The sequence below is a fragment of the Blastococcus sp. HT6-30 genome, from assembly GCF_039729015.1.
GTDB lineage: Bacteria > Actinomycetota > Actinomycetes > Mycobacteriales > Geodermatophilaceae > Blastococcus.
Window position 1 is genome coordinate 1,710,728 of record NZ_CP155792.1, and the last position, 57,671, is coordinate 1,768,398.

General features: G+C 73.0%; 51 protein-coding genes and 3 rRNA genes (2 of these 54 running past the window's edge). 38 read left to right on the forward strand and 16 right to left on the reverse strand.

All coding sequences use genetic code 11. The features are described from left to right. Together ABC795_RS08240 and ABC795_RS08245 are read left to right on the forward strand one after the other, a co-directional pair. On the forward strand, window positions 1–84 hold the end of the coding sequence (locus ABC795_RS08240) for a TIGR03885 family FMN-dependent LLM class oxidoreductase (protein ID WP_347060511.1). Its footprint begins 909 nt before the window's first position; 84 of the gene's 993 nt are visible here — the last part of the coding sequence; the start codon falls outside the window, past its left edge; it ends in the stop codon at window positions 82–84. Then, window positions 81–1,760, forward strand: coding sequence for an alpha-amylase family protein (locus tag ABC795_RS08245; RefSeq protein WP_347060513.1), 1,680 nt, complete (start codon window positions 81–83; stop codon window positions 1,758–1,760). Before ABC795_RS08240 ends, ABC795_RS08245 begins: the two co-directional genes overlap by 4 nt. A 27-nt stretch (window positions 1,761–1,787) precedes the next feature. On the opposite strand, the gene ABC795_RS08250 is transcribed toward ABC795_RS08245, so the two are convergent. Continuing rightward, window positions 1,788–2,705, reverse strand: a complete 918-nt coding sequence (locus tag ABC795_RS08250) for an AEC family transporter (RefSeq protein ID WP_347060515.1) — start codon at window positions 2,703–2,705, stop codon at window positions 1,788–1,790. Between the two features lie 130 nt (window positions 2,706–2,835). Between ABC795_RS08250 and ABC795_RS08255 the strand changes: the two genes are divergently transcribed. Further along, on the forward strand, window positions 2,836–3,429 hold the full coding sequence (locus tag ABC795_RS08255; RefSeq protein ID WP_347060516.1) for a hypothetical protein: 594 nt from the start codon (window positions 2,836–2,838) through the stop codon (window positions 3,427–3,429). 61 nt (window positions 3,430–3,490) lie between these two features. Here ABC795_RS08255 and ABC795_RS08260 read toward each other — a convergent pair whose 3' ends face one another. The 3 genes from ABC795_RS08260 to ABC795_RS08270 form a co-directional block, all read right to left on the reverse strand. Beyond that, window positions 3,491–4,255 carry a sulfite exporter TauE/SafE family protein gene (locus tag ABC795_RS08260; protein WP_347060518.1) on the reverse strand — a complete coding sequence of 255 codons (765 nt, stop codon included), beginning with the start codon at window positions 4,253–4,255 and terminating at the stop codon, window positions 3,491–3,493. Then, the gene (locus ABC795_RS08265) at window positions 4,252–5,034 is read right to left on the reverse strand and encodes a sulfite exporter TauE/SafE family protein (RefSeq protein ID WP_347060519.1); all 783 of its coding nucleotides are present in this window, start codon (window positions 5,032–5,034) and stop codon (window positions 4,252–4,254) included. Before ABC795_RS08265 ends, ABC795_RS08260 begins: the two co-directional genes overlap by 4 nt. Window positions 5,035–5,750: 716 nt before the next feature. After that, window positions 5,751–8,300, reverse strand: coding sequence for a DUF3516 domain-containing protein (locus tag ABC795_RS08270; RefSeq protein WP_347060520.1), 2,550 nt, complete (start codon window positions 8,298–8,300; stop codon window positions 5,751–5,753). 167 nt (window positions 8,301–8,467) lie between these two features. Here ABC795_RS08270 and ABC795_RS08275 point away from each other — a divergent pair, with 167 nt between their 5' ends. Both ABC795_RS08275 and ABC795_RS08280 read left to right on the forward strand, forming a co-directional pair. Continuing rightward, the gene (locus ABC795_RS08275) at window positions 8,468–8,599 is read left to right on the forward strand and encodes a hypothetical protein (protein ID WP_347060521.1); all 132 of its coding nucleotides are present in this window, start codon (window positions 8,468–8,470) and stop codon (window positions 8,597–8,599) included. Between the two features lie 257 nt (window positions 8,600–8,856). Next, on the forward strand, window positions 8,857–9,714 hold the full coding sequence (locus ABC795_RS08280) for an SDR family oxidoreductase (protein ID WP_347060522.1): 858 nt from the start codon (window positions 8,857–8,859) through the stop codon (window positions 9,712–9,714). Here ABC795_RS08280 and mmuM read toward each other — a convergent pair. Beyond that, on the reverse strand, window positions 9,689–10,600 hold the full coding sequence (gene mmuM, locus ABC795_RS08285; RefSeq protein WP_347060523.1) for a homocysteine S-methyltransferase: 912 nt from the start codon (window positions 10,598–10,600) through the stop codon (window positions 9,689–9,691). The two genes, ABC795_RS08280 and mmuM, sit on opposite strands and share 26 nt — an antisense overlap. A gap of 32 nt (window positions 10,601–10,632) precedes the next feature. On the opposite strand from mmuM, the gene yidD reads away from it, so the two are divergent. The 3 genes from yidD (at window position 10,633) to arfB (ending at window position 12,279) form a co-directional block, all read left to right on the forward strand. Then, complete coding sequence (gene yidD, locus ABC795_RS08290; protein WP_347060524.1) at window positions 10,633–11,136, forward strand: membrane protein insertion efficiency factor YidD; 504 nt, start codon at window positions 10,633–10,635, stop codon at window positions 11,134–11,136. Between the two features lie 529 nt (window positions 11,137–11,665). Beyond that, entirely contained in the window at window positions 11,666–11,815 is a 150-nt protein-coding gene (locus ABC795_RS08295; protein WP_347060525.1) for a hypothetical protein, read from the forward strand. 23 nt (window positions 11,816–11,838) lie between these two features. After that, complete coding sequence (gene arfB / locus ABC795_RS08300) at window positions 11,839–12,279, forward strand: alternative ribosome rescue aminoacyl-tRNA hydrolase ArfB (RefSeq protein WP_347060526.1); 441 nt, start codon at window positions 11,839–11,841, stop codon at window positions 12,277–12,279. 38 nt (window positions 12,280–12,317) lie between these two features. Here the strand turns inward: arfB and ABC795_RS08305 are convergent, their stop codons facing one another. From ABC795_RS08305 to ABC795_RS08325, 5 genes are all read right to left on the reverse strand, one after another. Beyond that, on the reverse strand, window positions 12,318–12,599 hold the full coding sequence (locus ABC795_RS08305; RefSeq protein ID WP_347060528.1) for a DUF1905 domain-containing protein: 282 nt from the start codon (window positions 12,597–12,599) through the stop codon (window positions 12,318–12,320). Between the two features lie 156 nt (window positions 12,600–12,755). Then, entirely contained in the window at window positions 12,756–13,418 is a 663-nt protein-coding gene (locus tag ABC795_RS08310) for an N-acetyltransferase (RefSeq protein ID WP_347060529.1), read from the reverse strand. A gap of 105 nt (window positions 13,419–13,523) precedes the next feature. Then, window positions 13,524–14,150, reverse strand: a complete 627-nt coding sequence (locus tag ABC795_RS08315) for a hypothetical protein (RefSeq protein WP_347060530.1) — start codon at window positions 14,148–14,150, stop codon at window positions 13,524–13,526. A gap of 112 nt (window positions 14,151–14,262) precedes the next feature. Continuing rightward, entirely contained in the window at window positions 14,263–15,057 is a 795-nt protein-coding gene (locus ABC795_RS08320; RefSeq protein ID WP_347060531.1) for a PRC and DUF2382 domain-containing protein, read from the reverse strand. A 140-nt stretch (window positions 15,058–15,197) separates the two neighbouring features. Beyond that, window positions 15,198–15,992: a TetR/AcrR family transcriptional regulator C-terminal domain-containing protein gene (locus tag ABC795_RS08325; protein ID WP_347060532.1), complete on the reverse strand. Its 795-nt coding sequence runs from the start codon at window positions 15,990–15,992 to the stop codon at window positions 15,198–15,200. Window positions 15,993–16,139: 147 nt separating this feature from the next. Here ABC795_RS08325 and ABC795_RS08330 point away from each other — a divergent pair, with 147 nt between their 5' ends. From ABC795_RS08330 to ABC795_RS08345, 4 genes are all read left to right on the forward strand, one after another. Continuing rightward, a complete protein-coding gene (locus ABC795_RS08330) occupies window positions 16,140–18,737 on the forward strand; it encodes a molybdopterin oxidoreductase family protein (protein WP_347060533.1) in 2,598 nt (865 codons plus the stop codon). Beyond that, a complete protein-coding gene (nirB, locus tag ABC795_RS08335) occupies window positions 18,737–21,277 on the forward strand; it encodes a nitrite reductase large subunit NirB (RefSeq protein ID WP_347060534.1) in 2,541 nt (846 codons plus the stop codon). Before ABC795_RS08330 ends, nirB begins: the two co-directional genes overlap by 1 nt. Further along, window positions 21,274–21,696 carry a Rieske (2Fe-2S) protein gene (locus ABC795_RS08340; protein WP_347060535.1) on the forward strand — a complete coding sequence of 141 codons (423 nt, stop codon included), beginning with the start codon at window positions 21,274–21,276 and terminating at the stop codon, window positions 21,694–21,696. Before nirB ends, ABC795_RS08340 begins: the two co-directional genes overlap by 4 nt. Window positions 21,697–21,790: 94 nt before the next feature. After that, entirely contained in the window at window positions 21,791–22,426 is a 636-nt protein-coding gene (locus ABC795_RS08345; protein WP_347060537.1) for a class I SAM-dependent methyltransferase, read from the forward strand. Between the two features lie 112 nt (window positions 22,427–22,538). Here ABC795_RS08345 and ABC795_RS08350 read toward each other — a convergent pair whose 3' ends face one another. From ABC795_RS08350 to ABC795_RS08370, 5 genes are all read right to left on the reverse strand, one after another. After that, window positions 22,539–23,330 carry a hypothetical protein gene (locus ABC795_RS08350; protein ID WP_347060538.1) on the reverse strand — a complete coding sequence of 264 codons (792 nt, stop codon included), beginning with the start codon at window positions 23,328–23,330 and terminating at the stop codon, window positions 22,539–22,541. Between the two features lie 121 nt (window positions 23,331–23,451). Next, window positions 23,452–24,900 carry an MFS transporter gene (locus tag ABC795_RS08355; protein WP_347060539.1) on the reverse strand — a complete coding sequence of 483 codons (1,449 nt, stop codon included), beginning with the start codon at window positions 24,898–24,900 and terminating at the stop codon, window positions 23,452–23,454. A 652-nt stretch (window positions 24,901–25,552) separates the two neighbouring features. After that, window positions 25,553–26,671 (reverse strand): uroporphyrinogen-III synthase, encoded by a 1,119-nt coding sequence (locus ABC795_RS08360; protein ID WP_347060540.1) that lies wholly within the window; start codon window positions 26,669–26,671, stop codon window positions 25,553–25,555. 95 nt (window positions 26,672–26,766) lie between these two features. Continuing rightward, complete coding sequence (locus ABC795_RS08365; RefSeq protein WP_347060541.1) at window positions 26,767–27,327, reverse strand: uridine kinase; 561 nt, start codon at window positions 27,325–27,327, stop codon at window positions 26,767–26,769. Next, window positions 27,306–28,355: an MBL fold metallo-hydrolase gene (locus ABC795_RS08370; protein ID WP_347060542.1), complete on the reverse strand. Its 1,050-nt coding sequence runs from the start codon at window positions 28,353–28,355 to the stop codon at window positions 27,306–27,308. Before ABC795_RS08370 ends, ABC795_RS08365 begins: the two co-directional genes overlap by 22 nt. A 51-nt stretch (window positions 28,356–28,406) precedes the next feature. Between ABC795_RS08370 and ABC795_RS08375 the strand changes: the two genes are divergently transcribed. From ABC795_RS08375 to ABC795_RS08490, 24 genes are all read left to right on the forward strand, one after another. Further along, window positions 28,407–28,898: a PH domain-containing protein gene (locus ABC795_RS08375; protein WP_347060543.1), complete on the forward strand. Its 492-nt coding sequence runs from the start codon at window positions 28,407–28,409 to the stop codon at window positions 28,896–28,898. Window positions 28,899–29,319: 421 nt separating this feature from the next. Further along, window positions 29,320–29,913, forward strand: coding sequence for a translation initiation factor IF-3 (gene infC, locus ABC795_RS08380; RefSeq protein ID WP_347060697.1), 594 nt, complete (start codon window positions 29,320–29,322; stop codon window positions 29,911–29,913). 100 nt (window positions 29,914–30,013) lie between these two features. Next, window positions 30,014–30,208, forward strand: coding sequence for a 50S ribosomal protein L35 (gene rpmI, locus ABC795_RS08385; protein WP_269194637.1), 195 nt, complete (start codon window positions 30,014–30,016; stop codon window positions 30,206–30,208). Window positions 30,209–30,248: 40 nt separating this feature from the next. Continuing rightward, window positions 30,249–30,638 carry a 50S ribosomal protein L20 gene (gene rplT / locus ABC795_RS08390; RefSeq protein ID WP_347060545.1) on the forward strand — a complete coding sequence of 130 codons (390 nt, stop codon included), beginning with the start codon at window positions 30,249–30,251 and terminating at the stop codon, window positions 30,636–30,638. Window positions 30,639–30,846: 208 nt separating this feature from the next. After that, a complete protein-coding gene (locus ABC795_RS08395) occupies window positions 30,847–31,641 on the forward strand; it encodes an RNA methyltransferase (RefSeq protein ID WP_347060546.1) in 795 nt (264 codons plus the stop codon). A 180-nt stretch (window positions 31,642–31,821) separates the two neighbouring features. Further along, window positions 31,822–32,472 (forward strand): TetR/AcrR family transcriptional regulator, encoded by a 651-nt coding sequence (locus ABC795_RS08400; RefSeq protein ID WP_347060547.1) that lies wholly within the window; start codon window positions 31,822–31,824, stop codon window positions 32,470–32,472. A gap of 134 nt (window positions 32,473–32,606) precedes the next feature. Next, window positions 32,607–33,674, forward strand: coding sequence for a phenylalanine--tRNA ligase subunit alpha (gene pheS, locus ABC795_RS08405; RefSeq protein WP_347060548.1), 1,068 nt, complete (start codon window positions 32,607–32,609; stop codon window positions 33,672–33,674). 55 nt (window positions 33,675–33,729) lie between these two features. Continuing rightward, complete coding sequence (gene pheT, locus ABC795_RS08410; RefSeq protein ID WP_347060549.1) at window positions 33,730–36,192, forward strand: phenylalanine--tRNA ligase subunit beta; 2,463 nt, start codon at window positions 33,730–33,732, stop codon at window positions 36,190–36,192. Continuing rightward, window positions 36,185–37,039 (forward strand): SDR family oxidoreductase, encoded by an 855-nt coding sequence (locus ABC795_RS08415; protein WP_347060550.1) that lies wholly within the window; start codon window positions 36,185–36,187, stop codon window positions 37,037–37,039. Before pheT ends, ABC795_RS08415 begins: the two co-directional genes overlap by 8 nt. A gap of 95 nt (window positions 37,040–37,134) precedes the next feature. Continuing rightward, the gene (locus ABC795_RS08420) at window positions 37,135–37,524 is read left to right on the forward strand and encodes a hypothetical protein (RefSeq protein ID WP_347060551.1); all 390 of its coding nucleotides are present in this window, start codon (window positions 37,135–37,137) and stop codon (window positions 37,522–37,524) included. Between the two features lie 33 nt (window positions 37,525–37,557). Then, complete coding sequence (gene argC, locus ABC795_RS08425; protein WP_347060552.1) at window positions 37,558–38,598, forward strand: N-acetyl-gamma-glutamyl-phosphate reductase; 1,041 nt, start codon at window positions 37,558–37,560, stop codon at window positions 38,596–38,598. A gap of 55 nt (window positions 38,599–38,653) precedes the next feature. Further along, window positions 38,654–39,805 (forward strand): bifunctional glutamate N-acetyltransferase/amino-acid acetyltransferase ArgJ, encoded by a 1,152-nt coding sequence (gene argJ / locus ABC795_RS08430; RefSeq protein ID WP_347060553.1) that lies wholly within the window; start codon window positions 38,654–38,656, stop codon window positions 39,803–39,805. Next, window positions 39,802–40,821 carry an acetylglutamate kinase gene (gene argB / locus ABC795_RS08435; RefSeq protein WP_347060554.1) on the forward strand — a complete coding sequence of 340 codons (1,020 nt, stop codon included), beginning with the start codon at window positions 39,802–39,804 and terminating at the stop codon, window positions 40,819–40,821. Before argJ ends, argB begins: the two co-directional genes overlap by 4 nt. Continuing rightward, window positions 40,818–42,008 (forward strand): acetylornithine transaminase, encoded by a 1,191-nt coding sequence (locus tag ABC795_RS08440; RefSeq protein WP_347060556.1) that lies wholly within the window; start codon window positions 40,818–40,820, stop codon window positions 42,006–42,008. Before argB ends, ABC795_RS08440 begins: the two co-directional genes overlap by 4 nt. Then, window positions 42,005–42,952 (forward strand): ornithine carbamoyltransferase, encoded by a 948-nt coding sequence (argF, locus tag ABC795_RS08445; protein WP_347060557.1) that lies wholly within the window; start codon window positions 42,005–42,007, stop codon window positions 42,950–42,952. Before ABC795_RS08440 ends, argF begins: the two co-directional genes overlap by 4 nt. Before the next feature lie 40 nt (window positions 42,953–42,992). Further along, entirely contained in the window at window positions 42,993–43,532 is a 540-nt protein-coding gene (locus tag ABC795_RS08450; RefSeq protein ID WP_347060559.1) for an arginine repressor, read from the forward strand. Then, window positions 43,529–44,971: an argininosuccinate lyase gene (gene argH, locus ABC795_RS08455; protein ID WP_347060560.1), complete on the forward strand. Its 1,443-nt coding sequence runs from the start codon at window positions 43,529–43,531 to the stop codon at window positions 44,969–44,971. The genes ABC795_RS08450 and argH overlap by 4 nt, the downstream gene beginning before the upstream one ends. A gap of 2 nt (window positions 44,972–44,973) precedes the next feature. Further along, window positions 44,974–45,642: a DNA-3-methyladenine glycosylase gene (locus ABC795_RS08460; protein ID WP_347060561.1), complete on the forward strand. Its 669-nt coding sequence runs from the start codon at window positions 44,974–44,976 to the stop codon at window positions 45,640–45,642. Then, window positions 45,639–46,916, forward strand: coding sequence for a tyrosine--tRNA ligase (gene tyrS / locus ABC795_RS08465; RefSeq protein ID WP_347060562.1), 1,278 nt, complete (start codon window positions 45,639–45,641; stop codon window positions 46,914–46,916). The genes ABC795_RS08460 and tyrS overlap by 4 nt, the downstream gene beginning before the upstream one ends. Before the next feature lie 369 nt (window positions 46,917–47,285). Continuing rightward, a 16S ribosomal RNA gene (locus tag ABC795_RS08470) occupies window positions 47,286–48,804 on the forward strand. Between the two features lie 475 nt (window positions 48,805–49,279). Beyond that, a 23S ribosomal RNA gene (locus ABC795_RS08475) occupies window positions 49,280–52,411 on the forward strand. A 111-nt stretch (window positions 52,412–52,522) separates the two neighbouring features. Next, a 5S ribosomal RNA gene (gene rrf / locus ABC795_RS08480) occupies window positions 52,523–52,639 on the forward strand. Together the 16S, 23S and 5S rRNA genes form the textbook arrangement of a ribosomal RNA operon. 1,041 nt (window positions 52,640–53,680) lie before the next feature. Further along, complete coding sequence (locus tag ABC795_RS08485; protein WP_347060563.1) at window positions 53,681–54,577, forward strand: hypothetical protein; 897 nt, start codon at window positions 53,681–53,683, stop codon at window positions 54,575–54,577. A gap of 99 nt (window positions 54,578–54,676) precedes the next feature. Next, window positions 54,677–55,036, forward strand: coding sequence for a single-stranded DNA-binding protein (locus tag ABC795_RS08490; protein WP_347060564.1), 360 nt, complete (start codon window positions 54,677–54,679; stop codon window positions 55,034–55,036). 18 nt (window positions 55,037–55,054) lie between these two features. On the opposite strand, the gene ABC795_RS08495 is transcribed toward ABC795_RS08490, so the two are convergent. Then, window positions 55,055–56,365, reverse strand: coding sequence for a DUF1015 domain-containing protein (locus ABC795_RS08495; protein ID WP_347060566.1), 1,311 nt, complete (start codon window positions 56,363–56,365; stop codon window positions 55,055–55,057). Window positions 56,366–56,473: 108 nt separating this feature from the next. On the opposite strand from ABC795_RS08495, the gene ABC795_RS08500 reads away from it, so the two are divergent. Together ABC795_RS08500 and ABC795_RS08505 are read left to right on the forward strand one after the other, a co-directional pair. Beyond that, on the forward strand, window positions 56,474–56,899 hold the full coding sequence (locus ABC795_RS08500) for a tetratricopeptide repeat protein (protein WP_347060567.1): 426 nt from the start codon (window positions 56,474–56,476) through the stop codon (window positions 56,897–56,899). Further along, a protein-coding gene (locus ABC795_RS08505) for an HAD-IIA family hydrolase (protein WP_347060568.1) crosses the window boundary here: on the forward strand, window positions 56,896–57,671 show its 5' portion. It continues 340 nt past the right edge of the window; the window shows 776 of its 1,116 coding nt (coding positions 1–776); its start codon is at window positions 56,896–56,898; its stop codon lies beyond the right edge, outside the window. Before ABC795_RS08500 ends, ABC795_RS08505 begins: the two co-directional genes overlap by 4 nt.

Consider the following 57,671-nt stretch of genomic DNA (forward strand, 5'->3'; position numbering starts at 1 on the left):
GCGTTCCTCGACGCCTTCGGCGAGCACGTCCTGCCCCAGCTCGGCGTCACGGCGCCGTTCCCCGCGGTGGCGGTGCAGCGGTGAGGATCACCGACACGTCGGACCTGTGGTGGAAGAACGCCGTCGTCTACTGCCTGGACGTCGAGACGTTCATGGACTGGAACGGCGACGGGGTCGGCGACCTGCAGGGCCTGGCGCAGCGGCTGGACCACCTCGCCGACCTGGGCGTCACCTGCCTGTGGCTGATGCCCTTCTACCCGACCGCCGGGCGGGACGACGGCTACGACATCACCGACTACTACGGGATCGACCCCCGGCTGGGCGACCACGGCGACCTGGTCGAGATGATCCGGACGGCGAACGACCGGGGGATCCGGGTGATCGCCGACCTGGTCGTCAACCACACCTCCGACCAGCACCCCTGGTTCCGGTCGGCGAAGGAGAGCAAGGACTCCCCGTACCGCGACTTCTACGTGTGGCGGGACGACGAGCCGCCGGACACCAGCGACCAGGTGGTCTTCCCCGACGCCGAGAGCGGCATCTGGACGCACAGCCCGGAGACGGGTGAGTGGTACCTGCACCGCTTCTACTCCGAGCAGCCCGACCTCAACGTGGCCAACCCCCGGGTCCGGGACGAGATCGCCAAGATCATGGGGTTCTGGCTGCAGCTGGGGCTGTCGGGGTTCCGCGTGGACGCCGTGCCGTTCCTGCTGGAGACCGCCGGGCTGGACGAGGACTCGGCCGCGCGGTTGCCCGACCCGCACGAGTACCTCCGGGCCCTGCGTGCCTTCCTCGGCCGGCGGACCGGCTCGGGCGTGCTGCTCGGCGAGGTGAACCTGCCCTTCGAGGAGCAGGTGCGATTCTTCGGCGGGCAGGACGGCGACGAGCTCACCATGCAGTTCGACTTCAACACCATGCAGCAGACCTACCTGTCCCTGGCCCGCGGCGACGCCGGACCGCTGGCCGGGGCGCTGGCCGCCCGGCCGGAGATCGCCCCGGACAGCCAGTGGGGCACGTTCGTGCGCAACCACGACGAGCTCACCCTGGACAAGCTGACCGACGACGAGCGCGCCGAGGTCTTCGCCGCGTTCGGTCCGGAGCCCCGGATGCAGGTCTACGACCGTGGCCTGATCCGCCGGCTGCCCCCGATGCTGTCCGGCGATCCGCGCCGCGTGCGGATGGTCTACAGCCTGCTGTTCGCCCTGCCGGGCACGCCGGTGCTCTTCTACGGCGAGGAGATCGGCATGGGGGAGGACCTCTCGGCCGGCAGCCGGCTGTCGGTGCGCACCCCCATGCAGTGGACCGGCGGGGTCAACGGCGGCTTCTCCCGGGCGCCGGCCGACCGGCTGACCCGGCCGGTGGTGGACGGCGGATTCGCCCCCGAGTTCGTCAACGTCGCCGACCAGCGCCGCCACCCCGGGTCGCTGCTGTCCTTCATGAAGCTGCTAGTCCGGCGCTACCGGGAATCCCCGGAGCTCGGCTGGGGCGAGTTCACGGTCCTCGACCAGCCGCACCCCGCGGTGCTGGCCCTGCTCTGCACCTGGGACGACGCGGCGCTGGTCACCGTGCACAACCTCGGGCCGGAGCCGCGCGCGGTGCCGCTGACCGTGCCCGGCTGCGACAGCGGCCACCGCCTGGAGGACCTGCTGACGTCCGGGAGCACCGGCCTGGGCGACGACGGCGCCGCAGAGCTGGCGCTGGAGGGGTACGGCTACCGCTGGCTGCGGGTGGTCGGCGAGGACAGCCGCCGGCTGCTCTGAGCGGCGCTCCGCCGACCGCGCCCGGGGTCAGCCGGTGAGTGCCAGCCAGAGCGGCAGGGTGAGGAGCGCGGCCGTCGTCGTCGCGGACACCTGCGCGGCCACGAAGGCGCCGTTCCCGCCCATCCGGGCGGCCAGGACGTAGGACGCCGTGGCGGGGGGCACCGCGGCGAAGGCGAGGACGACGAACCGCTGGTCGCCCTCCACGCCCAGCAGCACCGCGAGGCCGAGGGCCACCGCCGGCACGGCGAGGAGCTTGACCGCCCCGAGGTAGGCGGCCATGAGGCGCTGCCCGCGCGGCAGGCCGCCCAGGCGCAGGGCCGCGCCGACCGCGAGCAGCCCCAGCGGCAGCGCCGCGGCGGCCAGCCGGGCGAGCGTCGCGTCGACCGGGGACGGCAGCGTCAGCCCGAGGAGGTTGCCGCCCAGGCCCGCGACCGTGGCGAGGATCAACGGGTTGCGGACGACGGCGGCCAGGACCCCCGGGCCGCGTCCACCGGCCGGTCCGCCGGGCGCGCTGCGGGCCAGGGCCGTGACCGCCAGGACGTTGACCAGCGGGACCGTGACCCCGAGCAGCACCCCCATGAGAGCCAGCGCCGCGATCCCGAGGTCGTCGACCAGCGCGAGGGCGATGAAGGTGTTGAACCGATAGGTCGTCTGCCACCCCGAGGCCGCCGTCATCCGGTCGACGCCCGGCAGCCACCGGACCGCCGCGCCCAGGAGGGCCCCCGCTCCGGTGGCGCCCAGCGCGGCCAGCAGCACCCCGCCGGAGCCCGCGGCGGCCAGATCGGCGGACAGGGTGGTGCGGAAGAGGAGGGCCGGGAAGAGCACGAAGTAGACGAGGCGCTCCAGGTCGACCCAGAACCCCGGCGCCCGCCACGCGAAACGGCGGAGGAGCAGGCCGATGAGGATGAGGGCGAACTCCGGCAGGACCAGTGCAGCCGCGTTCACCGGGGGAGCCTAGCCAGCCGTGCGGACCGGCCGCTCCGGCGCGGCATCACCGTGCGTGAGGAGCCCGCCGGGGCGGCCTCCCTCGCGCGTGGGGACGGTGCGCCTAGCGTGGCGCCTGAGGTGATGAGTCATGAGTGAACGCAACGGAAGCACGTCCGTCGGCACGAACACCGCGGAGATCCCGATCGTGCGGCCCCAGGCCCCGGAGACGCCGGAGGCGGCGGCGACGGCACCTGCTGCGCCCGAACCGGCTGCCACGCCGGCAGCCACGCCGGCAGCCACGCCCGAGGGCAGCGAGCCTCCCGCGGCCGACGGCGACGTCGTCCCCGGCATGCACGCGACGGCCCCGGTGAGTGTCCGGCCGCGGCCGCGCATGCCCCGCCGCGGGCCGATGACGGTGATGGGTCCGTGGGCGCCGGTCGCCGGCGGGCTGCTGGGCCTGCTGCTCGGGCTGGTCGTGGTCCTGGTGCTCGGTGGTTCGGCCGACACCTTCGGCGACCGGCTGGCGCTGACCTTCGCCGTCGTCGGGCTCACCCTCCTCGGGGCATCCGGCGTCCTGCTCGCCGACGAGGTGCGCATCGTCCGGCAGCGCGCCCGGGAGGCCGGCGTCCGGCCGCAGTGGGTGGAGTCGACCGCGACGCTGGTCAACGGCCTGACGCCGGCCCGGCTGCTGCTGCTGGTCAGCGCCTTCGTGCTCTTCCTGTCCGCCTACGTCGCCCGCTGACGTCCTCGGCGGTCGCGCCCTCCCCGACGTCCTGATCGCGTGGGAGGGCGCACCGCGCCCCTCAGGAGTAGGCCTGGATGCCGAGGTGGACGGCGAGGGCGAGCCCGGCGACGGCGATCACCGCGCGCAGCGCGGCCTGCGGGGCCCGCCGCACCACGCGGGGCCCGAGCCGGCCGCCGAGCAGGAAACCGATCGCCAGCGGCAGCGCGGCCGACCACGCGACGTCGGCGAGGACGACGAAGCCGACGGCCGCGACGCCGTTGGCGACTCCCAGGACGACGTTCTTCATGGCGTTGCCGCGGGGGAGGCCCTCGCCGGTGGAGAGCAGGTACATCGCCAGCAGCAGCACGCCGGCGGCGGCGCCGAAGTAGCCGCCGTAGATGGCCACGGCGAAGGTGCCCAGCGGCAGCCACCGCGGATCAGGAGCGGGCGCGTGCTCCGCTCCCGCGGCGGCCAGCTCCCGCGGCGGCCGCTGCACCAGGATGGCCACCGAGGCTCCGCCGATCAGCCACGGGACTATCCGCTCGAACGCGTCCGAGGGCGTGAGCAGCAGCAGCACCGCCCCGGTGACGCCGCCGAGCGCGGCGGCGAGCAGCAGGGGCCGCAGCCGGCGGCCCTGCCCGCGCAGCTCCGGGCGGGAGGCGCTCACCGAGCCGACTGCGCTGAGCACCAGTGCCACGGTGTTGGTGACGTTCGCGGTGACCGGCGGGAGGCCGGTGGCCAGCAGCGCCGGGTAGCTCACCAGCGAGGCGAGCCCCGCGATGCTGCCGGACAGGCCGGCGCCTATCCCGGCCAGCAGCAGGAACCCGAACTCGAGAACGCTCATCCGGTCACCAGCACCACGATGGCGGTGATCCCGAGCACGACGATCGCCGTGCGCAGTACGGCCGCCGGCAGGCGTCGGCCGAACCGCGCGCCGGTGTAGCCGCCCACGAGCGCTCCGGCGGCCATCAGCCCGGCGGCCGGCCAGTCGATCCGGTCGGTCGCCGCGACCACGTAGGCTGCTGCGGCGACGCCGTTGACGGCGGTGGTGAGGACGTTCTTGATCGCGTTCAGCCGCTGGAGGGGCTCCCGCAGCAGCAGGCCGAAGATGCCGATCTGGAGCACGCCCTGGCTGGCCGCGAAGTAGCCACCGTACGTGCCGGTCAGATAGGCGCCGCCGAACAGTGCGACCAGCCGGCCGGAACCCAGGCGAGGTGTCCCGTCGTCGTCGACCGCGCGTTCCTTCCGGATCCTCCGCTGCAGGAGGGGCTGGCCGGCGACGAGGACGACCGCCAGCCCGATCAGCGCCGGTACCACCGCTTCGAAGGTCGAGGCGGGCAGGTGCAGGAGCAGGAAGGCCCCGGTGAGCGCACCCAGCACCGAGGCGGGCAACAGCCGGAGCACCAGGCCGCCCTGCCCGCGCAGCTCACGGCGGTAGCCGATCGCCCCGCTGAGGTTGCCGGGCACCAGGCCGAGGGAGTTGCTGATGGTGGCCGTCACCGGGGGTAGCCCCACGGCGAGCAGCACGGGGAAGGTGACGAGGGTGCCCGAGCCCACGACGGCGTTGATGCCGCCGGCGGCGAACCCGGCGGCGGTGACCGCCACCATCTCCCACCCCGTCATGCGTTCATCGGGTGGGAGCCTCGCACGCTCGTCGGCGGCGTCGTCGCCGAGGCCGTGACGCGCGGCTATCGCGCGCGAGGACCGTGGGTCGTGGGGCGACCAGGTCCTCCTGCGGCGACCCGGGAGAGCAGCAGATCGCCGGCATCGTGCGGGTCACCGCCGGCGACGAGGTCATCCGCACGGCCGTCGCGATCGTCGCCGACGCCGCGAGCCACGTCGGGCGCTGCGCTCGTCCCAGGCGTGGGTCGTGATCCGCTCCAGCAGTGCACGGTCCAACGACCGGTCGGCGTAGACGAGCCGGACGGCGTCCCGATCGGGATCGCCTGCGTCCGGGCCGCGCCGCACCAGCGAGCGCGGCCTTCTCGGCCCGCCCCCGGGACTGCGCGTCGTGCTCGAGCAGGTAGGCGATCACCGGCCGGTCCGGGGCGACGGTGTGGGCCGCGTCGATCGCCGCCCTCACCAGCTCCGCGGCCAGCCCGTGCCCCGACGCCGGGGGAGTGGATCGGTAGCAGAGGTTCCACCACTGCGTCCCGACACGAAGCGCGCAGCCTCCGGTTCCCGCCAGGGCGCCACCCGAGGCCGTCGCGAACCCAGTGGCCGACGCAGTGCTCGATCCCCGCCATCGTCTGCTCGGGGGGAGGTGTGCCGTACTGGACGGCGCGGCTGCGGGGGGTCTACCCGGAACGCCGCTGCGGGCCGGTGCCGGAGGTCCACGCTCAATCCTTGCGGCCGGCGTCGACGACGCGGATGACCGCCGCGCCCTCCTCGTCCGAGGCCGCCAGGTCCACCTCGACGTCGAAGCCCCAGTCGTGGTGCCCCTCGGGGTCGTCCACGATCTGGCGCACCCGCCAGATCCCCGGCTCGCCCTTGTCCCAGAGGAGGAGCGCCGGCCCGCGGGCGTCGGCGCCGGTGTTCACCTCGCCGTGCTCGGCGAAGTAGGCCTGCACCACCTCGCCCCAGCGGTCGGCGTCCCAGCCGGCGCCTGCGTCCAGCTCGCCGAGGTCGTACCAGCGGCGGCGGGCCCACAGCTCGACCCGGCGGAACAGCGCGTTGCGGACCATCGCGGTGAAGGCCCGCTCGTTCCCGGTCAGCGGCCGCGGGCGGGCCGGGACGGCGACCTCCGCCACCGCGCCCTCCTCCGGATTCGTCAGCGCCTCCCACTCGTCCAGCAGCGAGGAGTCGACCTGGCGCACCAGCTCACCGAGCCACTCGACCAGGTCGGTGACCTCCTCGGTGCGCGCCGCGGCGGGCACGCCGGAGCGCAGCGCCTTGACGGCGTCGGACAGGTAGCGCAGCACGGCCCCCTCGGCGCGGGTCAGCCCGTAGGTGTTCACGAACTCCCGGAATGTGAACGCCCGCTCCCACATCTCCCGGACCACCGACTTCGGGGACAGCTGCCCGTCTGCCGCCCAGGGGTTGCTCTGCCGGTAGACGTCATAGGCGTGCCCGAGCAGCTCCTCCAGGGGCTTGGGGTAGCTGACCTCCTCGAGCAGCTCCATCCGCTCGTCGTACTCGATGCCCTCGGCCTTCATCTGCGCGACGGCCTCGCCCTTCGCCTTGTTGAGCTGGGCGGCCAGGATCTGCCGGGGGTCGTCGAGGGTGGCCTCGATGACGCTGACGATGTCGAGGGCGTACGTGTCCGACTCCGGGTCGAGCAGATCGATCGCGGCCAGCGCGAAGGTCGACAGCGGCTGGTTGAGCGCGAAGTCCGGCGGCAGGTCCAGCGTCAGGTCGTACCGGCGGCCGTCGGGCTCGGGCTCGGGCAGCCGCTCCAGGACCCCGGCCTGCAGCAGCGACCGCGCGATGCCGATGGCGTCGCGGATCAGCTTCAGCTGCTTCTTGCGCGGCTCGTGGTTCTCGGTCAGCAGCCGGCGCATCGCCGCGAAGGGGTCGCCGGGGCGGTCGACGACGTCGAGGACCATCGCGGTGGTCACCCGCATGTGGCTGGTCAGCTTCTCCGGTTCCCCCTCGACCAGCCGGTTCATCGTCGACTCGCTCCACGGCACCATGCCGTCGGGCACCTTCTTGCGCACCAGCTTGCGGCGCTTCTTCGGGTCGTCGGCGACCTTCGCGAACTGCTTGAGGTTCTCCACCTCGTGCTCGGGGGCCTGGACGACGACGGTGCCCGCGGTGTCGTAGCCGGCCCGACCGGCGCGGCCGGCGATCTGGTGGAATTCGCGCACCTGGAGCAGCCGGGTGCGGGTGCCGTCGTACTTCGACAGGGCCGAGAAGACGACCGTCCGGATCGGCACGTTGATGCCGACGCCGAGGGTGTCGGTGCCGCAGATGACCTTGAGCAGCCCGGCCTGGGCCAGCTGCTCCACCAGCCGCCGGTACTTCGGCAGCATCCCGGCGTGGTGGACGCCGATGCCGTGGCGGACCAGCCGCGACAGGGTCGTCCCGAAGGCGGAGGAGAACCGGAAGCCGCCGATCATCTCGGCGATCGCGGCCTTCTCCTCCTTCGAGCACACGTTGACGCTCATCAGGGCCTGGGCCCGCTCCAGCGCCGAGGCCTGGGTGAAGTGGACGACGTAGACCGGCGCCTGCTGGGTGTCCAGCAGCTCCTGGATCGTCTCGTGCATCGGCGTCGTCGCGTAGTAGTGGTGCAGCGGCACCGGGCGGACGGCGTTGGCCACCAGCGCCGTCGGCCGGCCGGTGCGTCGGGTCAGGTCCTCGCGCAGGAAGGTGACGTCGCCGAGGGTGGCGCTCATCAGCAGGAACTGCGCCTTCGGCAGCTCGAGCAGCGGCACCTGCCAGGCCCAGCCGCGGTCGGGGTCGCCGTAGAAGTGGAACTCGTCCATGACCACGAGCCCGATGTCGGCGTCGGCCCCCTCCCGGAGGGCGATGTTGGCCAGCACCTCGGCGGTGCAGGCGATGATCGGCGCGCCGGCGTTGACGCTCGCGTCGCCGGTGAGCATGCCGACGTTGGCCGCGCCGAACACCCCGCAGAGCGCGAAGAACTTCTCGCTGACCAGCGCCTTGATCGGTGCGGTGTAGTAGCTGCGCCGGCCGGCCGCCAGGGCCGCGTACTGGGCTCCGGTGGCGACCAGCGACTTGCCCGAGCCGGTCGGGGTGGCGAGGACGACGTTGGCGCCGCTGAGCAGCTCGATCAGCGCCTCCTCCTGCGCCGGGTACAGCGTCGTGCCGCCGGCCTCGGCCCAGACGGCGAAGGAGGCGAACAGCTCGTCGGGATCGCCGCCCGACGCGTGCAGCGCGGAGAGGTCGGTCGGGTCCTCGAGCAGGGGAGGGGCGGCGGTCGTGGTCATCAGGGCCACCAGCGTGCCCGATGCCGGTCGGCTCCCGCCGACCGAGGCCCGGAGAGGCACTGTTCCGGTCGTCGATAACGATTCGGTCACGGGGTGCGCTGAGAGGTGTGATCTGTGTCGTAATCGGAGAGCAGGTGAACAACAGGTGAACGAAAGGTGGCTGGGACATGCGCGAGCGATTCTGCCCGGAGTGCCGGTGGACCGTCGTGACCGATACGGCGGGCCGGCGGCGGCTCGAGATGCGGTGGGTGCCGCTGAGCTCCGCGACGCCCCAGGCGCCGGCGGCGCGGGCCGCCTGAGGGCCGGTCACCTCCGGGCCTCCGCCGGCCCGACGGACCCGACCCGACCCGGGCGGTAGGGGAGGCGCGCACCGAGGCGCGCCTCTCCCACCGCCCGGGTCGTGTGCTGTCCGGGGTCGGGCACCGAGACGTGGTCCCGTGGCGTTCCGCGGCCGGTGCGGCGGGGTAGACGCAGCACGACGCAGCACTCCACCGCCGTGCCGGGCGCGAGACGAGCGCCCTCGGTGCTGCCCCGTCCCGATCAGAGAGGTCCACCTGTGTCCGAGCCCCGCCCCGAGTCCCAGCCCGCCCAGCAGCAGAGCACCCCCGGCACCCTCGGCGGGATGACGCCGAAGCCGGACCACGGCGAGGAGAGCTACCAGGGCTCCGGTCGTCTGGCCGGCAAGGTCGCGGTCATCACCGGTGGCGACAGCGGCATCGGCCGCGCCGTCGCGATCGCCTTCGCCCGCGAGGGCGCCGACGTGCTCATCTCCTACCTGAACGAGCACGAGGACGCGCAGGACACCGCGAGGTACGTGGAGGACGCCGGCCGGAGGTGTGTGCTGGTGCCCGGCGACCTCGCCGACCGGGTGCACGCCAAGACGGTCATCCCCAAGGCCGTCGAGGAGTTCGGCCGGGTCGACGTCCTGGTCAACAACGCCGCCTACCAGATGAGCCACGACTCGCTCGAGGAGATCTCCGACGAGGAGTGGGACTACACCGTTGCGACGAACCTGTCGGCGATGTTCACCCTCACCAAGGACGCCATCCCGCACATGCGCCCCGGGGCGTCGATCATCAACTCTTCGTCGGTGAACTCCGACAACCCGAGCCCGAACCTGATCGCCTACGCGATGACCAAGGCCGGCATCGCCAACTTCACCGCCTCGCTGGCCCAGATGCTGGCCGAGAAGGGTATCCGGGCCAACAGCGTCGCCCCGGGACCGGTGTGGACGCCGCTGATCCCCGCGACCATGCCCGAGGAGAAGGTGGACAGCTTCGGCCAGCAGGTGCCCCTCGGCCGCCCCGCGCAGCCCGCCGAGCTGGCGCCGGTGTACGTGCTGCTGGCCAGCGACGAGTCCTCGTACGTCTCCGGCGCGCGCATCGCCGTCACCGGCGGCAAGCCCATCCTCTGACCGCTGTCGCGATCGCGGCGACGTCGGCCGGGCGGACGCGGCAGCAGCCGCCGACCAGGCGCGCCCCCGCCTCGATCCAGGAGGGGGCGCCCGGCCCGATGCCGGGGGAGCCGGTCCAGCGGCGCGCTGCCGCGTCCCAGGTCTCACCGCTGTTCGGGTAGACGACGATCGGCTTCCCGGCGGCGGCGGCCGCGGCCACGGTGGCGGCGACCGCCGCCGGGGCGGTGCAGTTGACGCCGACCGCGAGGACCTCGTCGACCCCCGCCGCCATCCGGTAGACGTCGGCGGCGAGCTCCCCCCGCCGGGTGCGGGGTGCCCCGTCCTCGTCGAGCACCGTCGTCAGGGACAGCCAGACGGGCACGCCCAGCGAGGCCGCCTCGGCGAGCAGCGCCTCCGCCTCGGCCGCCGCCGGCACCGTCTCGCAGGCCAGGACGTCGGCCCCCGCCTCCGCGAGCAGCGCCATCCGCGGCCGGTGGAAGGCCCGCAGCTCCGCGCCGCCGACCTCGGGCACGTACGCGCCGGAGTACTCCGAGCCGTCGGCCAGCATCGCCCCGTACGGCCCCACCGATCCGGCGACCCAGCCCTCGCCCTGCCCCTCCCGGGCCAGCGTCACCGACGAGGCGATCAGCCGGCGCGCCTCGTCGGCGGCCACGCCCCTGGCGGCGAAGCCCTCGACCGTGGCCTGGTAGCTGGCGGTCGTCGCCACCTGCGCCCCCGCCGCGGCGAAGGCGGCGTGCGCGGCCACGACCGCTGCGGGATCGTCGCGCAGCAGCCGCGCCGACCAGAGCGCGGAGGAGACGTCGTGTCCCCGCGACTCCAGCTCGGTGGAGAGGCCGCCGTCGAGCACGACCGGTCCGGCGGCGAGCGCATCGGCGAGAGCAGGCATGCCCGCGATCATCCCGCGGTACAGGACCGGTCATGGTGTTCATCTGGAGCAGTGGCTGGGGCCCCCGCCGGCGCCGTCCCCGCCGGGGGTACGGCGGCCTGGGGTCCGGGTACGGGCCGGGCTACGGCCGCGGGTACGGCGGCTACGGCCACGGTTACGGCCCGCCGCGCGGCTACGGGCGCCGCAACGACTCCTGCCTGCGCGACCTGCTGTTCCTCAACACCGGCTGCTGCCTGGCCAACGCGGTCGGCTGCGGCCTGGAGCTGATGCTCGTGGCCCCGCGGTCGATGCCGGCCATCCGGGCCGGCCAGCAGGGCACCGGCGCGGCGGCCCGCCTCGTGGCCGTCGTCCGCTACTACCAGCGCGAGATCAGCCCGAAGCGCCGGCCGTGCTGCCACTTCACCCCGACGTGCTCGGCCTACGCCGTCGAGGCACTGGAGACCCACGGCGCGCTGCGTGGTTCGTGGCTGACCCTGCGCCGTCTGGTCCGCTGCCGCCCGGGTGCGGCGGGCGGAGCCGACCCCGTGCCCGCCTGATCACAGGACGGGAAACCCGGTGGGCCGCACGGGGGGAGTCGCCTACCGTGCGGCGGTGATCACCGGGTCCGGCGCGACGGCCGGCGTCTCCGCGTGGCAGGACGCCGGCTGGCGCGCCGCCGCCCTGGAGTGGGTCGGCGAGCAGCTCGCGGCCACCGGGCAGCAGCTCCGGGGTGCGCCGGAGCAACCGCACGTGGGTGCTGGTCGACGGCGTCCTGGCTGCCGCTGCGCGGTGGCGGCGCCGTCCGGCCCAAGTGGGTGGGTCCGGGGTCGGCGCACGAGCCGTCGCCGGCGGAGGCGCTGGGCCGCCGGGTGCCAACGTCTTCGTCGGCGACGGCCGCCACCGGTTCTTCGACGGGGGGACGCTCGGTGTCCCACCCGTTCCTCACCCTGGTCGCGACCCTGCGCTTCGCCGCCCGCGTGCTCGCCCTCCCGACGGTGACCCCGGCCAGCTCCGCCTGCGTGACGCCTACCTCGACGAGTGGCTGGACCTCGGCACGCCCGGTGAGCTGCGGGAGCTGGGCGCCTGGTGCTGCGGGTCGGCCCGCTGCAGCGCGCGCTGACCTGGCGCCGGATCCTGCGCGGCGTGCACGCCGACGAACGCGCCGAGTGGAACGGGCAGGTGCCCGGCTGGACGGCCGAGCACCTGGCGCCGGGCCCGCTGGCGACCGGCGCGTGAGCGCCGTCGGCAAGACTGTCCCGGTGCCCGGAACCGACGACGCCTCCGGTGACCTGCCGGTCACCGGGTCCTTCGTCGTGCCCGCGGCGGCCCTGTCGTGGCGGTTCTCGCGCAGCTCGGGGCCGGGCGGGCAGGGTGTCAACACCGCCGACTCCCGGGTGGAGCTGTCCGTCGCCCCCCTTGAGCTCCCCGGGCTGTCCGACGGCCGGCGCGCCCGGCTCGCCGCTCGGCTGGGGGACCGGCTGGTCGACGGCGTGCTGACCGTCGCCGCGAGCGAGCACCGCCAACAGCTGCGCAACCGGCAGGCGGCCCGGGAACGGCTGGCCGCCGTCCTCCGGGCCGCGCTGGCCCCGCCTGCTCCGGGCCGCCGCCGCACCAAGCCGACGAAGGGCTCGCAGGAGCGCCGCATCCAGGCCAAGAAGCAGCGCGGGCAGCTGAAGAAGCAGCGCGGCTCCTGGGACTGACCGCACACACGGGCGACCGGCACCGTGGCCGGCCCCGCCTAGGTCAGCCGGTGCTGCAGGTGCACGGTGACCTGCTCGCCGGCGCGGTTCTTGCCGATGGCCGAGCAGATCGCCGCCCGTAGCGGCAGCCAGTGCGGGCCCTCCCCCGACGGCATGAGGGTGGCGGCGAAAGCGTGCCCGTCGGCGGTCCCGGTGACCTTGACGGCCCGGCGCGTGCCCAGCAGTTCGGCCGAGCCGGGCACGACCAGGTAGGTCGGGAAGGCGCCGTCCTTCTCGATGGGGGCGGTGAAGGTCACGTCCAGCTCCTGGGTGGTGGTCATGCCGGGTCAGACCGCCCGGACGCCGTCAACTCATCGGTCGCGTGCCGACGGCGGCGGAGGAACGTGCGCTCGGCCTCGTTGCCGGCAGCGCGATCGTGACGTCGTTGGCCCGCACCGCCGCAGCATGAGGGCCGGCAGGCCGGTCACCTCGGGATCTCAGCTCAGCGAGAGCGGCTCGCGCACCAGCACCCACAGCGGCAGCTCGTCGTCGGTGGTGCGGGCGGTCTCGGTCACCTGGAAGCCGAAGCCGCGCAGGAACCGCACGTTCGCCCAGCCGTACACGGCCGCGGCGGCGGGTGTCCGCTCCGCGTCGCAGCGCACCAGAACGGGAGCGAGGACGGCGGCGGCCAGCCCCTTGCGGCGGGCCGAGGGGCGCACCCCGAGGTGGCGCAGCCACCAGTGCGGCCGGTCGGGCCGCGCGGCGGTGAGGAACGCGTCGGTGTCGGCCACTGCGCGGGCCCGCGGCCCGCCCAGGTACGGCAGTTCCCGGGCGAGGGCGGCGCGCACGTCGTCGGCCAGCGGGCGGGTACCGGCGGCGCCGGCCGGTGGCTCCCAGACGGCGACGGCGTCCAGCGCCTCGGTCACCCACGCCGTGCCGGTGGAGACCCCGCGGTGGGCGGCGTCGAGCTCGTGCAGCCGGGTCAGCCGCTGCATCCGGCCGTCGTCGGGCAGCGCCCAGCGGGTCCAGCGGGAGTCGGCCAGCGCGACGGTGAGCGTGGCGGCGATGGCGGGCACGTCCCGCTGCTCGGCGACGCGGACGTCGGGCCCGGGCTCGTCCGGGTCGTCGATCCGCCGGACTATCGGGCCGGGAGGGGTCACCCCCGAATTCGACCACGACCGACGACGACGGGGGCCGCCCCGGGTGGGACGGCCCCCGTCGTGGTGGACCCTCAGGTCCCCCGCGCTGCGGCAGGGGGACCGCTGTCAGACGGCGTCGAAGCCGGCGCGGTCGACCTTGCGGTGGTACCGCTCGCCCAGCTTGCCGCCGAGGATGGCGCCGACCAGCGTCAGCACCAGCACGGCGACCAGGGCGATGATGCCGCCGGTCGTGGCGGTGCCCTCGTCGATCGGGATGCGCGGCAGGTTCAGCTGCTGGAGCACGTTGTACTCGGAGCCGAAGAGCACGCCGGCCAGTGCGAGCGCCAGGACGACGAGCAGGCCGATGACCCACACGGCGATGCCCTGGCGGACACCGTCGAAGCGCGCCATCCGTCCGGCGACGTAACCGCCGGCCAGGTAGGCGAGGAAGAGGACGACCAGCAGGACGATGCCGCCGACGATGCCGATCGTGCTCGCCTGCTCGGTGGCCTCCTCGACCGACGGGATGCCCTCGGTGAGGCCGACGGCGACACCGGCGGCGCTGATCAGCGCGATCAGCAGGACGGCCAGCCCGTTGGCGGAGAGCCAGCCGAAGAACGCCGCACCCCACTTGATGCCGCCGTAGCGGGAGTGCTGCGCGTCGACGGCGTCACGGCCGGCGCCGCGGGTGGCGTGCGATCCGTCCGGCCGGACGCCGGTGTCGTCGCCGTGCGCGGAAGCTGGGGTGGACATGGGGCGTGCTCCTCGGGGAGGGGAACGGCGGGCAGGGGTGCCGGCCGGGAGATGGGTGGCGGCGTCGGCGCGCTCGGGGCCGCGCCGACGCCGCCCGACTGCTGGGGCCGGGTCAGCGGCGGGTGCCGGTGCCGTCCGTGCCGTCGGTGTCCAGCTCCACCTGCTCCTTGCGGACCTGCTCGGTGACCGTCTCCTGCTCGGTGACGGTCTGGGTGTCCAGGCGGACGCGCTCGACCGGGACGGCCTCCTTCTCCACGACCGGGCGCTCCGCGTGGAGCACGACCTCGTGCTCCTCCTCGGAGATGGCCGGGCCGTCGAGGGCGTCGCCGACGTTGGCGTCGGTGATCGGCTCGCGCTCGATGCGGATCTCCTCGTGCGACACCGGCACGGTCTGCGAGACGTTCTCCGAGACGACGTACTTGCGGAGCCGGGCGCGGCCGGTCTCCACCCGCTGGGTGCCGACGTGCAGCTGCTCCTCGGAGCGGGTCATCGCGTCGTCGGTCGTGGGCCCGGAGGTGTCGTGGCCGACGGCCCCGCGGGTCGTGTCCGTGGTCGTCGTGCGCGTGGTGTCGGTGCCGGTGCCGGTGCCGGTGCCGCCGGCGGCGAGGCCGTAGTACCGGTACAGCTCGGTCTCCTCCGCGGGAGAGAGGTGCCCGTCGGTGTCGATGTGCGGAGCGTTCTTGATCTTGTCCTTGGCGTAGGGCACGCGCAGCTCCTCGCCGGAGATGTCGGCGTCGGCCAGGGGCACGAAGGTCTCCTTGGTGCCGAACATCCCGGTGCGGACGGTGGCCCACTCGGGGCGGCCGGTCTCGTCGTCGAGGTAGACCTCGCCGACGGTGCCCAGCTTGCCGTCGGGGCCGACGGCGGTGCTGCCGATGACGTCGCTCAGCTGGTGCTCGGTGATCATGCGCATGACTCCTGGGGAGGCGGGGAAGGGGAGTGCTCCGTCCCGGGGCGCGTCTCGCGCGGACGGGGACGATCTCTTCGGTGCCCGCGCATTTACGTTGTAAACAACCGATGCGCCGTGCATTCCGCACAGCCCTTGGATCAGGTGCTCGGGGTTCCGCGCCGGGGGGTGCGCGCCTCGGCCAGCACGACCTCCAGGCGGCCGAGCAGGTTCTCCAGCGCCTCCTCGAACTCGGCGGCCGATTCGTCCAGCGAGAGCAGCGGCTCGAGGCGGACGACGGTCGGGTAAGCGCTCAGGTCGGTGCTCCCCGCCGCGTCCGGCACGCCCTCGGGCTGGTCCTCCGGGCTGATCCTCACGCCCTTCTGCGAGACCTCCAGCAGCAGGTGGCCCAGCAGGAAGCTGGAGTACGCCCGGTACGCCGCGACCGCGGCCTCCTCGGGAAAGCCGCTGTCGACCAGGGTGTCCAGGAAGGACTCGACCCAGCGGAGGCTGCGCAGCGGCGGGCGGACCCACGGGGCCGCCGGCGGCCGGGTGGCCACCAGGGGGAAGACCTCGGGGTGGGCCAGGGCGATCCGGCGGACCCCGTGCGCCAGCCGCTGCAGGTAGTCCTGCCAGCCGTGCACCGCGCTCAGATGCACGTCGGGGTCGCCGTAGAGCTCGTCGACGACCGACTCCACGACGCCGTCGAGCAACTGCTCGCGGCCGGGCACGTAGCGGTACAGCGCCATGGCCTCCACGCCGAGGTGGGCGCCGAGCCGGCGCATGGTCAGCGCGGTCAACCCGTTGTCGTCGATGAACTCGATGGCCGCACCGAGGATCCGGCGCCGGTCGAGCCCCGACCGCCCGGCACCGGGCGGGGTGGCCGGGACCGCCGCGGCCGCGCCACCGCGGCCCTCGGGGCTGTCGGGGTCGGCGGTCGGGTCCGGCTCGGTCATCGTGCTCTCCCTCGGTCGGCGCCGTCTGCGGGTGATCATGCTCCCGGTCGACCGCACAGGGTCGGCCACCCTCGTGTGAGACCGACGGAACCGAGCGTTGACGTCGCGGTCCACGAAGGGAAACGACGGCCCTCGACGCTGGGTCTCGTGTCCGCCACCGTCTCGCCCGCGTCCGCCGCCCCGGGCGTGCGCGCCTCCCGGACGACGAACACGCACTGCCCGTACTGCTCGCTCCAGTGCGGCATGGCCGTCACCGCCGGCGCCCGGCCGGCCACCCTGGTGCCGCTGGACTTCCCGACCAACCGCGGCGGGCTGTGCTCGAAGGGCTGGTCGTCGGCCGAGCTGCTCGACCACCCGGAGCGGCTGCTGCGGCCGCTGGTGCGCGCCGTCCCCGGCGACCGCACCAGTCCGCTCGTGGAGAGCGCCTGGGACGAGGCGCTCGACCGGGTCGTGGCCGCGATCGAGCGCACCCAGCGGCGCCACGGCCGCGACGCCGTCGGCTGCTTCGGCGGCGGGTCGCTGACCAACGAGCAGGCCTACCAGTTCGGCAAGTTCGCGCGGGTCGCGCTCCGCACCAGCGCCATCGACTACAACGGCCGGTTCTGCATGTCCTCGGCGGCCGGTGCGGCCAACCGCGCCTTTGGCCTCGACCGGGGCATGCCGTTCCCGCTCAGCGACATCGCCGAGGCCGACGTCGTCGTGCTGGTGGGCAGCAACCCGGCCGACACCATGCCGCCGGCCATGCAGTGGTTCGACGCGGGCCGGGAGCGCGGCGCCCAGCACATCGTCGTCGACCCCCGGCGCACGGCCACCGCCCGCAGCGCCGCGCTGCACCTGCAGCCGCTGCCCGGCACCGACCTGGCGCTGGCCAACGGGCTGCTGCACATCGCGCTGGCCGAGGGGCTGGTCGACGAGGAGTACGTGGCCGCGCGCACCACCGGGTTCGAGGCGGTGCGGGACGGTGTCGCCGCCTACTGGCCCGACCGCGTCGAGCGGCTCACCGGGGTGCCGGTGCCCGACCAGCGGCGTACCGTCTTCGCCCTCGCCCGCGCGGAGAAGGCGATGATCCTGACCGCCCGGGGTGCGGAGCAGCACCGCAGCGGCACCGACACCGCCCAGGCCTGGATCAACCTCGCGCTCGCCCTCGGCCTGCCCGGCCGGCGGGGCAGCGGCTGGGGCACGGTCACCGGCCAGGGCAACGGCCAGGGCGGCCGGGAACACGGGCAGAAGGCCGACCAGCTCCCCGGCTACCGGTCGCTGACCGACCCCGCCGCCCGGGCCCACGTGGCCGCCGTCTGGGGCGTCGATCCCGACGACCTGCCGAAGCCGGGGAGAAGCGCGTTCGAGCTGCTCGACGCGCTCGGCACCGACGGCGGGGTCCGGACCCTGCTGGTGCTCGCCTCCAACGTGGCCGTCTCCGCCCCCGACGCCCGCCGCGTGATCAGCCGGCTGGGCGACCTCGACTTCCTCGCCGTCAGCGACTTCTTCCTGTCCGAGACCGCCGAGCTCGCCGACGTCGTCCTCCCCAGCGCCATGTGGGCGGAGGAGGCCGGCACCATGACCAACCTCGAGGGCCGGGTCATCCGCCGCCGCCGCGCGCTCGACCCGCCGGACGGCGTGCGCGACGACCTGCAGCTGCTCGCCGAGCTCGCCGACCGCCTCGGGGCGGGGGAACTGTTCAGCGGCGATCCGGAGACGGTGTTCGAGGAGCTCGGCCGCGCCAGCGCCGGCGGGACGGCGGACTACTCGGGCATCAGCTACCGGCGCATCGACGAGGAGCAGGGCGTCTTCTGGCCCTGCCCCGGCGAGACGCACCCGGGCACCCCGCGGCTGTTCCTCGACCGCTTCGCCACCCCGGACGGGCGGGCCCGGTTCCTCCGGGTGGAGCACGTCGACGCCCACGAGCGCCCCGACGCCGACCACCCGTACGTCCTCACCACCGGCCGGGTGCTGGCCCAGTACCAGTCGGGCACGCAGACCCGCCGGACGCGCAGCCTCCAGCTGATCGCGCCGAGCCCCCGGGCGGAGCTGCACCCGGATCTCGCGCGGGCGCTGGGCGTGGGCAACGACGACGTCGTCGAGCTGAGCACTCGCCGCGGACGGGCGCGCTTCCACGCATCGGTCACCGACACGATCCGCCCCGACACCGTCTTCGTCCCGTTCCACTGGGGCGGCGGGGCCAGCGCCAACGCGCTCACCGACGCCGACGCGCTCGACCCGACCAGCAAGATGCCCGCCTTCAAGGTCTGCGCCGTCGCCGTCACCCGGGTCGGCGGCCCGGAGGAGCGCATCCCGCCGCCGCCCGCGGCCGCCCAGCCCCGGCCCACGGCCCACCGGCCTGCCACCGCCCCCGTGCCCCACCCGCCGTCCCGCACGACGACGACCAGGAGAACCCCCGTGAAGAGCACCCCCCGTTTCCTGCAAGGCGTCTTCCCGATCACCGGGGAGGGGCTGTCCAAGCCGGGACCGATCGATCCGGCGCTGCACTACACCGTGCCCACCGGCCACACGGCGCAGGCGCTCTACTTCCGCGGGGGGAACTCGACCGCCGAACTGGTCTACGTGCTGCTCGTGCGCGACGGCAAGCCGATGCGGTGGTTCCCGATCGGCGCCAAGGCCGACACCCACGTGCCGCTGCGCGTGGTCGAGGACCTGGTGGGCGGCTCCGTCGTGGAGCTGCACGCAGCGGCGCCCGAGGGCGTCACCGGCGAGCTCGTGGTCGACCTGGGCCTGGTGGAGGTCTGATGACGGTCACCGACAGCCGGGTGCTGGGCGGCCGGCGCACCGGCGCCACGACGCTGCACCTGGACGACGAGCTCGACCTCCGCGGCCGCCTGGTGGTCGTGGGCAACGGCATGGCCGGCGCCCGGTTCGTGGAGGAGGTGCTCGAGCGCGGCGGTGGGGAGCAGTTCCGGATCACCGTCTTCGGCGACGAGCCGCACGGCAACTACAACCGGATCATGCTCTCGCCGGTGCTGGCCGGCGAGTCGCACGAGGACGAGATCGTCCTCAACTCCCACGAGTGGTACGCCGACAACGGCATCGACCTGCGCGCCGGGGTGCCGGTCGAGCGGATCGACACCGCGGCCAAGCAGGTGCACGCCGCCGACGGCAGCGTGACCGGCTACGACCACCTGGTCCTGGCCACCGGCAGCTACTCGTTCATCCCGCCGATGAAGGGCGTCCGCGACGACGCCGGCGAACTGCTGCCCGGGGTGTACGGCTTCCGGACCATCGACGAGACCCGGGCGATGCTCGACGCCGTCGGCCGGTGCCGCCGGGCCGTCGTCATGGGCGGCGGGCTGCTCGGACTTGAGGCCGCCCGGGCCCTGCAGGGCCACGGCCTGCACGTGGAGCTGGTGCACGCCGCGCCCTACCTGATGAACATGCAGCTGGACCCGGAGGCGGGCGCGATCCTCAAGCGCAGCGTCGAGTCGCTCGGGATCGCCGTCCACCTCGACGTCTTCGCCACCGAGGTGATCGGCGGTGACCGTGTCCGCGGTGTGGGCCTGGCCGACGGGCGGCAGCTCGACGCCGATCTCCTCGTCATCGCCGCCGGGGTGCGGCCCAGCTCCGACATCGCCGTCCGCTCGGGGCTGGAGGTCGAACGCGGCATCGTCGTCGACGACCAGCTGCGCACCGACGACCCGGACGTCTACGCCATCGGCGAGTGCGCCCAGCACCGCGGCTCGGTCTACGGGCTGGTCGCCCCGGCCTGGGAGCACGCCAAGGTGCTCGCCGACGTGCTGACCGGTACCGACCCCGACGCCGAGTACCACGGCAGCCGGACGGCGACGAAACTCAAGGTCGCCGGGGTCGACGTCGCCGTGATGGGCGTCAACACCCCCGAGCGCGACGACGACGAGTTCCTGGTGATCTCCGAGCCCAAGCGGGGCGTGCACCTGTCGGTGGTCATCCGCGACGACAAGCTCGTCGGCGCGACGCTGCTCGGCGACACCCGCAAGGTCGCGTTCCTCACCCAGGCCTTCGACCGCGGCGCGCCGCTGCCCGAGGAGCGGATCCGGCTGCTGGTCGACCTCTCCGACGGCGTCGAGGAGGTCGGCGTCGCCGAGATGCCCGCCGACAGCCAGGTGTGCAACTGCAACGGCGTCAGCAAGGGCGACATCTGCGGGGCCGTGGCCGACGGCTGCAGCAGCGTCGGTGCGGTCATGGACCGCACCCGCGCCGGCAAGGGCTGCGGCTCGTGCAAGTCGCTGGTCAAGCAGATCGTCGAGTGGGCCGCCGACGGCGAGCTCACCGAGGACCCTTCGGCGTCCTGGTACGTCCCCGGCATCCCGATGGCCAAACCGGAGTTGATGGCCGCCATCCGGCAGCAGGACCTGCGGAGCGTCTCGGCCGTCTTCGCCGCGCTGGCCCCGGGCGGGCAGGAGGACGCCAAGTCCAAGATGGGCCTGACCTCGCTGCTGCGGACGATCTGGGGCACCGAGTACGTCCAGGAGAACGACGCGAAGTTCATCAACGACCGGGTGCACGGCAACATCCAGCGCGACGGCACCTTCTCCGTCGTCCCGCAGATGAAGGGCGGGGTCACCACCCCGGCGCAGCTGCGCCGGATCGCCGAGGTCGCCGAGAAGTACGAGGTCCCGATGGTCAAGGTGACCGGCGGGCAGCGGATCGACCTGCTCGGCGTCCGCAAGGAGGACCTGCCGGCGATGTGGGACGACCTGGGCATGCCGTCCGGATACGCCTACGGCAAGAGCTTCCGCACCGTGAAGACCTGCGTGGGCAGCGACTTCTGCAGGTTCGGCCTCGGCGACTCCACCCAGCTCGGCATCGACCTGGAGACCCGGTTCCAGGGCATCGAGAGCCCGGCCAAGATGAAGCTCGCCGTCGTCGGCTGCCCGCGCAACTGCGCCGAGGCCTACGTCAAGGACGTCGGCGTCGTGGCCATCGGCGACGGCAGGTGGGAGGTCTACGTCGGCGGCGCCGCCGGGGCCACCGTCCGCAAGGGTGACCTGCTGGCCACTGTCGACTCGCCCGAGGAGGTCATCACGCTCGCCGGCCGGTTCATGCAGTATTACCGGGAGAACGCGAACTGGCTGGAGCGCACCTACGACTTCGTGCCGCGCGTCGGCCTGCAGAAGATCCAGCAGGTCCTGCTCGAGGACAGCGAGGGGATCGTCGCCGACCTGGACGAGGGCATGCAGAGGTCGATCGACGCGTACACCGACCCGTGGGGCCAGGACGGGAAGGAACCGGCCACGCCCGGCCAGTTCCGCCCGTCCCTGCCGCTGGTCGAGCTGCCGAAGGTGCCGGTCCGATGAACACCGTGACCCGGCTCGAGCACGCCACCGAGGTCGACCAGCCCACCACCCCGGGCACCGAGACCGGTACCCCGGCCACCGGGGTCGCGGTTCCGGGCCGGGCGGCGCCGGTGCGCGGCGAGGCGTACACCGTCGGGCGGGTGGACGAGGTCCCGATCGGCGAGGGCCGGGCGTTCGTCGCCGGCGGCGTCCAGGTCGCCGTCTTCCGGCTCCGGGACGGCTCGATGCACGCCACCCAGGCCGCCTGCCCGCACGCCGGGGGACCGCTGGCCGACGGGCAGACCGACGTCGACGTGCTGGTCTGCCCGCTGCACCTCTACGCCTACCGGTGGAGCGACGGTTCCTCGACGTCGGGAGCCGCGCCGGTCCGCCTCTACCCGGTGCACCAGGCCGGGGGCGAGATCGTCGTCGAGGTCTGACGTCGTCCCCGGCAACGTGGGTGCATGCGGTCTCGGCTGACCTCCTCGCCGAGGACACCAGGCGTGCGGTGGCCGAGCGGCGGAGCATGCCGGCATGAGCGACGCGGACCGGAAGTCCTACGACGAGCTGTACCGGTCGAACCCGGCGGTGTGGAGCGGTCGGCCCAACCGGCAGCTCGTGATCGAGGCGGTCGGCCTGCGGCCGGGCAGCGCGCTGGACGCCGGCTGCGGCGAGGGCGCCGACGCCCTCTGGCTGGCCGAGCGCGGGTGGCGGGTGACCGGGGTCGACTTCTCGCCCGTCGCGCTCGGGCGCGCCGCCGCGGCTGCCCGCGCCCGGGGGCTGGCGGACCGGGTGGAGTGGCTGCCCGCCGACCTGGACTCCTGGACGCCGCCGGAGCGGCGCTTCGACCTGGTGACGGCGCACTACCTGCACGCGACCTGGACCGACCGCGCAGCCATGTTCGAGCGGCTCGCAGCCGCGGTCGCGCCAGGTGGCACCCTGCTCGTGGTCGGCCACCTCCTGGGCGAGGACGCCGCCCACGGCCAGCACCACGCGCACGAGCCCGGCGCGCTCTACACCGCCGGGGACGTCGCGGCGGTGCTCGACCCGGCGGACTGGGCGGAGCTCGTCACCGAGACCCGGGACCGCGACCGCGGCGCCGTCGAGCGGACGGGCAATCCGGCGCCGGACACCGTGCTGGTCGCGCGGCGGCGGTCGCTGGCGCGGTAGTCCGGCCGGGCGGTTCCGTCCTCCGCGCGACATCGGGCTCTGCTTCCAGGAGTGAGCAGAGCCCGACCTCCCGGGAGGTCGGCTGCTCGCTGGCGGGCCGCCCGCCTACCGGTCAGGAGCGGGGGAGCCCCAGGTCGGCCAGGGCCGCGGCGACGGCGTCGTCGCGGAGCAGCTCGAGGACCAGCAGCCGGTGCACCAGCACCCCGCGCCGGGTCAGGCGCAGGTCGGCGGTCCGCAGCCGGGGGAGCGCCGCGCCCCCCGGGCGCGGCTGGGCCGGCGGCGGGTCGAGCAGGCCGGCGCGCTGCAGATCGGTGACGTCCTCGCGGGCGCCCCACGCCGCCCACCCGTGCGGCTCGTCGTCGAGCGGGGTCATCGGCAGCGGCACGCGGTGGCGGCGGCCGACGGCGGCGAGCAGGGCCAGCTGCCGCCAGCGCAGCTCCCCGGCCAGGTGCAGGGCTCGGCCGACGAGCTCGGCGTCCATGTCGGGGGAGACGGCGACCTCGGCCAGCAGGTAGCCCAGGTGGCGGACCCGGCGCTCGTCGGTGCACCGCCGGGCGGTGGCCACGACCGCCTCGACGAGCTCGTCGGCCACCGGCCGGCTGCCGGGCCGGGGGGTGAAGAATTCATCGGTGCGCGCCGACCGGCCGGTGCGGTGCAGCGTCGCGGCGTACTCGACGGCGAAGGCCAGCGCCGCACCCACCCGCACGCGCTCGCGCTCGACGGCGATTCCGGACGCCTCCGCGGCCGCGGTGCGCAGCGCGGCGGCGAACCGGTCGTCCACCTGCACCCGCGCGGTCGCCGGCTCGAAGACCACCGCGGCGGCGGCGGTGCTCATCGATCCGGCGACCGGGCTGCCTGCCTCGATCAGCGCCCGCCCGGTCCTGGACTCCTCGGCTGCGGTCACGCGGTGATCTTCGTGGGTGCGGAGCCCCGTCTGCACCCCGGGGTGAGCCGGCCTCACCCGCGAGGGCCACGGATCCGCCGCCGGGCCCGGCCCCGGCGGGACGGACCCGGCGGGAGCGGGATCAGACCCCTGCGCGCTGCATCAGCGTGCCGCGGCGGAGGTACACGAACCAGGTGACCGCCACGCAGACGATGTAGAAGCCGCAGAACGACAGCAGCGCCGTCTCCACGCCGCCGGTGGCCCCGTAGGACTCCGACACGATCCGCGGGATGAAGACCGCGCCGAGGGCGCCCACCGCCGAGATGATCCCCACGGCGGCGGCGGTGTCCCGGCGGGCGCGGTACAGGACCTCGGCGGGGGTGTCGGAGGGGTGGTCGGCGGCGGCCTCGGCGCGGTAGATGATCGGGATCATCCGGTAGGTGGACCCGTTGGTCATGCCGACCACGGCGAAGAGCACCAGGAAGCTGGCGAGGAAGCCGCCGAAGCTGCCGGCGCGCAGGAACGCGATCGCCGAGCCGATGGCGACCGCCTGGCCGACGAACGTGACGACGGTGATCTTCGCGCCGCCCACCCGGTCGGCCAGCCAGCCGCCGAACGGCCGGGACAGGGAGCCGACGAGCGGCCCGAGGAAGGCGTAGCGGTAGGTGTCGGCGGCGAACTCGTTGGCCAGCACGAGCGGGAAGGCGCCCGAGAAGCCGATGAACGAGCCGAACGCGCCGATGTACAGGAAGGCCATCACCCACGTCTGCTTGCGCCGGGCGACGGCGGCCTGGTCGGCGACGTTGGCCTTGGCGCCGGACAGGTTGTTCATGCCGAACCAGGCGCCGACGACCGCCAGCACGATGAACGGCACCCAGATGAGCGCGACGTTCTGCACGTAGCGGGCGTCGCCGGCCTCCGTCGCCCCCGTGCTCCCACCGACGAAGGCGACCGCCCCCGCCGTGACGGCGAGCGGCCCGACGAGCTGGATGATCGCGACGCCGATGTTCCCGCCGGCGGCGTTCAGGCCGAGGGCGAAGCCCTTCTCCCTGTCCGGGTAGAAGAACGAGATGTTCGCCATCGACGAGGCGAAGTTCCCGCCGCCGACGCCGCAGGTGATCGCCGTCAGGACCCAGAACCAGTAGGGCTGGCCGGTGGTGGCCGCGACGGTCAGCAGGGTCACCGGCACCAGCAGCAGGGCCGCGCTGACGACGGTCCAGTTCCGGCCGCCGACCAGCGCCGGCATGAACGTGTAGGGCACCCGCATGATCGCGCCCACCAGGCCTGCGGTGGCGACCAGCCAGAACAGCTGGTCGCTGGTGAAGCCGTAGCCGATCGAGGCCAGGACGGCGGTGGCGATGCTGAACATCTGCCACACGCTGAAGCCGATGTTCTCGGCCAGCACCGACCACATCAGGTTCCGGCGGGCCACCGGCCGGCCCTGCGGCGACGCCCAGAACTCGTCGTCCTCGGGGTTGTAGTCGTCGATCCACCGCGTCCCGCGTCGGGCGACCGGAGGCGCGCCGGCGGCGGGCTCGGTCGACGGCGGAGCCCCGGCGCCGGGGGCGCGGACGGTGGGGGTGGAGGTCATGGGCGCATCCCTCGGTTCGCGGCCGCCGGGCGGGCGGATCCTGTGGGGGAGAACGCTAGGAAGCCGCCGTTACCTCGCCGCCGCGCTCGCATGACCTCTCGGGAACAACCGCCTCACCGCGCCGGGGGCCGGCGGTGAGGTTCGCGGCGGGACGCGGATCCGGCCGGCTGTCGGTGGTCGCTGCCACGATGCGCGCATGGCGATCGAGGTGCGCCCGGCCAGCAGCTGTCCCGACGTGGCCGCGGTGCTGGGCCCGAAGCGGCCGGACGCGGACGTGTGCTGGTGCCTGAGCCACCGGCTCCGGAGGTCGAAGGAGAACCGGGAGCTGGTCGGCGCCGCCCGCGGCGAGCGGGTGCGCCGACTCGTGGCGGAGGACCCGCCACCGGGCGTGCTCGCCCACGACGGGGACGAGGTGGTCGGCTGGGCGGCGGTCCACGCAAGCGCCGACACGAGCTTCGCCACCAACCGGCGGATCCCGCACGTCGACGACCTCACGATTGCCTACGTCGGTACGCGGGCGCTGTTCGAGCGGGCGGGTTCGAGAAGGTGGCCGGCACCGGCTCGGTCGTCAACAGGTTCCCGCGCGTGCTCATGCGGCGGAACCTGCGCCCGGACGGTCCCTCGATGGGCCCGGAGGACCAGGCCCGGAGGATCAGGCCCGGAGGCGGTAGCCGCGCTTGACGACGGTCTCGACCAGCGGCGCGCCGAGGGCGGCCCGCAGCCGGGTCACCGCCATCTCCACTGCGTGCCCGTCACCGCCACCCGGCAGGGAGCCCACCAGGTCCGGCCGCGAGACGACGTGGCCGGGCTGCCGGGCGAGTTCGCGCAGGACGGCCAGCGGCCCCGGCGCCAGCTCCACCAGCTGCCCGTCGACGACGGCGGCGTGGCCGCGGACCTGGAGCGTGTGCGGGCCGACCTGGAGCACCGGGTCGCGCTCGGGCAGCCGGGCGACCACCTCACGGGCCAGGGCACCCAGGCGGGCGCGTTCCGGTTGGCAGGAAGGGATGCCCGCGGCGTCCAGCGGGCCGGCGGTCACGGGGCCGACGGCGACGGCGAGCACCCGCCCGTTCATCGCGGCCACCACCGGCTCCTGCTGCCCCAGCTCCGTGGCCACCTGCAGCAGGCTCGCCGCGGCCGGCGCGCTGGTGAAGGTCACCGCGTCGACCCCGCCGGCCAGGATGGCACCGATGAGCCGGCGCACCGGCACGACGTCCTCGGGCAGCACCCAGCGGTAGACCGGGACGGTGAGCACGTCCGCGCCGGCGTCCTGCAGCCCGGCGACCAGGTCGGGCAGCGGATCGCCGTGCAGCTGGACGGCGATCCGGCGGCCGGCCAGCGGCCCCTCGGCCCCCGACAGCAGGTGCTCGAGCACTTCGGCCGACGACTCCGACGCCGGCGACCAGGCGTCGACGAGTCCGCCACCCCGGATCGCCCCGCGGGCCTTCGGGCCGCGCGCGAGGACGCGGGACCCCGACAGGTGCTGCACGAGCGGCAGGCCCCAGGCGTCGGCCGCCTCCAGCCAGCCGCGGAAGCCGACCCCGGTGGTGGCGACGACGAGATCGACGGGAGCCTCGAGCACCCGCCTGGTCGCAGCCACCAACTCGGCGTCGTCGGCCAGCGGGACGATCCGGATGGCGGGGGCGTAGAGCACGCGGGCGCCCCGACGGTCCAGCAGCGCGCCCAGCTCCTCCTTGCGGCGGGCAGCGGTCACCGCGACGGTGTAGCCGGCCAGCGGAAGCCCGGCCGGCTGTTCCCCGGCGGTGTCGGTCACGTGTCCCCCTCGGGTGCGGTGGAGCCCCATCTTCCCGGCCCGGGGTTTCCGACGTGTGTCCTCGCCCGGTGCCACGCGGGCCCTGGTGACCGGGGTCACGCCCTGCCGTCCACCACCGCGTCGGCGCGCGCCCGGGTGCCGTCCTCGGCGAAGTGCGCGGTCTCCGTCCGCTGCCAGCGGTGCCACTCGCCGGCCAGCTGCGCCCCGTCGCGGGCCAGGCCACGGGCGAGCCGCACCGCCGGGTCGGCCTCCACCCAGATCCGCAGGCCGGCCCAGGCGTCGGTGGCCCGGCACGCACTGCCGCACCCCTCGACCACCAGCACGGCCGGCACCGGCACCGGCGTCGGCCGGGAGGAGAACCGGCCGGCCGCCCAGTCGTAGGCGTGGTAGGCGCCCGGCCTGCCGTCGGCCAGTGGGCGCAGCACACCTGCGGACAGGCGGGCCGCGGCCCCGGTGAGGGTCCAGCCGGCGTAGAGCTCGTCCATGTGCACGACGACGGGGTCGGGCAGGACGGCGGCCAGCCGGGCGGCGAGCGTGGTCTTGCCCGACCCGGCCGGCCCGTCCACGCACACCAGCCGGGTGCCGCCCAGCCGCGGGGGAGCGTCGAGCACCCGGGCGGTCAGGCCGGCGACGGTCAGCGGGGGTGCAGCGTCCACGTGGGCACCGCTCCGCCGCTGCCGGCCACCAGCCCGCGGCTGGCGAGCAACCGCAGGTGGGCGTCGGTCTCGGTCACGGCGAAGATCCGCATCCGCCGCTCGTACTGCTCCCACGGGCGCGACCAGGTCAGGTGGGCGGCCAGGTCCCAGGGCGTGGAGCCGGGGTGGTCGGCGATGGCGCGCAGCAGCTCGGCCAGGCGCGCCTCGTGGTGCGCGGTCAGCGCGTCGACGCGGTCGGCCAGCCCACGGAAGCGCCACTCGTGCCCCGGCAGCACCTCGGTGGGGTCCAGGTCGCGCACCCCGGCCAGCGAGTCGAGGTAGTCGCGCAGCGGATCCGCCGATCCACCGTCGGTGCTGGAGATGTTCGGGCTGATCCGCGGCAGCACGTGGTCGCCGGAGAAGAAGAGCCCCGTGCGCTCCTCGGCGAAGCACAGGTGACCGGGCGTGTGACCGGGCGTGTGGAGGGTGCGCAGCGACCACCCGGGGAACGCGGCGTGGTCGCCGTCCCCGAGCATCCGGTCGGGCACCGCCATGCGCATGAAACCGGAGAGGTTCTCCGCACCGCCCACGTCGGCTGCCGCGTCGTCGCGCGGGGCGCCGAGGCCGACGAGGAACTCGACCTCGGCGGCGACGGCGGCGCGCGCCTCGGTCCGGGTCAGCCGCTCGACCGCGGTGGCGTCGGCCGGGTGCATGGCGATCCAGGCGCCGCTGGCCTCCCGGACGCGCGAGGCCAGCCCCAGGTGGTCGAAGTGCAGGTGTGTCACGAGCACGCCCCGGACATCGGCCACCGAGCCGCCGATCGAGGCGAGCCCGTCGCTGAGCGCGCTCCAGCCGGCGTCGCTCTCCCAGCCGGTGTCGATCAGGCCGAGCCCGCCGCCGGCGAGGGCAAAGGCGTAGACGCTCACGTAGCGCAGCGGGTTGTGCGGGATCGGCACCGGTACCGACCAGAGGTCCGCCCGCAGCTGCTCGACCGGGGGCAGGGTGCGCGCCTGCCAGGCCGCGTGCTGGGTGGTGCCGGTGATCTCCACGTCCCGCACTCTGCCAGCCGCTCCCGGCCGCGATCCTGACACCATGGGGGTGTGAGCGGTTCCCAGCCCGACGTGTCCACCGTCTCCGCCGTGCCCCGCCGGATGCGGCACCTGCTCGCCGCCCTCGCCGCCGTGGTCGCGGTGGTCATGGTGCTGGTGGCGCTCTCCCTGCCGTCGACGACCAACTCCGTCATCGACTACGGCGTCGTCGACCAGGTGGCGATGGCGGGTCTGGGGCTGGTCCTGGCCGCCGGGGTGCTGTTCCTCGGCCGGTCGCGGCTCGACGCCGATGCCGACGGCATCCGGGTCCGGAACCTCGTCGTCCACCACCAGCTGCCGTGGACGGCGGTGCGCGCGGTGCGGTTCGAGCGCACGTCCGCCTGGGGCTCGCTGCTGCTGGAGAACGGCGACGAGATCTCCCTGCACGCGCTGCAGGCCGCCGACGGCGAGCACGCCGTGCGGGCGGTCGAGGGGCTGCGCGCCCTGCACGCCGCCGCACGGGCGAAGGACCCCGTCCGGCCCCCTCTGCTCTACGACGACTGAAGAAGGACCCCGTCCTCCTCACCCCTCGCTCCGCTCGGGGCGAGCCTCTCGACGGAGCCTGGCGCGGGGCCGTGCGGAGAGGTCGTTCCGGCACAGCACGGCAGGGGGAATGCGCCACGGGCCCGGGACGCTGTATCGTGGGTGTGCCTCCCCCGGCTACATCGAGGCGCGCGAACCACCAGCGGCCCCGCCCCGGGCCGCTGTCCAAGAGGAGCCCGCTCCCACCTGACGCCGTCCAGGCGCCCAGGTCCCGGATAGCGAGAGCCGGCCACAGGCCGGTGATCGCGTGCGCACGCACCCGCGAGGGGTCGTGCGCCGCCGGCCGAGTGGGCCCCGCGAGCAGACGCTCGCGGGGCCTTCTGTGTGCGTCGGCGCCGGGTGGGCCAGCGACTCCTCCCACGCAGCAGCGTAAGGAGAGGCCATCACCGAGCCCCGCATCAACGACCGCATCCGAGTCCCCGAGGTCCGCCTGGTCGGACCCGAGGGCGAGCAGGTCGGCATCGTGTCGATCGGCGAGGCGCTGCGCCTGGCACAGGACTCCGAGCTCGACCTGGTCGAGGTCGCTCCCATGGCCCGGCCGCCCGTCGCCAAGCTCATGGACTACGGCAAGTTCAAGTACGAGTCCGCCCAGAAGGCCCGCGAGGCCCGGCGGAACCAGGCGCTCACCGTCATCAAGGAGATGCGGCTGCGCCTGAAGATCGACCCGCACGACTACGAGACCAAGAAGGGCCACGTCGAGCGCTTCCTCAAGGGCGGCGACAAGGTCAAGATCACCGTGATGTTCCGTGGCCGCGAGCAGTCGCGCCCGGAGATGGGCTACCGCCTGCTCCAGCGGTTGGCCGCCGACGTCAGCGAGCTGGGCGTCGTCGAGTCCAACCCGAAGCAGGACGGCCGGAACATGGTCATGGTGATCGCCCCGCACCGGAACGCCCAGGCGCTGCAGCAGCAGGCGCAGCAGAGCAAGAGCCGACCGGCCAAGGGTGAGCAGGAGGCGGAGCAGGCGCCCAGCGCCTGACCCCCTGTTCCGCAGGAACGCACCACCGAGACCACCGGGTCGTGCGGCAGCCCCGGGCTGCCGCACGACCCGCATGAAGACGACCAGGACAGGCGAGGACATGCCGAAGCAGAAGACCCACAAGGGCACCGCCAAGCGGGTGCGCGTCACGGGCACCGGAAAGCTCATGCGCGAGCAGGCGAACAACCAGCACAAGTTCGAGCACAAGTCCGGGACCCGCAAGCGCCGGCTCGACCAGGACCAGGTCGTCTCCCCGGCCGACGCCAAGAACCTCAAGAAGCTCCTCGGCATCTGAGCGTCCCTCCACTGACTTTTAGAAAGACAGGAGCACTTCCGTGGCACGCGTGAAGCGGGCGGTCAACGCCCAGAAGAAGCGCCGGACGACCCTCGAGGCCGCCAGCGGCTACCGCGGTCAGCGGTCCCGGCTGTACCGCAAGGCCAAGGAGCAGATCCTCCACTCGGCGACCTACAGCTACCGCGACCGCAAGGCGCGCAAGGGTGACTTCCGCAAACTGTGGATCACCCGCATCAACGCCGCGGCCCGCCTCAACGACATGACCTACAACCGGTTCATGCAGGGGCTCAAGCTCGCCGGCATCGAGCTGGACCGCCGCGTCCTGGCCGAGCTCGCCGTGAACGAGCCCGCCGCCTTCGCCACGCTGGTGGAGTCCGCCCGGGCTGCGCTCGCCGCGAACCCCGAGGCGACCGGCGCCCAGGCCGCCTGACCAAGGACCACCCTGCCCCCTACGCCTCGCGAGCTCGGCGCGGGACCCTGCAGGATGGCCGTTCCGCACGTCACCCGACGCCGTCGGTGACCGGCCCCTCCGGGCCGGACGCCGGCGGCGTCGGCGTCTGTCCGGGGCGAGGTCTGCACACTCGCCCCGATCAGCCCTCGAGCGGGTCACCGTGCAGATCTCGCAGGAAGGAGAGCGCGTGACCGAGTCGCTCACCGAGCGCTCCGCCCGCATAGTCGCCGCGCGGAAGCTCACCCGGCGCGCCGGGCGGGATGCGGCGGGGCTCTTCCTCGCCGAGGGGCGGCAGGCCGTGGTCGAGGCGCTGGCGCAGCCCGAGCGCGTCCGCGAGGTCTTCGCCACGCAGGCGGCCGCGACCGCGCACCGCGACCTGCTGGCGGAGACGCCGGTGCCCGTGCGGCCGGTCACCGAGAAGGCCGCGGCCGGGCTGTCGGAGACGGTGACCCCCCAGGGGCTGGTCGCCGTCTGCGAGCTGCGGGACGTCCCGGCCGAGTCGCTGACGACGGCGCCGCCGCGGCTGTCGGTCGCGCTCGCCGAGCTCGCCGACCCGGGCAACGCCGGGACGGTGCTGCGGACCGCGGACGCCTGCGGCGCCGGCGCGGTCGTCTTCGGCGCGGGCTCGGCCGACCCGTACGGGGGCAAGGCGGTCCGGTCCAGCGCCGGCAGCCTGTTCCACGTCGACGTCGTCCGTGGTGCGCCACTGGCGGCGCTGCTCCCCTCGCTGCGCGCCGTGGGCGTGACCGTGCTCGCCGCCGACGGCGGGGGAGAGGCCGAGCTGCCCGGGCTGGTGGCGGCCGGCCGGCTGGCGGGGCCGGTTCTGTGGCTCTTCGGCAACGAGGCCCGGGGCGTGCCCGCCGATCTGGCCGCGCTCGCCGACGCGCGGGTGCGGATCCCGATGCGCGGCCGGGCGGAGAGCCTGAACCTGGCCGCCGCCGCCGCGATCTCCCTCTACACCACCCAGCTCGCGCAGGGCTGACGCCCGTACCCGCGCGCTCCCGGCTCCGCCGGTGGCGCTGCGCGGCCTCCGTTCGCGGTTCCGCTCGCGACGCAGGCGGTGCACGAGGCGTCGCCGGTACGCCAGGATGGCGGTCATCGACGGGCTCCCCCGGGACGTCGCGCTGGGTTGCGGAAGAAGGTCGCAGTTACCGTGGAGCACATGCAACGGGTCGCAGGTGCTCCGGCGGATCCGTCGACGGACGGGCGGCGGTCCCGGTGGACCGAGCACCGCCGTGCCCGGCGGGAGGACCTCGTCGGCGCGGCCGTCGAGGCGGTCCGGCTGGCCGGTCCCGACTTCTCCGTCGACGACGTCGCCCGCAGCGCGGGGGTCTCCAAGACGGTGATCTACCGGTACTTCAACGACAAGGACGAGCTGATCGACGCCGTCCTCGAGCGCATCTCCCAGGCGGTCCTGCTACCCCGCCTGCTCGGCGAGCTGACCGCCGACCGGGGCGACGACCGGCAGCAGCTCCGCGCGGTCATCGCCGCCTTCGTCTCGCTGATCGAGGACGAGCCGGCGCTCTACCGCTTCGCCTACGCACAGGCCGGGCGCGCGGGCCGCGCGGACCTGGTCGCGGCCACCGAGCACGCCGTCGCCGGCGCGCTGGGCGACCTGCTCGGCCAGCGGCTCACCGACGCCGGGCGTCCGGCCGACGGCGCCATGACCTGGGCCTACGGGATCGTCGGCATGGTGCAGCTGGCCACGCACTGGTGGTCGGGGGCGCGGACGGTGTCCGCGGCTGACCTCGTCGACCAGCTCACCGACCTGGCCGATGGCGGCCTGGGCACCCTCCTCCCCCCGCGGGGCTGAGCGCGGGGCGCTCCTGCACCAGCCGCAGGTCCAGCTGCACGACGTCGGGCGCAGCATGGGCACGAGGGGCCGACGGGTGGATCGCGGGGAACCCCGGCGCGGGCGAGTGCGGTCGCCGGGCAGAATGGCCTCCCGTGTCTGGCGCCAACGATCCCTACGACCCCAAGCAGGTCGCCGCGCTCTCCCCCGAGGCCCTCGACGACGCGGTGCGTGCCGCGCTCGAGGCGTTCGCGGCCGCGGCCGACCTGGAGGCGCTGGCCGGCGTCCGCCCCGCGCACCTGGGCGACCGGGCACCGGTGCTGCTGGCCCGGCGCGAGCTCGGGGCCCTGCCACCGGCCGCCCGCAGTGACGCCGGCAAGCGGGTGAACGCCGCCCGGGCCGCGGTCACCGAGGCCTACGAGGCGCGCAGGGCCGAGCTCGAGGCCGAGCGGGACGCCCGCGTGCTGGCCGAGGAGCGGGTCGACGTCACGCTGCCGTGGGACCGCACCCCGCGCGGCGCCCGGCACCCGCTCACCACGCTCATGGACCGGATCGCCGACATCTTCGTCGGCATGGGGTACGAGGTGGCCGAGGGGCCGGAGCTGGAAGCGGAGTGGCTGAACTTCGACGCGCTCAACTTCGGCCGGGACCACCCCGCCCGGTGGCTGTCGGACACCTTCTTCGTCGCGCCCGAGGACTCCGGCCTGGTGCTGCGCACGCACACCAGCCCGGTGCAGGCGCGCACCATGCTCGACCGGCAGCCGCCCATCTACGTCGTGGCCCCGGGCCGGGTGTACCGCACCGACGAGCTCGACGCCACGCACCTGCCGGTCTTCCACCAGGTGGAGGGCCTGGCCGTCGACCGGGGCCTGACCATGGCCCACCTGCGGGGCACGCTCGACCACCTGGCCCGCCAGCTGTTCGGCCCGGATGCCCGCACGCGGTGGCGGCCGCACTTCTTCCCGTTCACCGAGCCGTCGGCTGAGTTCGACGTCTGGTTCCCCGAGCACCGCGACGGCCCGCAGTGGGTCGAGTGGGGCGGCTGCGGGATGGTGAACCCGCGGGTGCTGCGCGCCTGCGGCGTCGACCCGGACACCTACACCGGCTTCGCTTTCGGCATGGGCATCGAGCGGGCGCTGCAGTTCCGCTCCGCGGTGTCGGACATGCACGACATCGCCGAGGCCGACGTCCGCTTCACCACGGCATTCGGAGTGGAGCAGTGAACGGTCGCGGTCCGACGAAGAAGGTCACCCCCGTGCCGCCCGAAGGAGTCCAGCAGTGAAGGTCCCCGTCAGCTGGCTGTCCGAGCTCGTCGACCTCCCGGCCGGGATCACCACCGAGGAGCTCGACGCCGCGTTCGTGCGGCTCGGCTTCGAGGTGGAGGACGTCGTCCGCCCGCCGGTCACGACCGGCCCGCTCGTGGTCGGCCGGGTGCTGGAGATCGAGGAGCTGACCGGCTTCAAGAAGCCGATCCGCTACTGCCAGGTCGAGGTCGGGGAGAGCGAGCCCCGGGGCATCGTCTGCGGCGCCCGCAACTTCGCCGTCGGCGACCTCGTCGTCGCCGCCCTGCCCGGTGCCGTGCTGCCCGGCGACTTCGCCATCGCCGCGCGGAAGACCTACGACCACGTCTCCGACGGGATGATCTGCTCGGTCCGCGAACTGGGCATCGGCGAGGACCACACCGGCATCCTGGTGCTGGGCCAGGGCGGCTACGTGCCAGGGACGCCCGCGGCCGACGTGCTGGGTCTGGACGACGTCGTCTTCCACCTCGAGGTGACCCCGGACCGCGGCTACGCCATGTCGATGCGCGGGATCGCCCGCGACCTCGCCGCCGTGCTCGGCGTGGCCTGGCGGGACCCGGCGGACCTGCCGCTGCCGGAGTGGTCCGGTGCGCCGGCGTGGGAGGTCGACGTCGCCGCGCCCGGCCGCTGCGACCGCTTCTCGATGCTGGCGCTGGAGGGGCTGGACCCGGTCGCACCGAGCCCGTGGTCGCTGCGCCGGAGGCTCGCCCAGTGCGGGGTGCGGAGCATCTCCCTGGCGGTCGACGTCACCAACTACGTCATGCTCGAGCTGGGCCAGCCGATGCACGCCTTCGACCGCGACACCGTCCGCGGACCGATCACCGTCCGCACGGCGGCGGCCGGTGAGCGGCTGACCACCCTGGACGGCGCCGACCGGGCCCTGGCCGACGACGACCTGCTGATCGCCGACGGGTCCGGGCCCATCGGGCTGGCCGGTGTCATGGGCGGCGCCACCACGGAGATCGGGGACACCACCTCGGCGGTGTTGCTGGAGGCCGCGCACTGGGAGCCGACCGGCATCTCCCGCGGGGTGCGCCGCCATCGGCTGCCCAGCGAGGCCGGCAAGCGTTTCGAGCGCGGCACCGACCCCGACGTCACCGTCCTGGCACTGGCGCGGGCCGCCGGGCTCCTGGCCGAGCACGGTGGCGCCTGCGTGGCAGGCGCGCCGGTCGACGTCGACACCCGCGCGCCCCGACCGGTGATCGGGCTGGACGCCGGCCTGCCCGGGCGGATCGCCGGGGTGGACTACTCCCGGGCCCAGGTGCTGGAGGTGCTCGACGCCATCGGCGCCGAGGTCGGGGGCGACGGCGACGCGCTGCAGGTCACGCCGCCGTCCTGGCGGGGCGACCTGCGGGAGCCGGCCGACCTGGTCGAGGAGGTCGTGCGCCTCCGCGGTTTCGACGAGATCCCCTCCCTCCTGCCCACCGCGCCACCCGGTGGGGGGCTCACCGAGCGGCAGCGCCGGCGGCGCAGCATCGGCCGCGCCCTGGCCGATGCCGGGTACGTGGAGGCGCCGTCCTTCCCCTTCACCGGCACGGCGCAGCTGGACGCGCTGGGCCTGCCCGAGGACGACGACCGCCGCCGCGTGATCACCGTGCGCAACCCGCTGTCGGAGGAGGCTCCGGCGCTGCGCACGAGCCTGCTGCCCGGGCTGCTGACGGCGCTGGCCCGGAACCAGGCGCGCGGCATCCGCGACGTCGCCCTCTTCGAGCACGGGGCGGTGTTCCCCGGCGGGGTGCGCCCGCCTGCACCGGTGCCCGGTGCCGAGCGCCGGCCGGACGACGCCGTCCTCGCCGCGCTGCTGGGTGCGGTGCCGGCCCAGCCGTGGCACGTGGCGGTGGCCCTCACCGGCCAGCGCGAGCCGCGCGGCTGGTGGGGTCCGGGCCGCCCGGCGGAGTGGGCCGACGCGGTGCAGGCCGCACGGACCGTGGCCGCGGCCGCCGGAGCCGAGCTGACCGTGCGTGCAGGCGACCGGGCGCCCTGGCATCCCGGCCGCTGCGCCGAGCTCCTGGTCGGCGACCGGGTGATCGGGCACGCCGGCGAGCTGCACCCCAAGGTCTGCGAGGCGCTCGGCGTACCCGCCCGGACCGCGGTCATGGAGCTCGACGCCGACGCCCTGCCCGCCCCGGCCGTCCCGCAGGCGCCGGCGATCTCCACGTTCCCGCCGGTGCTCCTCGACCTCGCCGTGGTGGTGGCGGACGACGTTCCCTCGGCGGACGTCACCGCCGCGCTGCGGGCGGGCGCCGGGGAGCTGCTGGAGTCGCTGCGGCTCTTCGACGTCTATACCGGTGCACCGGTGCCGGCCGGCTCCCGCTCCCTGGCCTACGCCCTCACCGTGCGGGCGCCGGACCGGACGCTGACCGGCGAGGAGGCGACGGCGGTGCGCGACGCCGCGCTCGCCGCCGCCGCCCAGGCCACCGGGGCGCAGATCCGTGGCTGAACAAGGACCCCGCCCTCCCCACCCTTCGCAGGCTCAGGTCGGGCCCCTGGACGGGGCCGGGGTCGCCCTGGTCACCGGGGCGTCCACCGGCATCGGCCGGCACCTGGTCGAGGGGCTGGCCGCCCGAGGCATGGTGGTGGCCGGTGTGGCCCGGAACCCCGACCGGCTGCGGACGGCGATGGCCGAGGTCGCCGAGGCCACCGGCGCTCGCACCCTGGCGGTCGCCGCCGACGTCACCGACCGCGCGTCCGTGGAGGCCGCGGTGGGGGAGGTGCGCGAGGAGCTCGGCCCGATCGAGCTCCTGGTCAACAACGCCGGGCTCATCGACGAGTTCGAGGTGCCCATCTGGGAGGCCGACCCGGAGCAGTGGTGGGACGTCGTGTCCAGCCACGTCCGCGGCGCGCAGCTGACGATCCGCACCGTCGTGCCGTGGATGGTGCTGCGCAACCGCGGGCGGGTGGTCAACATCGCCAGCGGAATGGGCACCCGCGCCAACCCCGACTACTCGGCCTACTCTGTCGCCAAGACCGCGCTCGTGCGGCTCACCGAGGGCCTGGCCACCGCGCTGGAGGGCTCGAACGTGCGGGCCTTCAACGTCGCCCCGGGCGTCGTCGACACCCCGATGACCCGCGCCATGCACATGTGGCAGGGCAACACCCACTGGACGCCGCCGGAGAAGGTCGTCGAGCTGATCGCCGCCATCGCCGCCGGAGAGCTCGACCAGTGGTCGGGCCGCTTCGTCCGGGCCGGCAAGGACCACCTCGACGTCCTCCGCAGGACCACGCCCGACGACGCCGCCCGGCAGCTGCGGCTGCGGCCCTACGGGGAGGACGACCCGCTCGGCTGATTCCCCGCTCTCCGCGGGGGTGGTCCGGCGACGCCGACCCGGTCGCGGCGGACGTGCCACGGTGCGGTACCGGTTCCGGACGAGGAGTGACAGCCATGGCGACCCAGTCCCCGGCGGCCCGCGGGCTGATCGCCCTCGCGCTCGCGGGCGTCGCCGGGCTCGCCGCCTGGTCCGGCCGGGCGGCGTGGGAGGACAGCGGCGCGTTCGCCCTCCTGCTCTTCGGCGTCCCCCTGGCGTGCGCGGCACTCGCCCTGCTCGCCGAGAGCGCGGGCGCGCCGGTGCTGGCTCCGGCGGTCGTGGCCGTCCTCGGGGCGGCGTCGGTCGGGTGGTCGCTGCTCACCGGCCTGGGCCTCGGTCCGGGCCTCCTCCTGCCGTCGCTGCTCCTGCTGGTCGCCGCGATGATCTCGTGGATGGACCGCAGGCGGGACCGCGCCCGGCGACCGCCTGACACGGAGCTGCCGGGAAAGCCGCCGACATCGCGGTGAACGTTCATGCATGGCCGTGTATGGTCATGCATCGTGAGCACAGAGCGGACGTGGACGGTCGGGGTCACCGGCGCCACCGGGTACGCGGGAGGTGAGGTGTGCCGGCTGCTGGCCGGGCACCCGGCGCTCCGGCTGGCCGGGGTGCACGCCAACTCGAGCGCCGGCCGACGCCTGGGTGAACTCCAGCCCCACCTGCTGCCCTTCGCCGAGCTGGAGGTGCAGCCGAGCGACGCGGCGAGCCTGGCCGGGTACGACGTGGTCGTCCTGGCGCTGCCGCACGGCGAGTCGGCGGCGATCGCCGACCAGCTGCCGGCGGAGACGCTCGTCATCGACTGCGGCGCCGACCACCGGCTGAACGACCCGGCCGCCTGGGCCCGCTGGTACGGCGGCGTGCACGCCGGCACCTGGCCGTACGGTCTTCCGGAGCTGCCCGGTCAGCGGGAGGAGCTGGCCGGCGCCACGCGGATCGCCGTCCCCGGCTGTTACCCGACCTCGGTCACCCTCGCGATGGCCCCGGCGCTGGCCGCCGGGCTGGTCGAGCCCGACGTCGTGGTCGTCGCCGCCAGCGGCACCAGCGGCGCCGGCAAGTCACCGAAGCCGCACCTCCTCGGCAGCGAGGTCATGGGCGCGGCCAGCGCCTACGGCGTCGGAGGCGTGCACCGGCACACCCCGGAGATGATCCAGGGTCTCTCGCGGGCGGCCGGGGCCCCGGTGGGCGTCAGCTTCACGCCCACCCTGGTCCCGATGAGCCGCGGCATCCTCGCCACCTGCTCGGCGAAGCTGAGGCCCGGGGCCGACGCCGACGCCGCCCGGGCCGCCTACTCGGAGGCCTACGCCGGCGAGCCGTTCGTCCACCTGCTGCCCGAGGGGCAGTGGCCCACCACCGCCCAGGTGCTCGGTGCGAACACGGTGGCTCTGCAGCTCGCCGTCGACGCCGACGCCGACCGGCTGGTCGTCGTCGCCGCCGTCGACAACCTCACCAAGGGCACCGGGGGCGCGGCGATCCAGTGCGCCAACCTCGCCCTCGGCATCCCCGAGATCACCGGTCTCCCGCTCGTAGGAGTAGCGCCATGAACTCATCCCACGAAGACGCTCCGCCGGCGCTCCACGTCTCCGCGGGGGCCCCGCAGTGACCGTCACGGCACCGAAGGGGTTCAGCGCCGCCGGCGTCGCCGCCGGGCTGAAGTCCTCCGGCGACCCCGACGTCGCCGTCGTCCTCAACCACGGTCCCGACGACGCGGCCGCGGCCGTGTTCACCACCAACCGCTTCCCGGCCGCGCCCGTGCTGTGGAGCCGCCAGGTGCTGGCCGGCGAGCGGGTGCGCGCGGTCGTGCTCAACTCCGGCGGCGCCAACGCCTGCACCGGGCCCGAGGGCTTCCAGGACACCCACGCCACCGCCGAGCACGCGGCCGCCGAGCTCGGCATCGGGGCGGTCGACGTCGCGGTGGCCAGCACGGGCCTGATCGGCATGCGGCTGCCCATGGACGAGCTGACCGCCGGGGTCAGCGCCGCGGTGCAGGCGCTCAGCGAGGAAGGCGGGCCCGACGCCGCCCGCGCGATCATGACCACCGACAGCGTCCCGAAGACGACGGTGCAGGCCCGCGACGGCTGGAGCATCGGCGGGATGGCCAAGGGCGCCGGCATGCTCGCTCCGTCGCTGGCCACGATGCTCGTCGTCCTCACCACCGACGCCGTCGTCCCGCCCTCGGTGCTCGCCTCCGCGCTGAAGCAGGCGACCAGCCTCTCCTTCGAGCGGGTCGACTCCGACGGGTGCCTGTCGACCAACGACACGGTGCTGGTGATGTCCAGCGGCGCCAGCGGCGTCACGCCGGGCACTGAGGAGTTCACCGAGGCGCTCACCGCGGCCGCGACGGACCTGGCGATGCAGCTGCTCGCCGACGCCGAGGGGTCCACCAAGGACATCGCGATCACCGTCCGCAACGCCGCCTCGGTCGAAGACGCGCTCACCGCCGGCCGGGCCTGCGCCCGCAACAACCTGCTCAAGACCGCGCTGTTCGGCAACGACCCCAACTGGGGCCGGGTGCTGGCGGCGGTCGGCACCACCGACGCCGTGTTCGAGCCCGACCAGGTCGACGTGACCATCAACGGCGTCACCGTGTGCCGCGGCGGCTCGATCGGCGACCCCCGCGAGGGTGTGGACCTCACCGGCCGGGAGATCACCATCGACGTCGACCTGGGCGCCGGCGGCGAGACGGCCACGATCTGGACCAACGACCTGTCGATCGCCTACGTGCACGAGAACTCGGCCTACTCCACATGAGCGAGCACCAGGACCCCGCACCCCAGGACCCGACGCCCCCCGACGTGCGGATCGACGAACCCGTCCCACCGCCGCGGCCGGTGCGCACGGTCGGCACCCGGCGGGTCATGCGGAAGAAGGACCCCGAGGGCGACGCGGCCAAGGTCGCTGTCCTCACCGGTGCGCTGCCCTGGCTCAAGGAGTTCCACGGCAACGTCGTCGTCATCAAGTACGGCGGCCACGCGATGGTCGACGACGAGTGCCGCCGGGCATTCGCCGAGGACATGGTCTTCCTGCGGACGTGCGGCATCCTGCCCGTGGTCGTGCACGGCGGCGGCCCGCAGATCAACGCGATGCTGGCCAAGCTCGGCATCAGCAGCGAGTTCCGCGGCGGTCTCCGCGTGACCACCCCGGAGACGATCGACGTGGTCCGCATGGTGCTCACCGGCCAGGTCGGCCCCGACATCGTCGGGCTGATCAACCAGCACGGCCCGATGGCGGTGCACCTCTCCGGCGAGGACGGCGGGCTGTTCACCGCGCGGCGGACCACCGCGGTCGTCGACGGCGAGCGGGTGGACGTCGGGCTGGTCGGCGACATCGCCGCGGTCGACACCACCCCGGTCACGGCGCTGCTGGCGGCCGGTCACATCCCGGTCGTCGCGAGCGTGGCGCCGGACGCCGACGGCGTCGTGCACAACGTCAACGCCGACACCGCCGCGGCCGCGCTGGCGGCGGCGCTGGGCGCGGTCAAGCTCGTGGTCCTCACCGACGTCGAGGGCCTGTACGCCGACTGGCCCGACCGCGACTCCCTGGTCCAGCAGATCGACGCCCGGGAGCTGGCCGAGCTCCTGCCCACGCTGGACGCCGGGATGATCCCGAAGATGGCCGCCTGCCTGCGGGCGGTCGAGGGCGGGGTGAAGCGGGCGACCGTCGTCGACGGCCGGACGCCGCACGCCCTGCTCCTGGAGACGTTCACCACCGAAGGCACCGGGACGATGGTCGTCCCGGCGAAGGACCAGAAGGAGGGCACAGCATGACGACGCACACCGAGGAGCTGGCCCGCCGCTGGTCGGCCGTGATGATGAACAACTACAAGGCGCCGCCGGTCGCGCTGGACTGCGGCTCCGGGGCGACCGTCACCGACGTCGACGGGCGCCAGTACACCGATCTGCTCGGCGGCATCGCGACGACGATCCTCGGCCACGCCCACCCCAGGGTCGTCGAGGCGATCACCGGGCAGGCGGCGAAGCTGGGCCACGTCTCGAACCTGGCGATGCACGAGCCGGGCATCACGCTGGCGGAGCGGCTGCTCGAGCTCGCCGGCCGGCCGGGGCGGGTCTTCTTCTGCAACTCCGGCGCCGAGGCCAACGAGGCGGCGTTCAAGCTCAGCCGGCTCACCGGCCGGCCCGAGGTCATCACCGCCGAGGGCGCCTTCCACGGCCGGACCATGGGTGCGCTGGCCCTCACCGGTCAGCCGTCGAAGGCCGCTGCGTTCGCGCCCCTGCCCGGGGGCGTCGCGTACGTGCCCTACGGCGACGAGACCGCGCTGGCCGACGCCGTCTCCCAGCAGACCGCGATGGTGCTGCTCGAGCCGGTGCTCGGGGAGGGCGGCGTGCTGCCCGCACCGGCCGGCTACCTCGCCGCCGCCGCGTCCACGGCCTCCGGGGCCGGCGCGCTGTTCGCCGTCGACGAGGTGCAGACCGGCATCGGCCGGACCGGTCACTGGTTCGCCTCCCAGGCCGACGGCCTGCACCCCGACGTCATCACGCTGGCCAAGGCGCTGGGCGGTGGGCTGCCGATCGGCGCGATGCTCGCCTTCGGCGAGGCCGCCGACCTGCTGACGGCGGGCTCCCACGGCTCCACCTTCGGCGGGAACCCGATCGCGGCCGCCGCCGCGCTGGCCGTCCTCGACACGATCCGCGACGAGGGGCTGCTCGAGCGGGCCAAGGAGATCGAGCACCGGTTCTCCACCGGTATCGAGGCGCTGGGGCACGCGGGGATCAGCGGGGTGCGGGGGAGGGGCGCGCTGCTCGGCGTCGTCCTCACCGCCGACGTCGCCGCGCAGCTGGAGGCCACCCTGCGGGCCGCCGGCTTCCTCACCAACGCCGTCGCGCCCGGCGTGCTCCGCCTCGCCCCGCCCCTGATCCTCACCGACGCACAGATCGACGCCTTCGTCGCCGCCCTGCCCGCGGCCCTCGACGACGCGATGGAGAACGGCTCGTGACCCGGCACTTCCTCACCGACGACGACCTCTCGCCCGAGGAGCAGGCCGAGGTGCTGGCGCTGGCCGCCTCGCTCAAGGCGAGCCGGCACACGGCCGGGGCACCGGCCCCGCTGCGCGCCCCGAACGGCACGCCGCAGGCGGTGGCCGTCGTCTTCGACAAGCCCTCGACCCGCACCCGGGTGTCCTTCTCGGTGGGTGTTGCCGAGCTCGGCGGCTACCCGCTGGTCATCGACGCCGCCACCAGCCAGCTGGGCCGCGGTGAGCCGATCGAGGACACCACCCGCGTGCTCGACCGGCAGGCCGCCGCCATCGTGTGGCGCACCTTCGGCCAGGACCGCATCGAGGCCATGGCCGCGGTCAGCCGCGTCCCGGTGGTCAACGCCCTCACCGACTCGTACCACCCCTGCCAGATCCTGGCGGACCTGCAGACGGTGGCCGAGCACAAGGGCTCGCTGGCCGGGCGGTCGCTGTCCTACCTGGGCGACGGCGCCAACAACATGGCGCACTCCTACCTGCTGGGCGGCGCCACGGCGGGTATGCACGTGCGGATCGGCTCCCCGGAGTCCTTCCGGCCCGACCCGGCCGTGCTCGAGCGCGCGGCGGCGATCGCCGCCGGCACCGGCGGGTCGGTGAGCTGGACCGCCGATGCCGCGGCCGCGGCCGACGGCGCCGACGTGCTGGTCACCGACACCTGGGTCTCCATGGGCCAGGAGGGTGAGCACGACGCCCGCACCGCGCCGTTCCTGCCCTACGCCGTCGACGAGGCCGCGCTGTCCCGGGCCGCCGCCGACGCCGTCGTCCTGCACTGCCTGCCGGCCTACCGCGGCAAGGAGATCGCCGCCGAGGTGATCGACGGACCGCAGAGCGTGGTCTGGGACGAGGCCGAGAACCGGCTGCACGCCCAGAAGGCCGTGCTCGTCTGGCTGCTGGAGAAGAGCTCGTGACCCGCGGTGTGCGCCGGCGGCGTGCCGGAGGCCGGCGGGCATGACCCAGGCGCTGACGCGGTCGGCCCGGCAGGCGCGCATCCGCCAGCTGATCGAGGCGCAGCCGGTGACCTCGCAGACGCAACTCGCCGCGCTGCTGGCCGAATCGGGCATCGAGGTCACCCAGGCGACGCTCTCCCGGGACCTGGAGGAGCTCGGCGCCGTCAAGATGCGCGGCTCGGACGGCGCCCCGGCGTCCTACGGGCTGCCGCCGGAGAACGCCCCGCTGCGCCCGGCGCAGACGGCGCCCGCGCGGCTGACCCGGCTGCTGGCCGACCTGCTCACCGGCGCCGAGGGCAGCGCGAACCTCGCCGTCCTGCGCACACCCCCCGGCGCCGCGCAGTTCCTCGCCTCGGCGCTGGACAAGGTGGGCCTCCCCGATGTCCTGGGCACCATCGCCGGGGACGACACTCTGCTGGTCGTCTCGCGCGACCCCGACGGCGGGCCCGCCCTGGCCGACCGGCTGCGGGCGCTCGCGCAGCGGACGCCCGCCGTCTACCCCGAACTGAGCGCCGACCTGGAAGAGGAACCCGGCACGTGAGCAACAGCGCACCTGGATCGCAGACCCGGCTCTGGGGCGGTCGCTTCGGCGGCGGGCCATCGGACGCGCTGACGGCGTTGTCCAGGTCGACGCACTTCGACTGGCAGCTGGCTCCCTTCGACCTGGCGGGCTCGCGCGCCCACGCCCGCGTGCTGCACCGGGCCGGACTCCTGGCCGACGACGAGCTCGAGCAGATGATCGGCGCCCTCCGCGCGCTCTCCGACGAGGTCGCCGCCGGCACGTTCACCGCGATCGACTCCGACGAGGACGTGCACGAGGCGCTCGAACGCGGCCTCACCGAGAAGCTCGGCGCGCTGGGCGGCAAGCTGCGCGCCGGCCGCAGCCGCAACGACCAGATCGCCACCGATCTGCGGCTCTACCTGCGCCACCACGTGCGGGCGCTGGTCGGCGAGCTCTCCTCGCTGGAGTTCGCGCTGCTGGGCCTTGCCGAGCGGTACTCCGACGTCGCGGCACCGGGGATGACGCACCTGCAGCACGCCCAGCCGGTGCTGATCGCCCACCAGCTGCTGGCGCACGCGCACTCGATCGCCCGCGACGTCGACCGACTGGTCGACTGGGACAGGCGGGCAGCCGTCAGCCCCTACGGCTCCGGCGCCCTGGCCGGCTCCTCGCTGCCGCTGGACCCCGACGCCGTCGCTGCGGAGCTCGGTTTCGACCGGGCTTCGGACAACTCGATCGACGGCGTGAGCGACCGCGACTTCGCCGCGGAGTTCTGCTTCGTCGCCGCCCTGCTCGGCGTCCACCTCTCCCGGCTGGGGGAGGAGGTCGTGCTCTGGACCTCGACGGAGTTCGGCTGGGCGCGCCTCGACGACGCCTGGGCGACCGGGTCGTCGATCATGCCGCAGAAGAAGAACCCCGACATCGCCGAGCTGGCCCGCGGGAAGTCCGGGCGCTTCGTGGGCAACCTGACCGGCATCCTCACCATGCTCAAGGGGCTGCCGCTGGCGTACGACCGCGACCTGCAGGAGGACAAGGAGCCGGTCTTCGACTCCATGGAGCAGCTGCTGCTCCTCCTCCCCGCGGTGACCGGGATGATGGCGACGCTCACCCTCCGACCCGAGGTGCTCGAGGCCGCCGCGCCTCAGGGCTTCGCGCTGGCCACCGACGTCGCCGAGTGGCTCGTCCGGCAGGGCGTGCCGTTCCGGTCGGCGCACGAGATCAGCGGCGCGATGGTCGCCTTCTGCGAGGAGGCCGGCCTGGAGCTCGACCAGCTCGACGACGAGCAGCTGGCCGGCATCGACGGACGGCTGACGCCGGACGTGCGCTCGGTCCTCTCGGTGCGCGGCGCGCTCGCCGCGCGCAGCACCCGCGGGGGCACGGCACCGGAGCGGGTCGCCGAGCAGCTGGCCTCGCTCCAGGAGCTCGCGTCGGCGCACGGGCGCTGGTCCTCGTCGTCGCCGGTGGCGCCGGTCCTCTGATCGTGCCGCCGCCCGACGACTCCCGGCCCGGGCCGGGTCCCCTCGTCCGCGAGGAGGACCTGCTCGGGCCGGTCGACGTCGTGGCCCCGGCGTTGCTCGGCTGCTGGGTGGTCACCGACCGCCCGGAGGGCCGGGTGGCGATCCGGCTCACCGAGGTGGAGGCCTACTCCGGGCAGGGGGAGGACCCGGCCTCGCACGCCCACGGCGGACCGACCCCGCGCGCGGAGATCATGTTCGGCCCGCCGGGCCGGCTCTACGTCTACTTCAGCTACGGCGTGCACTGGTGCGCGAACGTCGTCGTCGGCCCGGAGGGACGCGGCTCGGCGGTGCTGGTGCGCGCCGGTGAGGTCGTGGTGGGGGAGGAGCTGGCCCGGCAGCGCCGTCCCGCTGCACGGGCCGGGCGGGACCTCGCCCGGGGCCCGGCCCGGCTCACCCAGGCGCTGGCCATCGGGCCCGGCGACCGGGGGAGCGACCTGCTCGACGCCGCCAGTCCCGTCCGGCTGCACCGGGGCCGGCCGCCGGTCGCGATCTCGGCCGGTCCGCGGGTCGGCATCAGCAAGGCCACCGAGCTGCCGTGGCGGTTCTGGGAGACCGACGCCCCGTCGGTGAGCGCGTTCCGGGCGGGTGGGAAGCCGCGGCGCAGGCGCGCGGGGCAGGATGGACTCCCGTGACCGACGTGATCGACGAGCTGCACCGCCGCGGGCTGATGGCCCAGAGCACCGACGAGGCCGCGCTGCGCGCCCATCTCGCCGAGGGTCCGGTCGCGTACTACGCCGGCTTCGATCCGACCGCGCAGAGCCTGCACGTCGGGCACCTGCTCCAGTTCATGGTCCTGCGGGCCCTCCAGCGGGCCGGGCACCAGCCCGTCGTCCTCGTCGGCGGCGCGACCGGCCTGATCGGTGACCCGCGGCCGTCGTCGGAGCGGCAGCTCAACGACCGGGACACCGTCGCCGCCTGGGTGGAGCGCATCCGCGAGCAGGTCGCGCCGTTCCTGGACGTGCCGGCCGGGACCGCGGGCCTGAGGAGCCCGATCTACGTGAACAACCTCGACTGGACCGCGCCCGTCTCGGCCATCGACTTCCTCCGCGACCTGGGCAAGCACTTTCGGGTCGGCAGGATGCTGGCCAAGGAGGCGGTCTCCGCGCGGCTGAACTCCGAGGCCGGCATCAGCTACACGGAATTCAGCTACCAGATCCTGCAGGCCAACGACTTCCGCGAGCTGAACCGCCGGCACGGGGTCACGCTGCAGACCGGCGGATCGGATCAGTGGGGCAACCTGACGGCGGGCATCGACCTGGTGCGCCGCACCGAGGGCGCGACCGTGCACGCGCTGTCCACCCCGCTGGTGACGAAGTCGGACGGCACCAAGTTCGGCAAGTCCGAGGGTGGCGCCGTCTGGCTGGACCCGACGCTGACCTCCCCGTACGCGTTCTTCCAGTTCTGGCTCAACGCCGACGACGCGGACGCCCGGATGTGGCTGCCGCTCTACTCCGAGCGCCCGGCCGAGGAGGTGGCGGCGCTGATCGCCGAGAGCACCGAGCGGCCGGCGGCACGGACGGCGCAGCGGGCGCTCGCCGAGGAGCTGACCCTGCTGGTGCACGGTCCTGACCAGCTGCGCCAGGCAGAGGCGGCCGGGCGGGCGCTGTTCGGCCGGGACGACCTCGCGTCGCTCGACGCCACGACGCTGACCGCCGCCCTCGAGGAGGCCGGGTGCCTCACCGTCGACGGTGAGGTGCCGACCGTGGCACAGCTCCTGCAGCGGACCGGTCTGGTCGCCAGCCTCTCCGAGGCGCGGCGCACGGTGAAGGAGGGCGGGGCCTACCTCAACAACGAGCGGGTCACCGACGCCGAGGCGGTACCCGCCGAGGATGCGTGGCTGGCCGGCGGGTGGCTCGTCCTGCGCCGCGGTCGGCGCGCGATCGCCGGCGTCCGCCGCGGGAGCTGAGCCCCTCGGCCCCGCGTGAACGGCGTGTGACAGAGACGTGGCGGACGCGTGTCGGGCGTCACCGGGGGGTCGGGTTGCACGGGGCTGGTGGGGGCGTGTAACTTTCTTTTTGCGCCGCGCGGCCCGGAAGGGCCGCCGGACCAGCCCCCCGCTCGACGGGCTGCTGGAAACCGGCGTAGAGTTGGACATCCAGCCAGGGACGAGGCCCGGAAGGGTCGAGTGTCTGCGCGTCCGCTCCTTGAGAACTCAACAGCGTGCCGAAAGTCAGTGCCAAGTAATACCCCGTGCCGGTCTTCGGGCCGGCTGGGATTCCTTTGGTTGATTGATATCGAGAGTGTCAGCTCTCGGTTCTCAGCTGCGATCAGATCATCTACGGAGAGTTTGATCCTGGCTCAGGACGAACGCTGGCGGCGTGCTTAACACATGCAAGTCGAACGGTGAACTCCGCTTGCGGGGGGATCAGTGGCGAACGGGTGAGTAACACGTGGGCAACCTGCCCCTGGCTCTGGGATAACTCCAAGAAATTGGGGCTAATACCGGATATGACCGCTGGCCGCATGGTCTGGTGGTGGAAAGATTTATCGGCTGGGGATGGGCCCGCGGCCTATCAGCTTGTTGGTGGGGTAGTGGCCTACCAAGGCGACGACGGGTAGCCGGCCTGAGAGGGTGACCGGCCACACTGGGACTGAGACACGGCCCAGACTCCTACGGGAGGCAGCAGTGGGGAATATTGCGCAATGGGCGGAAGCCTGACGCAGCGACGCCGCGTGGGGGATGACGGCCTTCGGGTTGTAAACCTCTTTCAGCAGGGACGAAGCGAGAGTGACGGTACCTGCAGAAGAAGCACCGGCCAACTACGTGCCAGCAGCCGCGGTAATACGTAGGGTGCAAGCGTTGTCCGGAATTATTGGGCGTAAAGAGCTCGTAGGCGGTTCGTCGCGTCGGCTGTGAAAACCTGAGGCTCAACCTCAGGCCTGCAGTCGATACGGGCGGACTTGAGTTCGGCAGGGGAGACTGGAATTCCTGGTGTAGCGGTGAAATGCGCAGATATCAGGAGGAACACCGGTGGCGAAGGCGGGTCTCTGGGCCGAAACTGACGCTGAGGAGCGAAAGCGTGGGGAGCGAACAGGATTAGATACCCTGGTAGTCCACGCCGTAAACGTTGGGCGCTAGGTGTGGGGGCCATTCCACGGTCTCCGTGCCGCAGCTAACGCATTAAGCGCCCCGCCTGGGGAGTACGGCCGCAAGGCTAAAACTCAAAGGAATTGACGGGGGCCCGCACAAGCGGCGGAGCATGTTGCTTAATTCGATGCAACGCGAAGAACCTTACCTAGGCTTGACATGCACGGAAATCCTCCAGAGATGGTGGGTCCGTAAGGGCCGTGCACAGGTGGTGCATGGTTGTCGTCAGCTCGTGTCGTGAGATGTTGGGTTAAGTCCCGCAACGAGCGCAACCCTCGTTCTATGTTGCCAGCACGTGATGGTGGGGACTCATAGGAGACTGCCGGGGTCAACTCGGAGGAAGGTGGGGATGACGTCAAATCATCATGCCCCTTATGTCTAGGGCTGCAAACATGCTACAATGGCCGGTACAAAGGGCTGCGATACCGTAAGGTGGAGCGAATCCCAAAAAGCCGGTCTCAGTTCGGATTGGGGTCTGCAACTCGACCTCATGAAGTTGGAGTCGCTAGTAATCGCAGATCAGCAACGCTGCGGTGAATACGTTCCCGGGCCTTGTACACACCGCCCGTCACGTCACGAAAGTCGGTAACGCCCGAAGCCGGTGGCCCAACCCTTGTGGAGGGAGCCGTCGAAGGCGGGATCGGCGATTGGGACGAAGTCGTAACAAGGTAGCCGTACCGGAAGGTGCGGCTGGATCACCTCCTTTCTAAGGAGCACTGGCCGCGTCCCTGTGGGGTGTGGTCCAGAGCCGCGCTCAGGGCATGACGGTCCGCCACTACCGGTGGGCTGCACAGTTCCTGGGGTGGTGCTCGAGGGTGGAACGCTGACCAGTTCGGCCGGCAGCTGCTGCTGCTCCTAGTACGGCGTCTGCTCTGTCCTTCGGGATGGGGTGGGTGTGGGGAACGGGGTGGGAGGGGTGGGTTGGTCGTAGGCACGCTGTTGGGTCCTGAGGGAGCGGGTTGGTCCGTTTCTTCGTGTCAGGGCCTCCTGGTTCTCGTACCGTCACCGTGTCCCTTGTGTGGGGTGGGTGGGTCTGGCGGGGATGGTGTGGGGGGTGGCTGGTCGTACGTTGAGAACTGCACAGTGGACGCGAGCATCTTCTGACTCTGATTAGCAGAGTTTCGAGTTTGTAGGCCCGTCTCATCATTTCCTTCCGGGGGTGTGGGGCGGGATTTTTGTGTGGCCAAGTTGTTAAGGGCACACGGTGGATGCCTGGGCACCAGGAGCCGATGAAGGACGTAGGAGGCTGCGATAAGCCTCGGGGAGCTGTCAACCGAGCGTTGATCCGAGGATTTCCGAATGGGGGAACCCCGCACCAGTCATGTGGTGTGACCCGCGCCTGAACACATAGGGCGTGTGGAGGGAACGTGGGGAAGTGAAACATCTCAGTACCCACAGGAAGAGAAAACAACAGTGATTCCGTGAGTAGTGGCGAGCGAAAGCGGAAGAGGCTAAACCGATCGCATGTGATAGCCGGCAGGCGTTGTGTGGTCGGGGTCGTGGGACAGTTCAGCATCCTCTGCCGGGGGTGCAGGGAGTCATAAAGGACTTGTGTTAGTGGAAGGCCTCTGGAAGGGGTCGCCGTAGAGGGTGATAGCCCCGTACACGAAAACTCAGTCTCTCCCGAGCTTGTTTCCCAAGTAGCACCGAGCCCGTGAAATTCGGTGTGAATCTGGCGGGACCACCCGCTAAGCCTGAATACTCCCTGGTGACCGATAGCGGACAAGTACCGTGAGGGAAAGGTGAAAAGTACCCCGGGAGGGGAGTGAAATAGTACCTGAAACCGTGTGCCTACAAGCCGTGAGAGCTTCAAGCCTTTCGGGGCTGGGGTGATTGCGTGCCTTTTGAAGAATGAGCCTGCGAGTTAGCGGTACGTGGCGAGGTTAACCCGTGTGGGGAAGCCGTAGCGAAAGCGAGTCCGAACAGGGCGGTTTGAGTCGCGTGCTCTAGACCCGAAGCCGAGTGATCTACCCATGGCCAGGTTGAAGCGCGGGTAAGACCGCGTGGAGGACCGAACCCACCAGGGTTGAAAACCTGGGGGATGAGCTGTGGGTAGGGGTGAAAGGCCAATCAAACTCGGTGATAGCTGGTTCTCCCCGAAATGCATTTAGGTGCAGCGTCACGTGTTTCTTGCCGGAGGTAGAGCACTGGATGGCCGATGGGCCCCACAAGGTTACTGACGTCAACCAAACTCCGAATGCCGGTAAGTGAGAGCGTGGCAGTGAGACTGCGGGCGATAAGGTTCGTAGTCGAGAGGGAAACAGCCCAGATCATCGGCTAAGGCCCCTAAGCGTGTGCTAAGTGGAAAAGGATGTGGGATCGCAGAGACAACCAGGAGGTTGGCTTAGAAGCAGCCACCCTTGAAAGAGTGCGTAATAGCTCACTGGTCAAGTGGTTCCGCGCCGACAATGTAGCGGGGCTCAAGCACACCGCCGAAGCCGTGGCATTCACACGTTCGCCCGCTGGTGCCTTTCGGGGTGCCGGCCAGGTGTGTGGATGGGTAGGGGAGCGTCGTGTGGCGGTGGAAGCGGCGGAGTGATCCAGCCGTGGACGCCACACGAGTGAGAATGCAGGCATGAGTAGCGAGAGGGGAGTGAGAACCTCCCCCGCCGGAAGACCAAGGGTTCCTGGGCCAGGCTAATCCGCCCAGGGTGAGTCGGGACCTAAGGCGAGGCCGACAGGCGTAGTCGATGGACAACGGGTTGATATTCCCGTACCCGCGAAGGAACGCCCATGCTGAACCCAGCGATGCTAACCCACCGAAGCCGGTGCGCCCACTTGTGGGTAATCCGGTGGAGCTGGGGACCCGGACTGGTAGTAGGCAAGCGATGGGGTGACGCAGGAAGGTAGTCCTACCGGTGAGTGGTAGTACCGGTGCAAGGGTGTGGCCCGTGACGTAGGTAAATCCGCGTCGCACACAGGGTGAGGCCCGACGCATAGCCGAATGAGGCGAATTGGATGATCCTATGCTGCCGAGAAAAGCCTCTAGCGAGTTCCGAGCGGCCCGTACCCCAAACCAACTCAGGTGGTCAGGTAGAGAATACCGAGGCGATCGAGCGAACTGTGGTTAAGGAACTCGGCAAAATGCCCCCGTAACTTCGGGAGAAGGGGGGCCATCTACTGTCAACATCCTTGCGGTGGGCAGCGGTGGGTGGCCGCAGAGACCAGTGAGAAGCGACTGTTTACTAAAAACACAGGTCCGTGCGAAGTCGTAAGACGATGTATACGGACTGACGCCTGCCCGGTGCTGGAACGTTAAGGGGACGGGTTAGTGCACTTCGGTGTGCGAAGCTCAGAACTCAAGCGCCAGTAAACGGCGGTGGTAACTATAACCATCCTAAGGTAGCGAAATTCCTTGTCGGGTAAGTTCCGACCTGCACGAATGGCGTAACGACTTCTCAGCTGTCTCAACCACAGGCTCGGCGAAATTGCACTACGAGTAAAGATGCTCGTTACGCGCGGCAGGACGGAAAGACCCCGGGACCTTTACTATAGCTTGATATTGGTGTTCGGTTCGGCTTGTGTAGGATAGGTGGGAGACTGCGAAGCGGGCACGCCAGTGTTCGTGGAGTCGCCGTTGAAATACCACTCTGGTCGAATTGGATGTCTAACCTCGGTCCGTGATCCGGATCAGGAACAGTGTCAGGTGGGTAGTTTAACTGGGGCGGTTGCCTCCCAAAATGTAACGGAGGCGCCCAAAGGTTCCCTCAGCCTGGTTGGCAATCAGGTGTCGAGTGCAAGTGCACAAGGGAGCTTGACTGCGAGACCGACGGGTCGAGCAGGAGCGAAAGCTGGGACTAGTGACCCGGCACCGGCATGTGGAAGCGGTGTCGCTCAACGGATAAAAGGTACCCCGGGGATAACAGGCTGATCTTCCCCAAGAGTCCATATCGACGGGATGGTTTGGCACCTCGATGTCGGCTCGTCGCATCCTGGGGCTGGAGTAGGTCCCAAGGGTTGGGCTGTTCGCCCATTAAAGCGGTACGCGAGCTGGGTTTAGAACGTCGTGAGACAGTTCGGTCCCTATCCGCCGCGCGCGTAAGAGACTTGAGAAGAGCTGTCCCTAGTACGAGAGGACCGGGACGGACGAACCTCTGGTGTGCCAGTTGTACCGCCAGGTGCACTGCTGGTTAGCTACGTTCGGCAGGGATAACCGCTGAAAGCATCTAAGCGGGAAGCTCGCTTCAAGATGAGGTCTCTCACCGGGTCAACCGGGTAAGGCCCCCGCCCAGACCAGCGGGTTGATAGGCCGGAAGTGGAAGCACCGCAAGGTGTGGAGCTGACCGGTACTAACAGGCCGAGGGCTTGACCACACACACCCACATCCATCGGGGTCTGTGACAGGTCAGGGTCACAAATTTTGCTACGCGTCCACTGTGCGGTTCTGAACGCACGAACCAGTTGGTTCGACAGGTTCACAGAGTTACGGCGGCCATGGCGAGAGGGAAACGCCCGGTCACATTCCGAACCCGGAAGCTAAGCCTTTCAGCGCCGATGGTACTGCCCTGGAGACGGGGTGGGAGAGTAGGACGCCGCCGGACATACTTCACCGAACGGGGGCCAGAGCTAGCGCTCTGGCCCCCGTTCGCTTTTCCCATTCCGCCGCCAGCCGTCATGGCTGTGTGCGGCGTCGAGCGAAGAGGTACCCAGAACACATGACTGCTCCGCGACGCGGTTCCGGCGGTGCCGGTTCCGGCGACGGACGACCGGTTTCCCGCGGCTCCCGCCCCGAGGGCAACCGCGGCTCCGGCGGCGCCGGCCAGCGCGGCGGTTCGCAGGGTGACCGTCCTCGTGGGGATTGGCAGGACCGGCGTCCGCAGGGTGATCGTCCGCAGCGCGCGCAGGGTGACCGTTCCCGTGGGGATTGGCAGGACCGGCGTCCGCAGGGTGATCGTCCGCAGGGCGGCTGGCAGGCTCGCCGTCCGCAGGGTGATCGTCCGCAGCGCGCGCAGGGCGAGCGCCCGCACGGTGACCGTCCGCAGCGCGCGCAGGGCGAGCGTCCTCGTGGTGATTGGCAGGGCCGTCGTCCGCAGGGTGATCGTCCGCAGCGCGCGCAGGGCGAGCGCCCGCACGGTGACCGTCCGCAGCGCGTGCAGGGTGACCGTCCTCGTGGGGATTGGCAGGACCGGCGTCCGCAGGGTGATCGTCCGCATCGGCCGCAGGACCGGCGTCCGCAGGGTGATCGTCCGCAGCGCGTGCAGGGTGACCGTCCTCGTGGGGATTGGCAGGACCGGCGTCCGCAGGGTGATCGTCCGCAGCGCGTGCAGGGTGACCGTCCTCGTGGGGATTGGCAGGACCGGCGTCCCCAGGGTGATCGTCCGCAGGGCGGCTGGCAGGGCCGTCGTCCATCGGGAGACGTTCCGGACCGGCGCCCGCAGGGTGATCGTCCGCAGCGCGCGCAGGGTGACCGTCCTCGTGGGGATTGGCAGGACCGCCGTCCTCAGGGTGATCGTCCGCAGGGCGGCTGGCAGGGCCGTCGTCCATCGGGAGACGTTCCGGACCGGCGCCCGCCGGTGTCCTCCGGGCCGGAGATTCCCGAGTGGGCCGACCCGCGGGAACTGGACTCTGCGATCCGGGCCGCCTTGCGCGGACTGGACCCGCGTAACTCCGCAAAGGTCGCCGGCCACCTCGTGGTCGCCGGGACGCTCGTGGACGAGGACCCGGAGACCGCGCTCGCGCACGCCCGAGCAGCGCGCGACCGGGCTTCGCGCCTGGCCGTTGTCCGGGAGGCCGTCGGTGTGGCGGCGTACCACGCCGGTGACTTCGCCGAGGCGGCCAGGGAGCTGCGCGCCTACCGCCGGATGAGTGGAGACCAGGGGTACCGGGCGGTCCTCGCGGACTGCGAGCGCGCGCTCGGCCGACCGGAGGTCGCCATCCGACTGGTCAACGAGGCCCTCAGCGAAGGTGTGGACGCGGCCGAAGAGGTCGAATTGCGACTGGTCGAGGCCGGTGCGCGGCAGGACCTCGGCGAGGACGCGGCGGCGCGGCTGGTCCTCGAGGTGGCCCTCGGTGGCCGTCCCCAGCCTGCGGACCTCCGCGCTGGCGACGGGGGACGGCTCCGCCTCGCGGCTGCGTACGCCGAGCTTCTCGCCGCCCAGGGGGAGACCGAGCGCGCCGGCGAGTGGCTCGGCGTCATCGCGGAGATCGACCCCGAGTTGGCCGGTGAGGACCTCGACGTCGAGTTCAGCGAGCTCGACGACGAGGAGGACCTCGAGTTGGACGACGACCGAGGTGAGGACGTCGGACGCCAGGTGTCCGAGCAGGAGTCCGAGCCCGAGGCGGCTGCTCTGGTCGGCGCCGGCGACGACGCCGAGGAGTCCGATGACGTGGAGGAAGAGGTCGACGCCCCGGGGGAGGGCCGCCTGAACTTCGACGAGGAGGTCGAGGCGGAGGTCGCCGAACTGCTGGGCGAGCGCGACGACGTGGACGCGGACGGGGCCTCGAGCCCCGGGTCCGGGGAGACCGTCCCCGAGCACTGATCTCCGACAGGACGACCGCGGCCGTCCACACGCCCGCCCGGCGTCCACAGATCGCCACGACGAACTCCCGTCGGCACGGCGAGCCGACAGGCTTCGGCCATGACCGTGGCTGTGATCGATCGCAATGACGTGGTCCTGCGGGGGCGGGTGTCCGCCCCCGCAGAACTCCGAACCCTCCTCAGCGGTGACACGCTCCTCACCTTCCGCCTGGTGGTGCGCAGATCCGCCCCGAGGGTGCGGGGGCAGTCGGCGGACGTGCTCACCTGCATCACCTACGACCGCAGCCTGCAGCGACGGATCGCCGTGTGGCAGCCCGGTGACGTCGTCGAGGTCGAGGGCGCCCTGCAGCGGCGGTTCTGGCGGACCGGGTCGGGCACGGCTTCGGTGTGCGAGGTGAACTGCCGGCGCGGGCGCAAGATCCCACGGTCGGCCGCGCGCGTGGCGGAGGAGACCGCGTGACCGAGGCCGGGTGCCCGGTCAGTCGGGCAGCGGACGCAGCACCAGACCGGTTCTGGGCTTCGGCACGAAGAGGGTCGACTTCCGTGGCATCCGCGCGCCGGCCCGTGCGACGGCGGCGACGTCGGTCGGCGAGGGGGCCCGGAGCAGCACTGCCACGCCGGCCCGGTCGAGAGCCGTCCGCACGGCCTCGTCGAGGCTGTGCGCGATGATGACGGAGTCCACCGTGTCGGGGCGACCCCACAGGTGCCCGACCAATCCGTGGTGAGCCAGCACCACGTCCAGGTCCCGCCAGGCGGGTGGGGCCTCCGCCGGCACCGCGGCCCGGACCTCGGGAGCCGCAGCGGTCAACCGCACCAGCCGGACGCCGTCGGTGAGGAGGATGCCTCGCTCCGCAGGATCGCCGAGCCAGGTGCGCGCGGCCGCGACGACGGACTCCGTGCCCGCGCCGCTCACCGGCAGCTCGGCGGTGACGAAACCGCGCCCGGCGGCCACGACGGCGCTGTCGAAGGGAAGTGCGGGAACCACCCGGTGGATCGGGTCCACCCGGAGGCCGCCCCCGCCCATCGGGGTGACCAGTGCGAGGACGGCGTCGGTACCCGAGGCGCACCGCTGGGCCCGGGCATTGGCGCGCGCGGCGGCGAAGCGGTGGTGGCCGTCGGCGATGACGGCCTGCGTCCGGTTCAGCGCCGAGGAGACCGCCTCGATGGTCGCCACGTCGGTCACGCGCCAGAGCCGGTGCACCACCCCGTCGTCGTCCCGGAGCTCCAGCGTGCCCGGCGTCCGGCGCACGGCCTCCGTCGCCCGGGACACCGCCGGCTCGGGATCGTGCGCCAGCACGATCGGCTCCAGGTCGGTCCCCGTCGCAGCCAGCAGCGCGCGCCGTTCCTCAACGGCCACGGGATAGGTGTCCTCGTGCGGGAGGACGGCGGTCGAATCCGCCGGCGGCAGGGTGACGGCACCCAGCCAGCCCAGCGTGGCCGCCCCGCCGTCGGCCGGCTGCAGTTCGTACAACCACAGCGCGGGCAGCTCATCGCGCACGAGGACCCCGTCGGCCTCCCACGCCTGCAGGGTCCAGGCAGCCAGGTCCGCGGAGTCTCCGCGCCCACCCTGACCGGCGTCTGGCCCCGGCAGGATCAGGCGGACGACGTTGTGCGGGTCCGCATCGGCCAGCAGGTCCCGGCCGGCGGGCGTCACCAGGTCGTAAGCTGGCGAGCTGACGCGCGCTAGGTAACCGGAGTCGCGCTGCCGATAGGTCAGTGCCCGGAACGGCCGGACGTCCAGCCCCGGGGCCGGTCGAGGGGTCCGGGGACCTGCCGAGGACGAGAGCACGACGAGAACTGTAGGAGCGGCGGCGCACGCCGCGGACGGCCGCTGGTGCTGAGCGGGACGAGCCGGTGTGCGTGGCCGACGGTGGAGCGGTCCAGGAGGGGAGCAGCGTTGCCCGAGGCCAGTTGTCCGGCGGAAGGTGCCGGGGCCCGCGACACGCCCAGCGGGGGCGTCTACGAGTGGTACCGCCGGGGCCTGGAGCTGCTGGCGGACCGGCATCCGGACGCTGCGGCCATCCTGCTGGCACGTGCCGCCGAGGCCGAGCCCGGCTCCCGCAGCATCAGGGAGGCGCTCGCACGCGCCCAGTACGACGCGCACCGCTACCGCGAGGCGATCACCAGTTTCGCGAGCCTCATCGCGACCAACCCGGCCGACGACTACGCCCAGTTCGGTCTCGGCCTCGCCGCCAGCCGAGCCGGGGACCTCGCGCTCGCCGTCGAGCACCTCGCGCTCGCGGTCGCCATGCGGCCGGACTCGGCCCACTACGCGCGGGCGCTGCGCGAGGTGCGCGCCCGCCAGACCCGGGAGTCGGCATGACCGGACCAGCCCCCGCACGGCTGATGGCCGGCCTCGCCCTCGGCTGCCAGGAGCCACTCGCCCGGCGGTACGACGTGGCGCTGCTGGACCTCGACGGCGTCGTCTACGTCGGTCCCGACGCCGTTCCGGGCGTGCCGGCGGCGCTGGCCGCCGCGCGTTCCGCCGGCATGCGACTGGGCTTCGTCACGAACAACGCGGCCCGCACCCCCGAGGAGGTCGCCGACCACCTGACCGAGCTGCAGGTCCCGGCCGAGCCGACCGACGTCATCACCAGCTCCCAGGCGGCGGCGACCGTGGTCGCCGGGCTCCTCGGCGCCGGGGCGCGGGTGCTCCCGATCGGCGGCCCGGGGGTCGCGGCCGCTCTCGCGGCTGCCGGCCTCGCCGTCGTCGACAGTGCCGACGACCGACCGGACGCGGTGGTGCAGGGCTACGGCCGGGAGGTGGGCTGGGCCCAGCTCGCCGAAGCCGTGGTCGCCGTCCGCAACGGTGCCCGGCACGTGGCCACGAACGCCGACGCCAGCATCCCCTCGCCCCGCGGCCCGCTCCCGGGCAACGGCGCCATGGTCTCGGTGGTCCGGGGGGTCACCGGCCAGGAGCCGCTGGTGACCGGGAAGCCGGACCCCGCCATGCACGCCGAGTGCGTCCGGCGCACGGGTGCCCGGAGCCCGCTCGTCGTCGGCGACCGGCTGGACACCGACATCGAGGGAGCTCGACGTGCCGGGGCGGCCAGCCTGCTGGTGTTCTCCGGCGTCACCGACCCGTCGACGCTGCT

What these genes read in the sequence shown, in the direction of transcription:
- ABC795_RS08315 (WP_347060530.1), bottom strand. Translation starts at nt 14,150, where the DNA reads ATGTCCACCCCAGCTTCCGCGCACGGCGACGACACCGGCGTCCGGCCG.
- ABC795_RS08325 (WP_347060532.1), bottom strand. Translation starts at nt 15,992, where the DNA reads ATGACCGAGCCGGACCCGACCGCCGACCCCGACAGCCCCGAGGGCCGC.
- ABC795_RS08275 (WP_347060521.1), top strand. Translation starts at nt 8,468, where the DNA reads ATGCGCGAGCGATTCTGCCCGGAGTGCCGGTGGACCGTCGTGACCGAT.
- ABC795_RS08420 (WP_347060551.1), top strand. Translation starts at nt 37,135, where the DNA reads ATGGCGACCCAGTCCCCGGCGGCCCGCGGGCTGATCGCCCTCGCGCTC.
- mmuM (WP_347060523.1), bottom strand. Translation starts at nt 10,600, where the DNA reads ATGCCTGCTCTCGCCGATGCGCTCGCCGCCGGACCGGTCGTGCTCGAC.
- rpmI (WP_269194637.1), top strand. Translation starts at nt 30,014, where the DNA reads ATGCCGAAGCAGAAGACCCACAAGGGCACCGCCAAGCGGGTGCGCGTC.
- ABC795_RS08490 (WP_347060564.1), top strand. Translation starts at nt 54,677, where the DNA reads ATGACCGTGGCTGTGATCGATCGCAATGACGTGGTCCTGCGGGGGCGG.
- ABC795_RS08355 (WP_347060539.1), bottom strand. Translation starts at nt 24,900, where the DNA reads ATGACCTCCACCCCCACCGTCCGCGCCCCCGGCGCCGGGGCTCCGCCG.
- ABC795_RS08255 (WP_347060516.1), top strand. Translation starts at nt 2,836, where the DNA reads ATGAGTGAACGCAACGGAAGCACGTCCGTCGGCACGAACACCGCGGAG.
- ABC795_RS08305 (WP_347060528.1), bottom strand. Translation starts at nt 12,599, where the DNA reads ATGACCACCACCCAGGAGCTGGACGTGACCTTCACCGCCCCCATCGAG.
- ABC795_RS08260 (WP_347060518.1), bottom strand. Translation starts at nt 4,255, where the DNA reads ATGAGCGTTCTCGAGTTCGGGTTCCTGCTGCTGGCCGGGATAGGCGCC.
- ABC795_RS08270 (WP_347060520.1), bottom strand. Translation starts at nt 8,300, where the DNA reads ATGACCACGACCGCCGCCCCTCCCCTGCTCGAGGACCCGACCGACCTC.
- yidD (WP_347060524.1), top strand. Translation starts at nt 10,633, where the DNA reads ATGGTGTTCATCTGGAGCAGTGGCTGGGGCCCCCGCCGGCGCCGTCCC.
- ABC795_RS08440 (WP_347060556.1), top strand. Translation starts at nt 40,818, where the DNA reads ATGACGACGCACACCGAGGAGCTGGCCCGCCGCTGGTCGGCCGTGATG.
- ABC795_RS08320 (WP_347060531.1), bottom strand. Translation starts at nt 15,057, where the DNA reads ATGATCACCGAGCACCAGCTGAGCGACGTCATCGGCAGCACCGCCGTC.
- ABC795_RS08450 (WP_347060559.1), top strand. Translation starts at nt 42,993, where the DNA reads ATGACCCAGGCGCTGACGCGGTCGGCCCGGCAGGCGCGCATCCGCCAG.
- argB (WP_347060554.1), top strand. Translation starts at nt 39,802, where the DNA reads ATGAGCGAGCACCAGGACCCCGCACCCCAGGACCCGACGCCCCCCGAC.
- nirB (WP_347060534.1), top strand. Translation starts at nt 18,737, where the DNA reads ATGACGGTCACCGACAGCCGGGTGCTGGGCGGCCGGCGCACCGGCGCC.
- ABC795_RS08345 (WP_347060537.1), top strand. Translation starts at nt 21,791, where the DNA reads ATGAGCGACGCGGACCGGAAGTCCTACGACGAGCTGTACCGGTCGAAC.
- ABC795_RS08340 (WP_347060535.1), top strand. Translation starts at nt 21,274, where the DNA reads ATGAACACCGTGACCCGGCTCGAGCACGCCACCGAGGTCGACCAGCCC.
- ABC795_RS08400 (WP_347060547.1), top strand. Translation starts at nt 31,822, where the DNA reads ATGCAACGGGTCGCAGGTGCTCCGGCGGATCCGTCGACGGACGGGCGG.
- ABC795_RS08265 (WP_347060519.1), bottom strand. Translation starts at nt 5,034, where the DNA reads ATGACGGGGTGGGAGATGGTGGCGGTCACCGCCGCCGGGTTCGCCGCC.